General features: G+C 65.8%; 45 protein-coding genes, 1 tRNA gene and 1 pseudogene (2 of these 47 cut by a window edge). 27 read left to right on the top strand and 20 right to left on the bottom strand.

Annotated features, from left to right (window positions below):
- Window positions 1-808, bottom strand: the 5' portion of a protein-coding gene (locus tag E3T43_RS14670) for a carbon-nitrogen hydrolase family protein (RefSeq protein WP_134442665.1). The gene continues 23 nt to the left of window position 1, outside the view; only the first 808 of its 831 coding nucleotides appear in the window; the start codon lies at window positions 806-808; its stop codon lies off the left edge, out of view.
- A 116-nt stretch (window positions 809-924) separates the two neighbouring features.
- Between E3T43_RS14670 and E3T43_RS14665 the strand changes: the two genes are divergently transcribed.
- From E3T43_RS14665 to E3T43_RS14610, 12 genes are all read left to right on the top strand, one after another.
- Entirely contained in the window at window positions 925-2,493 is a 1,569-nt protein-coding gene (locus E3T43_RS14665; protein WP_134442664.1) for a glycosyltransferase family 39 protein, read from the top strand.
- A gap of 4 nt (window positions 2,494-2,497) precedes the next feature.
- Window positions 2,498-3,265 carry a polyprenol monophosphomannose synthase gene (locus tag E3T43_RS14660; RefSeq protein ID WP_134442663.1) on the top strand — a complete coding sequence of 256 codons (768 nt, stop codon included), beginning with the start codon at window positions 2,498-2,500 and terminating at the stop codon, window positions 3,263-3,265.
- A 295-nt stretch (window positions 3,266-3,560) separates the two neighbouring features.
- On the top strand, window positions 3,561-4,220 hold the full coding sequence (locus E3T43_RS14655) for an NUDIX domain-containing protein (protein ID WP_174843060.1): 660 nt from the start codon (window positions 3,561-3,563) through the stop codon (window positions 4,218-4,220).
- Between the two features lie 50 nt (window positions 4,221-4,270).
- The gene (nadA, locus tag E3T43_RS14650; RefSeq protein ID WP_134442662.1) at window positions 4,271-5,614 is read left to right on the top strand and encodes a quinolinate synthase NadA; all 1,344 of its coding nucleotides are present in this window, start codon (window positions 4,271-4,273) and stop codon (window positions 5,612-5,614) included.
- A gap of 1 nt (window position 5,615) precedes the next feature.
- Window positions 5,616-7,286, top strand: a complete 1,671-nt coding sequence (nadB, locus tag E3T43_RS14645; protein ID WP_134472968.1) for an L-aspartate oxidase — start codon at window positions 5,616-5,618, stop codon at window positions 7,284-7,286.
- Window positions 7,280-8,158 (top strand): carboxylating nicotinate-nucleotide diphosphorylase, encoded by an 879-nt coding sequence (gene nadC / locus E3T43_RS14640; RefSeq protein WP_134472967.1) that lies wholly within the window; start codon window positions 7,280-7,282, stop codon window positions 8,156-8,158. The genes nadB and nadC overlap by 7 nt, the downstream gene beginning before the upstream one ends.
- Before the next feature lie 4 nt (window positions 8,159-8,162).
- Window positions 8,163-9,299 carry a cysteine desulfurase family protein gene (locus tag E3T43_RS14635; protein ID WP_134472966.1) on the top strand — a complete coding sequence of 379 codons (1,137 nt, stop codon included), beginning with the start codon at window positions 8,163-8,165 and terminating at the stop codon, window positions 9,297-9,299.
- Window positions 9,300-9,485: 186 nt separating this feature from the next.
- Window positions 9,486-10,499 (top strand): right-handed parallel beta-helix repeat-containing protein, encoded by a 1,014-nt coding sequence (locus tag E3T43_RS14630; protein ID WP_134472965.1) that lies wholly within the window; start codon window positions 9,486-9,488, stop codon window positions 10,497-10,499.
- A gap of 246 nt (window positions 10,500-10,745) precedes the next feature.
- Window positions 10,746-12,026 (top strand): glycosyltransferase, encoded by a 1,281-nt coding sequence (locus E3T43_RS14625; RefSeq protein ID WP_134472964.1) that lies wholly within the window; start codon window positions 10,746-10,748, stop codon window positions 12,024-12,026.
- Window positions 12,026-13,954: a right-handed parallel beta-helix repeat-containing protein gene (locus E3T43_RS14620; protein ID WP_134472963.1), complete on the top strand. Its 1,929-nt coding sequence runs from the start codon at window positions 12,026-12,028 to the stop codon at window positions 13,952-13,954. Before E3T43_RS14625 ends, E3T43_RS14620 begins: the two co-directional genes overlap by 1 nt.
- A gap of 233 nt (window positions 13,955-14,187) precedes the next feature.
- Entirely contained in the window at window positions 14,188-15,051 is an 864-nt protein-coding gene (locus tag E3T43_RS14615; protein ID WP_241979012.1) for a right-handed parallel beta-helix repeat-containing protein, read from the top strand.
- Window positions 15,052-15,121: 70 nt separating this feature from the next.
- Entirely contained in the window at window positions 15,122-15,886 is a 765-nt protein-coding gene (locus E3T43_RS14610) for a GntR family transcriptional regulator (RefSeq protein ID WP_134472961.1), read from the top strand.
- An 83-nt stretch (window positions 15,887-15,969) separates the two neighbouring features.
- Here E3T43_RS14610 and E3T43_RS14605 read toward each other — a convergent pair whose 3' ends face one another.
- From E3T43_RS14605 to E3T43_RS14590, 4 genes are all read right to left on the bottom strand, one after another.
- A complete protein-coding gene (locus E3T43_RS14605) occupies window positions 15,970-16,767 on the bottom strand; it encodes an ATP-binding cassette domain-containing protein (protein ID WP_134442656.1) in 798 nt (265 codons plus the stop codon).
- On the bottom strand, window positions 16,764-17,819 hold the full coding sequence (locus E3T43_RS14600; protein WP_198414374.1) for an ABC transporter permease: 1,056 nt from the start codon (window positions 17,817-17,819) through the stop codon (window positions 16,764-16,766). Before E3T43_RS14600 ends, E3T43_RS14605 begins: the two co-directional genes overlap by 4 nt.
- Complete coding sequence (locus tag E3T43_RS14595; RefSeq protein WP_134472960.1) at window positions 17,816-18,775, bottom strand: sugar ABC transporter substrate-binding protein; 960 nt, start codon at window positions 18,773-18,775, stop codon at window positions 17,816-17,818. The genes E3T43_RS14600 and E3T43_RS14595 overlap by 4 nt, the downstream gene beginning before the upstream one ends.
- A gap of 229 nt (window positions 18,776-19,004) precedes the next feature.
- Window positions 19,005-19,078: transfer RNA gene (locus E3T43_RS14590), tRNA-Met, on the bottom strand.
- A gap of 642 nt (window positions 19,079-19,720) precedes the next feature.
- On the opposite strand from E3T43_RS14590, the gene E3T43_RS14585 reads away from it, so the two are divergent.
- Complete coding sequence (locus E3T43_RS14585) at window positions 19,721-21,367, top strand: HNH endonuclease signature motif containing protein (RefSeq protein ID WP_166791340.1); 1,647 nt, start codon at window positions 19,721-19,723, stop codon at window positions 21,365-21,367.
- Between the two features lie 529 nt (window positions 21,368-21,896).
- On the opposite strand, the gene E3T43_RS14580 is transcribed toward E3T43_RS14585, so the two are convergent.
- Window positions 21,897-24,830: a UPF0182 family protein gene (locus tag E3T43_RS14580; protein WP_174844353.1), complete on the bottom strand. Its 2,934-nt coding sequence runs from the start codon at window positions 24,828-24,830 to the stop codon at window positions 21,897-21,899.
- A 122-nt stretch (window positions 24,831-24,952) separates the two neighbouring features.
- Window positions 24,953-26,053 (bottom strand): PDZ domain-containing protein, encoded by a 1,101-nt coding sequence (locus tag E3T43_RS14575; protein WP_134472958.1) that lies wholly within the window; start codon window positions 26,051-26,053, stop codon window positions 24,953-24,955.
- Between the two features lie 226 nt (window positions 26,054-26,279).
- Here E3T43_RS14575 and E3T43_RS14570 point away from each other — a divergent pair, with 226 nt between their 5' ends.
- A complete protein-coding gene (locus E3T43_RS14570; RefSeq protein WP_134441325.1) occupies window positions 26,280-27,581 on the top strand; it encodes a zinc-dependent metalloprotease in 1,302 nt (433 codons plus the stop codon).
- Between the two features lie 157 nt (window positions 27,582-27,738).
- Complete coding sequence (gene adhP, locus E3T43_RS14565; protein ID WP_134472992.1) at window positions 27,739-28,749, top strand: alcohol dehydrogenase AdhP; 1,011 nt, start codon at window positions 27,739-27,741, stop codon at window positions 28,747-28,749.
- An 853-nt stretch (window positions 28,750-29,602) separates the two neighbouring features.
- On the opposite strand, the gene E3T43_RS14560 is transcribed toward adhP, so the two are convergent.
- On the bottom strand, window positions 29,603-31,318 hold the full coding sequence (locus tag E3T43_RS14560; RefSeq protein ID WP_134472957.1) for an ATP-dependent helicase: 1,716 nt from the start codon (window positions 31,316-31,318) through the stop codon (window positions 29,603-29,605).
- Window positions 31,315-32,394, bottom strand: a complete 1,080-nt coding sequence (nudC, locus tag E3T43_RS14555) for an NAD(+) diphosphatase (protein ID WP_134472956.1) — start codon at window positions 32,392-32,394, stop codon at window positions 31,315-31,317. Before nudC ends, E3T43_RS14560 begins: the two co-directional genes overlap by 4 nt.
- An 83-nt stretch (window positions 32,395-32,477) precedes the next feature.
- Between nudC and E3T43_RS19320 the strand changes: the two genes are divergently transcribed.
- Window positions 32,478-33,632 carry a phosphotransferase gene (locus tag E3T43_RS19320; protein ID WP_134472955.1) on the top strand — a complete coding sequence of 385 codons (1,155 nt, stop codon included), beginning with the start codon at window positions 32,478-32,480 and terminating at the stop codon, window positions 33,630-33,632.
- 50 nt (window positions 33,633-33,682) lie between these two features.
- Here the strand turns inward: E3T43_RS19320 and E3T43_RS14545 are convergent.
- Window positions 33,683-36,820, bottom strand: a pseudogene (locus E3T43_RS14545) (UvrD-helicase domain-containing protein); the annotation flags it as partial.
- A 56-nt stretch (window positions 36,821-36,876) separates the two neighbouring features.
- Window positions 36,877-40,185 (bottom strand): ATP-dependent DNA helicase, encoded by a 3,309-nt coding sequence (locus E3T43_RS14540; RefSeq protein WP_134472953.1) that lies wholly within the window; start codon window positions 40,183-40,185, stop codon window positions 36,877-36,879.
- A gap of 95 nt (window positions 40,186-40,280) precedes the next feature.
- Here E3T43_RS14540 and E3T43_RS14535 point away from each other — a divergent pair, with 95 nt between their 5' ends.
- Window positions 40,281-40,505 carry a DUF3107 domain-containing protein gene (locus tag E3T43_RS14535; RefSeq protein WP_092108379.1) on the top strand — a complete coding sequence of 75 codons (225 nt, stop codon included), beginning with the start codon at window positions 40,281-40,283 and terminating at the stop codon, window positions 40,503-40,505.
- 6 nt (window positions 40,506-40,511) lie between these two features.
- Complete coding sequence (locus E3T43_RS14530; RefSeq protein WP_134441309.1) at window positions 40,512-40,811, top strand: hypothetical protein; 300 nt, start codon at window positions 40,512-40,514, stop codon at window positions 40,809-40,811.
- Between the two features lie 10 nt (window positions 40,812-40,821).
- Here E3T43_RS14530 and E3T43_RS14525 read toward each other — a convergent pair whose 3' ends face one another.
- Window positions 40,822-41,550 (bottom strand): ferritin-like fold-containing protein, encoded by a 729-nt coding sequence (locus E3T43_RS14525; RefSeq protein WP_134472952.1) that lies wholly within the window; start codon window positions 41,548-41,550, stop codon window positions 40,822-40,824.
- A 145-nt stretch (window positions 41,551-41,695) separates the two neighbouring features.
- Here E3T43_RS14525 and E3T43_RS14520 point away from each other — a divergent pair, with 145 nt between their 5' ends.
- Entirely contained in the window at window positions 41,696-43,273 is a 1,578-nt protein-coding gene (locus E3T43_RS14520; RefSeq protein WP_134441307.1) for a DEAD/DEAH box helicase, read from the top strand.
- Window positions 43,274-43,385: 112 nt separating this feature from the next.
- Here the strand turns inward: E3T43_RS14520 and E3T43_RS14515 are convergent, their stop codons facing one another.
- Window positions 43,386-44,255, bottom strand: coding sequence for a PHP domain-containing protein (locus E3T43_RS14515; protein WP_134472951.1), 870 nt, complete (start codon window positions 44,253-44,255; stop codon window positions 43,386-43,388).
- Between the two features lie 88 nt (window positions 44,256-44,343).
- Between E3T43_RS14515 and E3T43_RS14510 the strand changes: the two genes are divergently transcribed.
- Together E3T43_RS14510 and E3T43_RS14505 are read left to right on the top strand one after the other, a co-directional pair.
- On the top strand, window positions 44,344-45,390 hold the full coding sequence (locus tag E3T43_RS14510; RefSeq protein ID WP_134472950.1) for an endonuclease/exonuclease/phosphatase family protein: 1,047 nt from the start codon (window positions 44,344-44,346) through the stop codon (window positions 45,388-45,390).
- A gap of 87 nt (window positions 45,391-45,477) precedes the next feature.
- Window positions 45,478-47,022 carry an aminopeptidase P family protein gene (locus tag E3T43_RS14505; RefSeq protein ID WP_134472949.1) on the top strand — a complete coding sequence of 515 codons (1,545 nt, stop codon included), beginning with the start codon at window positions 45,478-45,480 and terminating at the stop codon, window positions 47,020-47,022.
- A gap of 9 nt (window positions 47,023-47,031) precedes the next feature.
- Here E3T43_RS14505 and E3T43_RS14500 read toward each other — a convergent pair whose 3' ends face one another.
- Window positions 47,032-47,580 carry a general stress protein gene (locus tag E3T43_RS14500; RefSeq protein ID WP_134472948.1) on the bottom strand — a complete coding sequence of 183 codons (549 nt, stop codon included), beginning with the start codon at window positions 47,578-47,580 and terminating at the stop codon, window positions 47,032-47,034.
- Window positions 47,581-47,628: 48 nt separating this feature from the next.
- Window positions 47,629-48,156 carry a hypothetical protein gene (locus E3T43_RS14495; RefSeq protein ID WP_134472947.1) on the bottom strand — a complete coding sequence of 176 codons (528 nt, stop codon included), beginning with the start codon at window positions 48,154-48,156 and terminating at the stop codon, window positions 47,629-47,631.
- Between the two features lie 251 nt (window positions 48,157-48,407).
- Here E3T43_RS14495 and E3T43_RS14490 point away from each other — a divergent pair, with 251 nt between their 5' ends.
- The 3 genes from E3T43_RS14490 to E3T43_RS14480 are packed head-to-tail and all read left to right on the top strand — an operon-like array spanning window position 48,408 to window position 51,470.
- Window positions 48,408-49,739, top strand: a complete 1,332-nt coding sequence (locus E3T43_RS14490; protein ID WP_092450442.1) for a magnesium transporter MgtE N-terminal domain-containing protein — start codon at window positions 48,408-48,410, stop codon at window positions 49,737-49,739.
- A complete protein-coding gene (locus tag E3T43_RS14485; protein WP_092450248.1) occupies window positions 49,726-50,292 on the top strand; it encodes a DUF1003 domain-containing protein in 567 nt (188 codons plus the stop codon). Before E3T43_RS14490 ends, E3T43_RS14485 begins: the two co-directional genes overlap by 14 nt.
- The gene (locus E3T43_RS14480; RefSeq protein WP_134472946.1) at window positions 50,289-51,470 is read left to right on the top strand and encodes an Mrp/NBP35 family ATP-binding protein; all 1,182 of its coding nucleotides are present in this window, start codon (window positions 50,289-50,291) and stop codon (window positions 51,468-51,470) included. The genes E3T43_RS14485 and E3T43_RS14480 overlap by 4 nt, the downstream gene beginning before the upstream one ends.
- A gap of 28 nt (window positions 51,471-51,498) precedes the next feature.
- Here E3T43_RS14480 and ppk2 read toward each other — a convergent pair whose 3' ends face one another.
- On the bottom strand, window positions 51,499-52,320 hold the full coding sequence (gene ppk2, locus E3T43_RS14475; protein ID WP_134472945.1) for a polyphosphate kinase 2: 822 nt from the start codon (window positions 52,318-52,320) through the stop codon (window positions 51,499-51,501).
- A 17-nt stretch (window positions 52,321-52,337) separates the two neighbouring features.
- Window positions 52,338-52,727: a sec-independent translocase gene (locus tag E3T43_RS14470; protein WP_092450254.1), complete on the bottom strand. Its 390-nt coding sequence runs from the start codon at window positions 52,725-52,727 to the stop codon at window positions 52,338-52,340.
- A gap of 86 nt (window positions 52,728-52,813) precedes the next feature.
- On the opposite strand from E3T43_RS14470, the gene E3T43_RS14465 reads away from it, so the two are divergent.
- On the top strand, window positions 52,814-53,446 hold the full coding sequence (locus tag E3T43_RS14465; protein ID WP_092450256.1) for an O-methyltransferase: 633 nt from the start codon (window positions 52,814-52,816) through the stop codon (window positions 53,444-53,446).
- 67 nt (window positions 53,447-53,513) lie between these two features.
- Here the strand turns inward: E3T43_RS14465 and E3T43_RS14460 are convergent, their stop codons facing one another.
- The 3 genes from E3T43_RS14460 to dapE form a co-directional block, all read right to left on the bottom strand.
- Window positions 53,514-53,690, bottom strand: coding sequence for a DUF3117 domain-containing protein (locus tag E3T43_RS14460; RefSeq protein ID WP_092108645.1), 177 nt, complete (start codon window positions 53,688-53,690; stop codon window positions 53,514-53,516).
- An 82-nt stretch (window positions 53,691-53,772) separates the two neighbouring features.
- Window positions 53,773-55,035, bottom strand: coding sequence for a hypothetical protein (locus E3T43_RS14455; protein ID WP_241979011.1), 1,263 nt, complete (start codon window positions 55,033-55,035; stop codon window positions 53,773-53,775).
- 15 nt (window positions 55,036-55,050) lie between these two features.
- Complete coding sequence (dapE, locus tag E3T43_RS14450; protein WP_255454212.1) at window positions 55,051-56,163, bottom strand: succinyl-diaminopimelate desuccinylase; 1,113 nt, start codon at window positions 56,161-56,163, stop codon at window positions 55,051-55,053.
- 17 nt (window positions 56,164-56,180) lie between these two features.
- Between dapE and dapD the strand changes: the two genes are divergently transcribed.
- Together dapD and E3T43_RS14440 are read left to right on the top strand one after the other, a co-directional pair.
- On the top strand, window positions 56,181-57,170 hold the full coding sequence (gene dapD / locus E3T43_RS14445) for a 2,3,4,5-tetrahydropyridine-2,6-dicarboxylate N-succinyltransferase (RefSeq protein ID WP_092450260.1): 990 nt from the start codon (window positions 56,181-56,183) through the stop codon (window positions 57,168-57,170).
- Between the two features lie 67 nt (window positions 57,171-57,237).
- A protein-coding gene (locus tag E3T43_RS14440; protein ID WP_134472944.1) for a penicillin acylase family protein crosses the window boundary here: on the top strand, window positions 57,238-57,671 show its beginning. Its footprint extends 2,236 nt past the window's final position; only the first 434 of its 2,670 coding nucleotides appear in the window; the start codon lies at window positions 57,238-57,240; its stop codon lies beyond the right edge, outside the window.

Genomic DNA, 57,671 nt, shown 5'->3' with positions numbered 1-57,671 from the left:
GGCGCAGCGCCAGGGCCGGGTTGATCGCGCGCACCGTTGCAACGCGGGCCGGTTCCAGAAAGGCGATCGCGACATCCACTGCCTCACCAAGACTCACCAACGCGACGCCCATCGGGTCGATGATCAGGCTCGTACCCACGCCGATCGGCGGCGTGTGATCGGCGGCGGCCACGAACACGGTGTTCTCGAGCGCCCGGGCCGTCAGCAGCGTGCGCCAATGGTGCTCCTTGAGGGGACCGCGCACCCACTCGGCCGGCACCAGCACCAGGGTCGCTCCGGCATCGACGAGGCGACGGGTTACTTCGGGAAAGCGAACGTCGTAACAGGTCTGCAGGCCCACCCGCAGTCCACCGACCTCGAAGATCTCGGGATCGTCGATGTCCCCCGGCAGCACCCAGTCGGATTCGCGATCGCCGAAGGCGTCGTAGAGGTGCAGTTTGCGATAGCTCGCGACGAGGCGTCCGGTCGGATCGACGGCGACGAGGGTGTTCGAAAACCGGGCCGGGTCCTCCGTCGTCTCGAGCATGCCGGCCACAATGTGGATGCCCAGCTCGGCTGCGAGCGCGGCGAGCGCCGTCCCGAACGGGCCATCGAGCGGCTCCGCGGCGGCCACGAAGGCCGGCCCGAGTTTGGGCTCGAAGAAGGCCGAGTACTCCGGGAACACGACCAGGTGGGCACCACGCCGGGCTGCGGTCGTTGCCAGCTGGCGAATCACGGCCCGGTTCTGCGCTTTATCGGTCCCCGGCGCGAACTGGGCGACGGCAACGCCCACCGCGGCTGGCTGGTCTGGCTGCGCTGTTGGGCTCATGGCGAAAGCCTAGCTGGCGGCCGATGCCGACACCGTGGGGCAAAAGGATTGGTCTTTGCAGCAAATTCGGGGCGTTTCGATGGCTACCGTTAACAATTGCTGGGTAGGTTGACCGGGTGACCTCCGCTATCGCGCCTCATCCCCTGGCTTCTCGTGCGCTGGCCCGACCCGATTTCACCCTCCGGTCAACCGGATGGTCAGCCTTTCTCGTGGGTCTCGTCGCCTTCGTCGTGTCGGTCGCCTGGTCCTGGCAGCCGTCGTACTGGGGCGATGAAGCGGCCAGTGTGATGTCCGCCGAGCGCTCACTGCCCTCACTGTTCCTGATGCTCGGCAACATCGATGCGGTGCACGGCGCCTACTACCTGTTTCTGCACGGCTGGATTGACCTGTTCGGCGCCTCCGAGTTCTCCACCCGGCTGCCGAGCGCGATCGCGATCGGCGCTGCCGCCGCCGGCACCGTCGTTCTGGCCGAAAAATTCATCTCCCGCCCGGCCGCGATCGGCGCCGGCCTGATCTTCGCCGTGCTGCCCCGGGTGACCTACATGGGGTCTGAGGCGCGATCGACGGCGATCGCGACGGCGATCGCCGTGTGGCTGACCGTGCTGCTGGTGCTCGCGGTGCGCAGCCGCACCGCGAGTCGCCGACGGCAGATCGCCCTGTGGGGTGGCTACTCCCTGCTGCTCGCATTGGGAATGTACGTGTTCCTTTACCTGGCCCTGCTGCTTCCGGTACATGCCGTGGCGGTCGTGGCGCTGGCCCGCCGGCATCCGCTTCGCCGACCCACTGCCCGACTCTGGTGGAGCCTGGCACTCTGGCTGGGGGCAAGCCTGCTCGGGCTGCTGCTGGCCCTGCCCATTCTGCTCGCGGGCTCAGCCCAGCGGGAGCAGATCGCGTTCATCGGCCGCCGCCCAAGGGTCACCGTCTCGGAAGCCGCGGTCATGCAGTGGTTCGACACCGTTCCGGTCGCGATCATGGCCTGGGCGCTCATTATCGTGGCCGTAATGGCCGTATTTTTTCGGCTCCGCGGCACGCACTATCAGGCTGGTCTGCCCAGCCGCGGTGCGCTGAGCATTTTCCTGGCCTGGATGCTGCTGCCGAGCGGCATCCTCTTGATCGGCAACGAGTTAGTCACCCCCATGTACTCGACGCGCTACCTGTCGATCTGTGCCCCGGCGGTGGCCATCGTGATCGCCGTGGGGGTGGCCGCTCTGGCCAATAATTGGCTGCGCGCCGCAAGCGTTGCCCTGCTCGTGGCCACCATCGTGCCCGTCTACACCGTGCAACGCGGTGAATTCGGCAAGAACGAGGGCAGCGACTGGCGTCAGGTGGCGGCCGTGCTGGCCGCCGAGGCACTGCCCGGCGACGGCGTCGTCTTCGACCAGAGCGTGCGCCCGTCGCGCATTCCGCGGCTGGCCATGCACCTCTACCCCGAGGCGTTCGCCGGCCTGCACGACGTGACATTGACCCGTGCCTACAGCGACACGGCCTGGCTCTGGGACGAAGTAGCCCCGCTGCCCGACGCGCTTCCGGCCGTAGCGAACCTCAACACGGTCTGGCTGCTGCAATACTCGGGGAGTGCGGACTGGCGGCAAGAAACGGATGTCCGCACGCTGCAACTGCAAGGATTCCGCGTCGCCGAGACGACGCTGGTCAACCGCACCATCATTATTGAAATGACGAGGTAAGCCAGTGCCCCTGAACTCCGCAGCCACCACGCTGGTCATCATTCCCACCTACAACGAGGCCGAGAACGTGGCCAGCATTGTTGGACGCGTTCGCTCGAGCGTCCCCGCGGCGCACATTTTGGTCGTCGACGACGCCTCCCCCGACGGCACCGGCAGCCTCGCCGATCAGCTTGCCGTCTCGGATTCGGCCGTACACGTTCTGCATCGCACCGACAAGACCGGCCTCGGCGCCGCCTACCTCGAGGGTTTCGGCTGGGCTCTCAGCCACGGCTATACCCAGCTTGTGCAACTCGACGCCGATGGATCCCACCGGCCGGAGCAACTCGCCAGTCTGCTGACCGCGGCCGAAACGGCCGACGTGGTGCTGGGATCGCGCTGGGTACCGGGTGGGGCCATCGAGAATTGGCCCTGGCATCGACGCGCTCTCTCCCGCGGCGGGTCCTTCTACTCCCGGATACTGCTGCGACTGCCCCAACGCGACGCCACCGGCGGTTATCGGGTGTATTCGGCCCGCGCCCTGTCACGCATGGACCTCTCCAGCGTCGACAGCCTTGGCTACTGCTTTCAGATCGAGATGCTGCTGCACGCCGTGCGCGCCGACCTGCGCGTCGTCGAGGTGCCAATCACCTTTGTCGAGCGGGTGCGCGGGTCGTCGAAGATGAGCCCGCGCATCGCGATCGAGGCGATGGCCCGGGTGACGCTCTGGGGTGTGACAGGCATGGGCATCAGCCGGGCCGGCGCGCGCGCAGCTGCCGCAGCCCGCGGGGCCTGACTCCCAACGAATTTCGTTGCGGACCTCTGTCCGCAACAACAACGGACGACCGCCGTGGATGAGTTGTGCCAGCCGGACAACGACGGGTTTTCGTCACATTCGGGTGTTTGAGTCAGTTTGACTATATGATGGATCCAGCAGTTAGAGTCAATTAGACCTTTACGACTGGATCCCCGTGCTGGAGCATTCCGTACAGACACCCCCGATCGCGCAGCCGAGCCCGCTCGCCGTCGGAGACGCCGGGGCGAGCGCTGCGCGGTCAGGCGCTGCGGGGTCAAGCGCTGCGGGGTCAAGCCTGGCCGTGTCGACCGTGATCTTCGCCCTGCGCCCCGACGACGAGTCCGGGCTCAAGACCCTGTGGCTGCCCCTCGTTCGGCGCACCCGCGACCCCCACCGGGACCTCTGGGCGCTGCCGGGCGGATGGCTGCCGGCCAACGAAGAACTTGCCGCAGCCGCAGCCCGCACCCTGCGCGAGACCACTGAGCTGTCGCCGCGCTACCTCGAGCAGCTGTACACCTTCGGCGATATCGACCGCTCCCCCGGGCTGCGCGTGGTCTCCGTCGTGTACTGGGCGCTGGTGCGCTCGGAGGTCGCGGAACGGGCATCCGTTGGTGAAAACGTGCGCTGGTTTGCGGCCGACCAACTGCCGCCGCTGGCGTTTGACCACAACCGCATCGTGGAATACGCGCTCTGGCGGCTGCGCACCAAGGTCGAATACGCCCGCATCGCGCACGCCTTTCTCGGTGACACGTTCACCCTCGCCCAGTTGCGCGAGGTACACGAGGCCGTGCTGCAGAAAGCACTCGACCCGGCCAATTTTCGGCGATCGATGGAGTCGAGCGGCACCCTGATCAGCACCGATCAGCACGTGGCCGGTGCCCGGCATCGACCGGCGCGGCTCTACCGCTATGACGATCGCGCCAGCGAGCACGACCCGCCGGGGCCGACGCTCTAACCTCCTTCTCACTTCCCATCACTTCCCATCACTTCCCTAGGAGCACGACCATGACTATTCCCTCGGTCGAGACCACCATTCGTCTCATCGGCACCGGCAAAGCCGCCGGCAGCACGTGCAGCCCCGACCTGGCAACAGATCCGTGGGAATTCGACACCCGAGCCCCGGGCTACGGCCCCGGATCGTCGATGGGTGACGTGATTCCGGCCGGCTCTCCCCGTCAGGGCGCACTGCCCGAGCGCTACCGCACTGCCTCGCCGGAGGAACTCAGCGCCCGCATCGTCGAGGCCAAGAACGTGCTCGGCGACTCGGTCGTCATTCTCGGACACTTCTACCAGCGCGATGAGGTGCTGCGGCACGCCGATTTCGTCGGCGACAGCTTTCAGCTCGCCCAGGCCACCCAGAGCCGCCCCGACGCCGCCGCGATCGTGTTCTGTGGCGTGCACTTCATGGCCGAAACCGCCGACCTGCTCTCCGGGCCCGACCAGGCCGTGATTCTGCCGAACCTGGCGGCCGGCTGCTCGATGGCCGACATGGCCGACATCGACTCGGTCACCGAGTGTTGGGAACAGCTCGAAGACCTCTACGGCACCGAAGCGGATGCCTCCGGCCGGGTTCCGGTAATTCCGGTCACCTACATGAATTCCTCCGCCGCACTCAAGGGCTTCTGCGGCGAGCACGGCGGCATCGTCTGCACCTCGTCGAACGCCACGGCCGTGCTGGAGTGGGCCTTCGAACGCGGCCAGCGCGTATTGTTCTTCCCCGACCAGCACCTCGGCCGCAATACCGCCAAGGCGATGGGGGTGCCGCTCGACCAAATGCCGATGTGGAACCCGACCAAGCCGCTCGGCGGCAACACGGCCGAGCAACTCGACACCGCCCGCGTCGTGCTCTGGCACGGTTTCTGCAGCGTGCACCGCCGCTTCACCGTGCCGCAGATCGACGCCGCCCGCGCCGAGCACCCCGGCGTGCAAGTTATCGTGCACCCGGAATGCCCGATGGCAGTCGTCGACGCCGCCGACTCGGCCGGATCCACCGACTTCATCGCCAAGGCCATCGCCGCAGCTCCGGCCGGTACAACCTTCGCCATCGGCACCGAGATCAACCTCGTGAACCGGCTCGCCGCCCAGCACCCCGAGCACAAGATATTCTGCCTCGACCCGGTGATCTGCCCCTGCTCGACCATGTACCGCATCCACGCCGGCTATCTGGCCTGGGTGCTCGAGGCGCTCGTCGGTGGCGGTGAGGCGCCGGGCCAGGTCCTCAACCAGATCACGGTGTCGGCCGATGTCGCCGTACACGCGCGCGTCGCCCTCGAGCGGATGCTGGCGGCCCGACCGCCGGCATCCGTTGCGCCCACTGCTTTGCCGGACTCGCATCTGGTCGGCGCCTGACATGGCCGCGATCCTCGTGATCGGCAGCGGCCTCGGCGGCCTGCTGGCCGCAGTGCGAGCAGCGGATGCCGGCCACCAGGTGGTGCTGGTCACCAAGTCGGTACTGCCCGAGAGCAATACCCGCTATGCCCAGGGCGGAATCGCCGCCGCCCTGTTTCGGGACGACTCGGTGGACGCCCACGTGCTCGACACGCTGCGCGCCGGCGTCGGTCTGTGCGACCCGGCGGCCGTGCGCGTGCTCTGTGAGGAGGGTCCGGCGCGGGTGCGCGACCTGATTCGATTCGGCGTGGACTTCGACCGGGATGAATCCGGCGTGGCCCGCGGCCTCGAAGCCGCCCACTCCCGCTCCCGCGTCGTGCACGCCGGCGGTGACGCCACCGGCGCTGCGGTCGAGGCAGCGCTCGTGGCGACCGTGCAACGCCGCGCCACGATCGAGGTGCGGGAGCACACCATGCTGGTCGACCTGATCGTGGACGATGACCGGGTGACGGGCGCCCGCGTGCTCGGCCCGGACGGCGTGCAGCTTTCGCTGGCCGCTGACGCCGTGATCCTGGCCACCGGCGGCGCCGGCGCGCTGTTCACGCACACCACCAATCCCTCGGTCGCGACCGGGGACGGGGTGGCGGCGGCGTGGCGAGCGGGAGCATCCGTTACCGATCTGGAGTTTTACCAGTTTCACCCGACCGCACTCGCCGTGCCCGGCACACCGCTCGTGTCGGAGGCGGTGCGCGGTGAAGGCGCCGTGCTGCGCGATCAACTCGGCGATCGCTTTATGCTCGCCCAGCACGCCGACGCCGAGCTCGCGCCGCGCGACGTCGTCGCCCGGGCGATCGCCAGCCAGATGGAGCAGCAGGGCGGCACGCCGGTGCTGCTCGACGCCACCGCACTGGGCCGCGAGCTGCTCGAAACCCGGTTTCCCACGATCACAGCGGCCTGCCGGGCTGCCGGTTTGGACTGGGCGGTCGATCCGATTCCGGTGGCCCCGGCCGCGCACTACTGGATGGGCGGCGTGGAAACGGATGCCTGGGGTCGCACCAGCCTGCCCGGCCTCTTCGCCGTCGGCGAGGTCGCCCGCACCGGAGCGCACGGCGCCAACCGGCTCGCCTCCAACTCCCTGCTGGAGGCAGCCGTGTTCGCGGACCGAGCCGTACGCGCGCTCGGCGAGCCCTGGCGGGCGAGCACGACCCTGTCCCCATTCACAGTGCTCTCCCCCAGCTTCGCCAACGCGACCCGCTCTGAACACCTCCCCCACCCGCTGTTCGACCCGGCCAACGCGAGCCAACCTGCGGATAGCTCCCCCTCGCTGGGCGAGCCTGCCGAGACCGCCACGAGAACACCGCCGGCCGGTCTCGGCACGCTGGTCAACCGCCAAACGCTGCAGCAGCTCCTCTGGGACTCTGCCGGAGTACACCGCTCCGGCGTCGGCCTCCGGCACGCCGCTCACAGCCTCACCCAGTGGGTCTCGCCGCCAGCGACCAGCCGCGACGTCACCGCCCTCGAGGACCGCAACCTGCTCGACCTAGCCCGCCTGCTCGTGAGCGCAGCCCTGGCCCGCGAGGAGTCGCGCGGCGCGCACTACCGCTCCGACTTCACCGACACCCGGCCCGAACTCGCCACGTCTTACTCTCAATCCCGCTCACTCATTCCGGCCAAGGAGGCCATCGCATGCTGACCGCACACTCCATCGACATTGTCGTGCAGGCCGCCCTCGACGAGGACGCGCCCTGGGGCGATCTCACTTCGGCCGTGCTCATTCCGGAAGACGCCGTCGCGACCGCCCGGCTCGAGGCGCGCGAACCCGGCGTATTCAGCGGCACCGCCGTCTTCGCGGCGGCCTTTCGACTGACCGACCCGCGCATTGAGGTGCGTCCCTTCGTCCAAGACGGCGATTCGTTCGACACCGGCGCCACGCTGGCCGAGGTGACCGGCCCCGCCCGCGGCATCCTGCAGGCGGAGCGCATCGGGCTGAACTTCGTGCAGCGGATGAGCGGAATCGCCACCCTGACCGCCCGGTACGTCGCCGAGACGGCCGGCACCACGGCCCGCATCGTCGACACCCGCAAGACCACGCCCGGGCTGCGCGCCCTGGAGCGCCAGGCCGTGCGCGATGGCGGCGGTCACAACCACCGGTTCAGCCTCTCCGACACGGTGATGGCCAAGGACAACCACCTCGCCATCCTCGCGGCCGGCCCGCTCGGCCTGACCGAGGCCCTGCTTGAAGTGCGGGCGAAGCTTTCGCACACCACCCACTTCGAGGTGGAGGTCGACCGGCTCGACCAGATCGACGACGTGCTTGCGGCCGGCATCGACACGATCATGCTCGACAATTTCTCTTCGGAGGACCTGCTGAAAGGCGTTCAGCAGATCGCCGGTCGGGCCATCGTCGAAGCCAGCGGCGGAGTCTCGCTCGACACGGTACGTGCCATCGCGGCATCCGGTGTCGACGTCATCTCGGTCGGTGCGCTCACCCACAGCGTGCACTCGCTCGACCTCGGGCTCGACGTGGCCATTCGGGTCAGCGCGCCGGCCGGATTCGCACTCTGACCCCATGATCTACCTGGACAACGCCGCAACGACCCCGGTACGCCGCGAAGTGCTTGAGGCGATGTGGCCGCACCTCACGAGCGGCTTCGGTAACCCGTCGAGTCACCACCAGGTCGGTGAGGCGGCCGCCGCCGCCCTGCGGGAGGCGCGGCGCAGCGTCGCCCGGTCGCTCGCCTGCCGCCCCGGCGAAGTGACCTTCACGAGCGGCGGAACCGAAAGCGACAACCTCGCCGTCAAGGGGATCGCACTCGGCGCCCCGCGCGGCCGCCACGTCGTCACGACTCCGATCGAACACGAGGCCGTGCTCGACTCCTGCGATTACCTGCGCCGGCTGCACGGTTTTGAGATCACCCTGCTGCCAGTGGATGCCGCCGGCCGCGTCGACCCCGCCGACCTGGCCCGCGCGCTCCGCCCCGACACCACCCTGGTCTCGGTGCACTACGCCAACAACGAGGTCGGCACCGTGCAGCCCCTGGCTGAACTGGCCGCTGTCGCGCAGGGTGTGCCCTTTCACTCCGACGCGGTGCAGGCCGGTGGCTGGCTCGACCTCAACGTAAAAGCCCTCGGCGTGGACGCACTGAGCCTCTCCGGCCACAAGCTCGGTGCTCCCCCCGGCATCGGCGCCGTCTTTCTGCGCGGCCGCCTCGTGATCGAGCCGCTGCTGCACGGCGGTGGCCAGGAGCGCGGCAAGCGCAGCGGCACCGAGAACGTCGCCGGTGCGGTGGCCCTCGCCGTGGCGCTGCGCCTGGCCGGCGAGGAACGGGCTCTCACTGCCCAGCGCACCAGCGCCCTCCGCGACGAGTTCATCGGCACGGTGCTGCGCGAGACGCCGTCGGCCCGGCTCACCGGGCACCCGACCGACCGCCTGCCGGGCACCGCATCGTTCGTATTTCCGGGCACCAGCGGCGAGGCGGTGTTGCTCGAGCTCGAAGCGCGCGGCATCGTCTGTTCGAGCGGGTCCGCCTGCGCGGCCGGCAGCAGCGAGCCTTCGCATGTGCTCACTGCCATGGGCCTATCGGCCGACGTGGCGTTGACCGCTGTTCGGTTCACGCTGGGTGCTGGCACGTCGGCGGCGGAGGCGGCCGAGGCGGCGGCATCCGTTCGTGCGGCGGTAGCTGCGGTCGCCAGTCTCGGCACCTGACGCGAACCCTGTGCTCCGGCTGGGATACGTGAGAAAAGCTTGACATTGGTCTGCGCTTCACCGAAGCTGGGGACCACTAGCCAGCACCCCCACAATGGGGAATGACACGATATGCCCGTTCAACTCGGCCCATCATTGTCACCGTGGATAGCTAACTCGGCCACTTCAGCAAGGAGCACCTCCACCGTGTCACGTTCACCCCGTTTTGCCAGCACAGTTACCCCCGATCGCGCTCTGCCCGCACGCACTCTGCCCATACTCGCGTCTGCTGTACTCGTCATATGCGCCGTTGCCACGCCTCTTTCGGCCTCAGCGGCCACGGCCGTCACGGTATCAACCGCGGCCCAGCTCACGTCCGCGCTTGCCAGCGCCACACCCGGTACCGTCATCACACTGGCCGACGGCAAGTACGTCGGTAAGTTTACGGGCGCGCAATCCGGCACAGCTGGTGCACCGATCACCGTGACGGGTTCCCGACGCGCCGTGCTCACCACGGGCTCTGCAACACAATCCGGCTACGCCTTGCACCTGACCGCACCGTACTGGAACCTGTCCGGGTTCAGCGTTACACAGGCAGCCAAGGGAATCGTTTTGGACAATTCCGACTTCAGCGTCATCGACGGTGTGAACGTGGGATCGATCGGCCAGGAAGCCGTGCATGTGCGAACGAGCAGCAGCAATGTCACCATTCGCAACAGCCTCATTCACGACACCGGGCTCAAGACTCCGGCGTACGGGGAAGGCATCTACGTCGGCAGCGCCAAGAGCAATTGGGGCTCCGTCATGGGATCATCAACGACGCCAGACCGCTCGGACAACGTCAACGTTGAGAGAAACACCATTACCAACACCACGGCCGAAGGTATCGACATCAAGGAAGGCACCACGGGCGGTCGCATAATTCAAAACTCCTTCCACCGCGCCGGATGGTCGGGAGAAAACTCTGCCGACTCCTGGGTGGACATCAAGGGCAATGGCTACACCATCTCGGGCAATACAGGAGATTCAACCCTGCTGGATGCTTTTCAGGTTCATTCAGTGCTTACCGGCTGGGGCGGGCAGAATGCATTCAGCTGGAACACCGTAACGGGGGGCGTCCCCGGCTACGAGGTTAACATTGCGTCGAAGACTGCCGGAAACACCGTGAAATGCGATTCTTCGACGGCCACGAAGGGACTCACCAACATCGCTTGCAGCTAGAGCGCTGCTTCCCGTCGGCCGCCCACCAACGCCAACTCCCTCGATCGAGTACAGCGCCCCCCTAGTCTGGGGGTGGCCTCCGGCATTTCACCTCCCCTAGGGTCAAATCAATAGCCGAGAGATCGTCAGGTTATGGCCGCTGTGTGTCGGGTCAACCGCGATCTCGATCTCCGTCGATCGGGCCCCGTCCCGGGACTGTCTTTGGCTTGCTTACCCGGCAATGCTTAGGCAAGGACACCCGTCACCATGCCCCCATCCGCTTTTTTCGCTTCGGAACCCGCACCCCTGCAATATGGTTGGCACGTCGTTACCGACACCCTTGCCAGTCTCGCCCCGTACTTTCCCATCGCCATCGCCGGATCAATCGTCTGGGCTCTCTGGCTCTATCGTGTGGTTTTGTCCCGCCGGGCCCACGCAATCGAGAGTACTTTTCGTACGACGTGCTCTGTCGTCGTGCCGTCGTTCCATGAGGATCCGGAAATTCTCCTGCGTTGTTTGGCGTCCTGGCGCGCGCAAGACCCGACCGAGATCATCATCGTGCTCGATGTCGCCGATATCGAGGCCTACGAGCGCATCGAGGCTTTGGGCGACCCGCTGATTCGACCGATTCTGTTTCACCATGCTGGTAAAAGATCAGCACTCGGTGCCGGCATTCGTTTGGCCGACTCAGAATTGCTCTTTCTAACTGATTCAGACACGTCCTGGACCGATGGTTTTCTGGAGGCCGCTCAGAAACCATTCATCGATCCGCTGGTGGGCGGCGTGAGCACCCAACAGAACGTCTACCAGCGCGAGACCAGTTTGTGGCGCCGGATCGCTGATTGGCTCGTCAATCTGCGCTACTACGACTACGTTCCGGCTATGGGGCGCGCTGGTGCCGTGCCCTGCGTTTCTGGCCGTACCGCGGTCTATCGTCGTGACGCGGTACTGCCCGTGCTCGACAATCTTGAGAATGAATTCTTTCTGGGTCGACGCTGCATCTCGGGAGATGACGGCCGTCTCACGTGGCTGGTTCTGGCATCCGGTTATAAAACCGTGCACCAATCCTCCGCCCGTGCGCTCTCAATGTTCCCGTCCAGCTTTGCTGCGTTCGTCAAGCAACGCGTGCGCTGGAGCCGCAACTCCTACCGCTGCTATCTCACCGCAATTGCGAAGGGGTGGCTCTGGCGCGTTCCCTTCGTCACAAAAATTACGGTGCTGCAGATTCTCCTCACGCCGGTCACGATGGGACTGACCATCGGCTATCTGCTGTTCAGCCGACTGGAATTGAGCACGCTGGGCATCGTGGCCACGGTCGGTTGGCTACTTCTGGGGCGCGGAATCCGCGGTTTCTCACACCTGCGGCGACACCCCGTTGAAATTTTTCTTCTCCCGATCGTAGCTCTGACCGTAATCTTCATCGCGCTCCCCATCAAGGTTTTTGCCTTCGTGACTATGAACAAACAGGGCTGGTTGACGCGCCACGCCGATAGCGTCGGAGGCGACGGGCAAACGGCCCGCACGCTCATCGCGGAACCGGTGCACTAATGCGGTTGCTTCCCGCGGTGCTGGCGATAGCACTCGGGGCCATCGTCGCCCTCCCTGTGTTTCCGGTGCTTCCGGCCGCCGCAGACGACCAGGCAAACGCCACCGCCGCGCCCTATCCAGGCGATCCGACCGCCGAAGCACTGCTCGTTGCCGCCGAGGACCGACGGCTCATTGACGTTCGGGCAGTTAGTAACGCGGCCGAATGGACCGGCGTCAATCAATTCAAGCCGTATCGACTGGCTACCGGCAGTTCATACACACTGGTGTTGACCAGCCGCGAGGCCGACTACTCGTTTGACGATCTCCTCAAACTTTCCCCACGCGGGTTGGTGCGTCAGCCCGACGGTTCCTACCTGCTCTCAGAGAATATCGTCGTCGAGGAGGGCGCAACCCTCAACTTTCACAGCAACGATGGGTTGGCACTGCGTCTGGTCAGCAGCTCTGATCTCTTCGTGTCCATTGTCACAATGGGTGGCTCCCTCACCCTGGGAGGGTCAGCCGAGGAACCGCTGGATGTCTCAAGCTGGGATCCAGACACCGGGACGGTAGACACGGACACGTCGGATGGACGAGCCTACATTCGTGTCATCGGCGGCCATGCAAGCTTTTCGAACACGAATTTTCATCATCTCGGTTTTTGGTCCGGCATGACCGGCGGCGTATCCCTGACCGGAACCGAGCTTCCGGCCACCACGACGGAGAGCAAAGGCGACCTTGCTCTATCGGACGACGGTAACCCGATCGTGTACGGGCAGGAGCTCATTCCGGCTGGACCGGATGAGGCGCAAACGCTGGACCTCGAGCCGGACCTGAGGGGTTACAGCTATGTGTCGGCGTCGATCACGTCGTCTCATTTCGATCACAACGCCTTTGGGCTGTTTGTCACGAGCGCCGAAGGTGTCGATGTTCACGACTCCGAGTTCAGCGACAACATGGTCAATGGGTTGGTGTTTCATCGCCACGTGACAAACAGCCGAGTCTCGAGCTCCGCGTCAACGAACAATGCGCTTGACGGATTTGCTCTCTCCCGAGCGACCACCGGGGTCATCTTTGACGGATTGACGTCATCGGGAAATGGCCGCAATGGCGTCTCCATCGACGGCCGTCCCCTCGCAGAGGGGCCGAACGCCACTGGCAACCCCACTGGCACGTTTGGAAACAACACAATCAATAATTCGATAATTACCGCGAATGGTCGGTATGGCATCGACGTTGTCGGCGGCATTAACATCACTCTTTCTGGCAATACCGTCAAGAACCACACGATGGGCATTGTGATCCGCGGCGGGACAGATAGCGTAATCGTCAAGAATAACCTCGTGGAACGCTCCGACCTCCAGGGAATAGCACTGCGCGATCTGGTGCAAAATGCCACGGTGCAGGGCAATACCGTGGTCGGAGGCGGCATCGGCATCTATCTGCGGGATTCCTCGGGTCTCATCGACCGAAACGTCGTCGAAGAGGTCAACAACCACGCGATCACACTTGTGGGCATCGCGGCACCATCGACGGTGAGCCACAACACCGTATCGGGTACGGGACCGAGCGGCATCGACGTGTCCCGCACCGAGGGGACGATTCGGGCCGAGAACGATCTCGACGGCTGGAGGAGCACGAAACCGCTGGATGTCCTGTTGCGGAGCATTTTTCAGCCGCTCACCGTCATGTGGCTCAGCCTGGGACTTCTGGTGCTCATCACCGCCGGCACCGGAATGCGACGCAAGCGCACGGGAATTGTGCATCCTTATGCCAACCTGGCTCCGATGAGTACCCTAACCTTGGGCGTGGTCGATGCCGCAGACCTGAATCAAGTGCGAACGCCTCCAGCTGCGGTCGCAGACCCGAAGTTCGGCGCACACCGCTCCGAGCAGCCGCCTGAACGCGTTCTACGGGCGTTCGAACCAGACGGAATGGAACTTACTACGTGAAACAGCTGCTCGCCAACCGACCTTGGTTCGCCTTAGGCGCTGCATTTCTGGGAGGCGCACTGGCCGTCGGCTTGGTCTGGGCATCCGTTTCAATAGCCCGGCCTGCCCCTGCAGCCACCGTTGCGGAGCCGACTGCGGGCGCGTCCCCCGTGCCGTCGCCTTCCTCCACGGCCGCGCAACAGGACTCTGTGCGGCCCCAACCAGGGGCAGGTTGTCCGCGCGCGACGATCAACGTGGCATCCGCTGACGAGCTGTCCTCGGCACTCATCGACGCCGCACCCGGGGACGTCATCGGGCTGGCGGACGGAAACTATCAGGGCAACTTCGTCGCGACGACGTCAGGCACCGTCGACGAGCCGATCACTCTGTGCGGCGGAACCGACAGTGTGCTCGACGGCGGCGACCCGATGAACGGCTACGTGATGCATCTCGACGGCGCCCAGTATTGGAATCTGGTGGGGTTTTCTGTCACAAACGGGCAAAAAGGTGTCATGGCTGACGGTACTGTCGGGTCCACCATTCGCGCACTGACCGTCTCTACGATCGGCGACGAAGCCATCCACCTTCGCCGGTTCAGCACCGACAACACCGTCGCCGACAACACCGTTTTCGACACCGGGTTGCGCAAACCGAAGTTCGGCGAGGGTGTCTATATCGGCACAGCCGACAGCAACTGGTGCGATATTAGCGGATGCCAGCCAGACCGGAGCGATCGCAACACGGTGACGGGCAACTCGTTCTCGCAGACGACCTCGGAAGCCGTCGATGTGAAGGAGGGCACGAGCAACGGAATTGTCAGCCACAATACCTTCGACGGGTCGGCGCTGAGCGAGGCCGACTCCTGGGTGGATATCAAGGGAAACGGCTGGGTCATCGACTCGAACACCGGCACGAATTCGCTCCGTGACGGTTTTCAGACCCACGAGATCCTCGACGGGTGGGGCACAGACAATATCTTCCGCAATAACACCGCCGCCGTGAACGGTCCGGGCTTTGGCTATTCGATGACGCCGGAGCTCAGCAACATTGTCGAATGCAATAACACCGCCACCGGCGCCGCGGAGGGCGTCATGAATGTGGCCTGCCGCGCCTCCTGACAACGTCGCTATGACCTGATATTGTCATGACAATCAGCCAAAGCTCTCGGCATGTCAGTGAAGGGGTCACATGAGCGCGAAGGAAGAAAACACCCTCCCCATGGGAATGTTCATGGATCTGGAACGGTCCGGCCCGATTCCGCTGTATTTTCAAGTCTCGCAGCGCATCGAGAAGGCCATTCTCAGCGGCGAACTGCCGGCCGGATCACGCTTGGAGAACGAGGTCGCCCTCGGCCAGCGCCTGGGCCTCAGCCGCCCAACAGTGCGCCGCGCCATCCAAGAAATCGTCGACAAGGGTCTGCTGGTACGCCGACGCGGCATCGGAACCCAGGTCGTGCACGGCCAGGTGACGCGCAAGGTCGAACTGACCAGCCTCTACGACGACCTCACCAACACGCATAAGGTGCCCTCGACGCACCTTCTCGCTCTCGAAACCCGGGTAGCGGATGCGAAAATGGCTGAGCGACTCAGCGTGGCCGAGGGCAGTCCCACCCTGTACATTCGGCGCGTGCGCCTGGCCGATGACGTGCCGGTCGCCGTGATGGAAAACTGGCTCCCCGAGGAATTCATCGGAATCGAACCCAACGATCTCGTCGCGCACGGGCTCTACCAGGTGCTGCGTTCGCGCGGAGTGACGATGCGGGTCGCCCGCCAGCACATCGGAGCACGCAAATCCACCAACGAGGAGTCCGTGCTGCTGGAGATCGAGAAGAATGCGGCGCTACTCACGATGGACCGCACGGCCTTCGACAACTCCGGACGCGCGGTCGAGTTCGGCCAGCACTGCTACCGCCCCGACCTGTACTCCTTCGAAGTGACGCTGGTCGAGAAGTAGCAGTCCTGCCAAAAGCATCAAAAAAGTCTGACCGCCTAACCCCGAAGGGTCAGACGGCCAGACTTTTTTGTAGATCCAGCGGGTTAGGCGCGAGCGAGTTCGTGGGCGAGAGCGTCGAGTTCCGCTCCCCCGGCCATGAGCTTGGTCATCTCTTCGATCGTGATCTCGCTCTTCTTGAAACCGCCGAGGCTGGTTCCACGCTTCAGCAGCAGAAACCGGTCGCCGAGCGGGTAGGCGTGGTGCGGGTTGTGCGTAATGAAGACCACGCCGAGGCCGCGATCGCGGGCCTGAGCGATGTATTTCAGCACGACACCGGCCTGCTTGACTCCCAGAGCAGAGGTCGGCTCGTCGAGGATGACAACCTTCGCGCCGAAATACACGGCTCGGGCGATGGCCACCGACTGGCGTTCACCGCCCGACAGGGTGCCGATCGGCTGGTCGACATCGCGCAGGTCGATGCCCATCTTGGCGAGTTCTTCCTTGGTGATCCGGCGCATCCCCTTGACGTCCAGCTGGCTGAACGGGCCGAACCCGCGCGTCAATTCGGAGCCGAGAAAGAAGTTGCGCCAGACCGGCATCAGCGGAACCACGGCGAGGTCCTGATACACCGTGGCGATACCCAGGTCCAGTGCCTCGCGCGGGCTGCCGAAGGTGCGCTCGACACCGTAGGCGAGAAGCTTGCCGTGGGTGTGCGCGTGCGCCCCGGAGAGAATCTTGATGAAGGTCGACTTGCCGGCACCGTTGTCCCCCAGCACACAGAGGACCTCACCTGCTCCAACCGAGGCCGATACTCCCTGCAGCGCCAGAATCGAACCATACGTCTTGCCGATATCCCGAACCTCAAGAATGGGCGGGGCAGCGGATGTGTCTCCCGGCGTCATGAGCGAACTCCTGCCTGGCGGCGTACATAAAGGTTGACGAGCACGGCCAGCAACAGCATGCCACCGAGGAATGCTTTGAGCCAGTTGTTATCCCACTGGGCGAAGACGATGCCCTGCAGGGTCATGCCGTAGATGAGAGCGCCGAGCGCCGCACCGATGGCCGATCCGTAGCCGCCGGTCAGCAGGCATCCGCCGACCACAGCGCAGATGATGTAGATGAATTCCTGGCCGATTCCGGTCGTGGCCTGCACCGTCGAGACATCGAACAGCTGGAGCATTCCGACGAGCCAGCCCGCACCGGCGGTGGTCATAAACAGGCCCATTTTGACCTTCATGACAGGCACGCCCACCTGGCGTGAGCTTTCGATCTGGCCACCGACCGCGAAGATCCAGTTTCCGGAGCGAGTACGCAGCAGAATCCAGGTGGCGAAAGCGGTTATCGCGATCCACCAGACGATGGAGATCTTCACGTCCATGCCGAACAATGCGAACGAGGAGCCGAAGAACACCTTGACAGCATCGAAGCCGGGCACGTCGCTCATGCCCTGAATAGACACCGTGCCGGTGATGATCTTGGTGACCGCGAGGTTCACTCCCTGCAGAATGAAGAAGGTGGCGAGGGTGACGATGAAGCTCGGCAGCCCGGTCTTCATCACCACGAAGGCGTTCGCCGCGCCGAGGGCCAGGGCCATCGCCAGGGCAATCACGAGGGCGAGCCAGATAGTGACGCCCCACTCGGTTGTGACGATTCCAACGATCAGTCCGGTCGTACCGACCATGGCGCCGGCGGAGAGGTCGAACTCCCCGCCGATCATGAGCAGGGCAACCGCGACGGCCATGATGCCGAACAGCGATGCCGAGTAGAGCCAGGTGGCCACGCCGGCAGGCGTCAGAAACGCCTGCGTCGAGACCGAGAAGAAGATAAAGATGGCGAGGGCGGCCACTGCTGCGCCGACCTCGGGTCGGCGCAGCAGCGTGATGATGAGACCGGCTGGCTTGAGCCTTTCATCGATCATCCGTTCATCAGTCACCGCGGGTGCGGTACGGGTCATCGCGTTCCATTCTTCGCGAACTTCGCGACCTCGGCTGCGTTGTCTTTCGTGACGAAGCCGGGGCCGGAGTAGACCGGCAGACCGCCGCCGACAACATCGCCGTTGCGAGCCTGCAGGGTGAGGAAGGTCACCGGGAGGTAGCCCTGGGAGTAGGGCTGCTGGTCGACGGCGAACAGGATCTTGTCGTCGAGTATCAACTGGGTGACGTCGGAAGACACGTCAAAGGTCGCCAGTTGCGCCGTGCTGGCGGCTTCCTCGATGGCCTGGCTGGCCGCGACGGCGATGCCCGGGTTCAGGGTGAGCACGCCATCGATGGACGAGTCGGCCAGAAGGCTGCTCTTGATGGTGTTCTGAGCGTCCGCGATGTTCGCGACGTCAACCTGAACGTTGGTGACCGTGCCGCCGAGGGTGTCAGCTGCTCCATCGCAGCGTTCTTCCAGCCCGGTGTTGCCGGCCTCGTGAATGACGCAGATGACGTTGCTGACACCAGCTTCGGCGAGCTGCTCGCCCGCGCCCTGGCCGGCGATGAACTCACTCTGACCGATGTGGGTCTGGGCACCGAATTCCTTGGACTGATCAAGGCCGGAGTTGATGGTGATCACCGGGATGCCAGCGGCGACCGCCTTTTCAACCGCATTCCGAACGCCGTCGGGGTTGGCCATCGAGACGATGAGGCCATCCGGATTCGTGGCGATGGCTGCAGCGATCAGCTGGCTCTGCTTCACCGGGTCGCCATCGCCCTGGTACGTGACGGTCACCCCGAGGTCGGTGCCGGCCTGCTCCGCGCCGCTCTTGACGACGTCCCAGAAGGTGTCGCCCGGTGTTCCGTGCGTGACGACGGCGATGACAATCTCCGCGGATGCGGCGGTCGTCGTGTCTGCCGAATTGGCCGTGCATCCTGCCAGCGCCAGGGGAATGACGATGAGCGCGGCGAGCCAGTTTCTGTTCTTCTTCATGTCTGCAACCTTCGTTGCATCAATTGTCGCCTGTCCAGCGTGAAATCGACGTACGCGATCCAAATCGCAGTCACGCGCCCGATTCGCTCCCGACCTTCTCATCTTGTCCAAAAGTGATCTCGCCAAGACCTGGATCGAGCCTGTCGAGACTTCGATTAGCAAAAGTCAGGCGCCCAGCGGACGGAAGGTACAAAAAAGCCCCCGGAACCAAGGGTTCCGGGGGCATCTGTTGCGGGGGCAGGATTTGAACCTACGACCTCTGGGTTATGAGCCCAGCGAGCTACCGAACTGCTCCACCCCGCGCTACAAGTACAAATTTAGCACACCCTGAAAGCTCGGTCGACCACTTGTGGTGATATTTCCAGTTGGGCGCCGAAAATGGGTTCCTCTACTGGCATCAAACACCATCAAGCAGGACAGCCGCAAGTGATCGCCATTCTCCGCACCAACAGGTGTTCAGGTATGGACAGATGCTCTAACCCGGTGTGGTCGGAATCGATTCACGGGAAGATCCGCGGCCTTCCACCTTGCCACTGCACGCCACGGGTCCGCAGCGTTCCCAGTGCACCACTTCCGGGCGTCTCAGCGCTCCCGGCCTCGCCGCATCTCAGAGACGCTCTATTCCAGGCCCAGCGGTGACTGGGTCCACTGTCCGATCCTCGGCCCGGTATCGCGGCTCACCCGAAGTGTGGCGTGGAATGCATTACTCCGCAGTGTTGGCCATATGAACAAACAGTGTAAAAGTTTCACTTATATATTCGATTTACTATCAACTTGACCAACCGCCTCAGATGATGACCGCCAGTGAACTCCCGCTCATTCAAAGGTGAATCACGTAGAACTACGGATCGGACCACTGGAGTTTGAAATTTCTCCGTACAAATAAAAAATGAGTTGCTCTCGCTTTTGTGTTCGATGCGGAGTAGAATCATTGCGAAGGAGGCAATGGCGCCCATGTTCATGGAAAACACCGGTGAGGCCAGTTCGAATGCTGTCATTGTGGCGGTCGGGCAGGCTCGGGAGATTCTCCTGAAAGCGTTGAGTTCGGTGTCGTTCGGGTCGCTGGGTGATGAAGAATCCTTGAGCATATTGCTCGCCCTCGAGAGCGTCGGCCGGGTTGTTGATGGTGCCCGGGTGCTGTCCACGACGGATGTGCTGCGCCGCTCCGAATACCTTGATGCGTCCGTTGCTAAGACTGCTACGGCAAAGACGGCCGATCAGACCGAGATAGAAGCGGCTGGCGCGGTGTCTCTGGCACGTCGGCTCGGCTGCCGAAGCGGCCTCGTGCTGGTGTCCACCCTGGCGCGGTTGTCCCGCAGTGAGGTGCGGCAGCGCGCGTCGCTCGGCAAGAATGCCGGCGAGCGGATGCTGCTCGGCCGGCCCCTCGCACCGACCTACCCCGTGGTGGGTGAGGCGTTGCAGGGCGGGGAGCTCGGAGTGGAGCAAGCCCGCGTCATCGTATCCGTGCTCGACGGCCTGCGTGCCTCGGTGCTGGTGGATGACCTCGACCGCGTCGAGCGCTCCCTGGTAGCGAGCGGGTCCGGCGCCATTACCCCGGAGACCGAGGGGCTGCCCGGTGCCGGTATCGCATTTGCGCCGGAGTTACTCCGGCAGCAGGGCATCGCGTGGCAGGCGCGCCTCGCGCCCGACGGGTGCGCTCCGGGTGAGGCCACGGCGGAACAGCGCAGCTGGTTCGCCTTCGGTGGACTGAATAACGGCGGCTACAGCCTGAACGGCTGGCTGACCACCCTCGACCGCGCCATCATCAGCACCGTCTTCGACGCCTACCTCTCCTCCGCTGCCGTAAACCCCGTTCCCGGCGCGATTCCCCGAGCCACGGTCGCCTTCCACGAGACCGAACCGTGCGAACTATCCGATGCGGACAGCACGCACAACGATGAAACCGACGGCATCACGGACAGCGACGGTAATGACAGCAAAGCAAGCACCAGCACTGATAGCAGCGCCAGTGACGTCCTCACGATTTGCGCCAACGATGACCGTAGCGCGCAGGCCTCGAACGATGTCCCGGTCGAGCACTGCGAAAGCGGCGAGCAGACCGGGGGCCAGCACGGGCAGGCCGACGACGAGAACGGCCCGATCGGCCATGCCCAGGGCTACGACCAGGGCTACGACGAGCGGACCGGAGCAAACGCGGGCCAGGCCCTCAGCCCCTGCCCGCAGGAACCCGCCGATACCCGCTCGATCAGTGAGAAGCAGGCCGGGATCCTCCGCGCGGTGTTCGAAGCGGCCGCCCGGCAGCCGGGCACCCCAACGATGGGCGGCGCGGCACCGACGGTACTCGTGCACATCACTATCAACGACCTCCTCGCCGGCCGCGGCGCCGGCTGGATCGACGGCATCGACGGACCCCTCACCGTGAAACAAGTCGATGAGCTGCTCTGCGCCGGCGGGTATCAGCCCGTGCTGTTCGGCCACCAGGGTCAGGTTTTGCACCTCGGCGACAGCAACCGGTTCTTCACCGCCAGTCAGCGCCGCGCATTAGCCGCCCGCGACGGCGGCTGCGTCATCCCCGGCTGCACCGTGCCACCGCAGCTAACCCAAGCGCACCACGTCGTGCCCTGGCGCTAGGGCGGCCTCACCAACATCGACAACGGCGTACTGATCTGTAACGCCGGGCATGCGAGCATCGAGACCTCCGGCTGGGACATTGACATGAGAGACGGCCGCCCCTGGGTTCGCGGACCCCTCATCTTCGACCCCACTCACACCTGGCGCCCCGCCGGACAAAACCGTGCCGCCACCCCGGCCGAGAAACCACACTGGGAAAAGTAGGCCCGCGCGGTCGCGTGCGCGGCCAACGGGATGGCTGGGCTGAGCAGACAGCCAGCGCAGGGCTATGGCGGCCTCGACCCGGTTGTCGAGCTTGTCGAGAGACGACCGACGGAATGGTGGCGTTGTCGAGATTGGTAAGTTTCGTGACTGTGGCGGTTTCGGCAGCCTCGGAGAGTGGAAGGGCGCCGTTGTCGAGACCGGCCGAATCTTCGGCTTCTCACATCGCTCGCTCACGTCTGGCGGGCGCACTCTGCCCTCCAATACCACAGGCCGCAAGCCCCCACCCGAGAGAGTGAAGGCTTGCGGCCTGTGTGGTGCGGTCTGGCTACTCGCCGAGCAGGGCCAGCATGCTCGCGATCGTGTCTTCGAGCTTCGCGTCGGCGGTGCCATAGTCGGCGAAGTTACCGTCGGCGAGTGCGGCCGCCTTTTCTGCCAGCGCCGTCTTGGCGACGGCGAGCAGCGACTTGAGCTCGGCATTCGTTGTGGCATCGCCGGTCGACCCGGTCGGTACGTCGGTGCTGCCGCCGGTCGAACCGTCGGTGCTCGGGTCGGTGGAGCCACCGTTGTTCGTGGTGGCATCTTCGGGCACGTCGGTATCACCAGCGGTGGCACCAGAGTCACCGCCGAACAGCACATCGAGGGCGCCGTCGAGGGTGTCCTCGAACGCGATCTGGTCACCGAAAGCCACAAGCACCTTCTGCAGCAGCGGATAGCTGGTCTCGCCCGTGGACTGCACGTAAACCGGCTGCACGTAGAGCAGTCCGCCACCAACTGGAAGGGTCAGCAGGTTACCGTTCAGCACGGTCGACGAGCCCTGACGCAGCAGGTTGAGCTCGGTCGACACTGTCGGGTCGGCGTTGAACACGTTCTGCACCTGACCGGGGCCAGGTACCGTACCGTCCTTGGGCAGGTTGAGCAGCCTCAGCTGGCCATAGCCATCCGCTCTGACGCCGTCTACCGATCCAGCGTCTGCGTCTACAGCGAGGTAACCGTAGAGTACGTTACGGCTGGATTCACCCGTCGCTTCCGGCTGGAAAGTGGAGTACAGCGAGAACGACGGCTGGTCCGAGCCGGGTACCTGCATGGTGAGGTAGTACGGCGGCTGCAGCGTCGGGTTGGTCGCCGGCGAGTCAGGGTCGTTGGGCGAGATCCAGGCGTCGTCCTTCGAGTAGAACGAACCGGGGTCGGTCACGTGGTACTGACCAAGAATGGAACGCTGCACCTTGAACAGATCGGCCGGGTAGCGCACGTGGCTCATCAGGTCGCCACTCATCTCGCTCATCGGCTTGAGCGACGACGGGAAGATCTTCTGCCAGGTCTGCAGCAGCGGCTCTTCGTCGTCCCAGGCGTAGAGGGTGACCTCGCCGCTGTAGGCGTCGACGGTGGCCTTGACCGAGTTGCGCATGTAGTTGATGCTGTCCAGCGCATACGGCTGGGCCGGTGTCTGCGTGTCGGCGATGGCCTCACTGAGGCTCACCGGGGTGGAATAGGGGTAATCCGCCGAGGTGGTGTAGCCGTCAACGATCCACATAACCCGACCGTCAACGACCGAGGGGTAGGCGTCGGAGTCGAGCGTCAGGTACGGCGCGACCTTCTGCACGCGGGTGACCGGGTCACGGTCGTAGAGAATCTCCGACTTGTCGTTGACCGAGGCGGCGAGGAAGATCTGCTCCGACTGGAATTTCAGCGCGTAGATCAGCTTTTTGAACGCATTGTCCAGTGTCGGTCCACCGTCTCCGGAGAACGTCGTGTAGGTCTGGCCAGCGCCCTCTTCACCCGACGGATAGTCGAGCTCGATCGGGTTGGCGCCCTCTTCGTCACCGACGATGGAGTATTCGGGCGAGGTCTCACCAAAGTAGATGCGCGGTTCGAACTCGCCGAGCGCACCGCTGGTGGGAATGCCGGATTCCAGGAACACCGGCTGGCCGTCGACCGAGCGCTGGTTGCCGTATGCGGCGACCATGCCATAGCCGTGGGTATAAACGGTCTTGGAGTTGACCCAGGTGTTACCGGTGTTCAAGCCGTCGATATTCAGGTCACGCACGGCGACGACGGTGTCCTGCGAAGTACCGTCGATCACGTAGCGGTCAACGTCGAGGTTGTCCGGGAACTGGTAGTACTGGCGGAACTGCTCGAGCTGGCCGAAGGAGTCACTCACCAGGGCCGGGTCAAGAATACGAATGTTGGCAGTGGTCGCGGCGTCGGCGCGCAGCGCTCCCGGCTCGGCGGTGGTCTTCGCGTCGTACGCAATTTCCTCGATGTCCGCGACGCCGTAGGCATCCCGGGTGAGGTCGATATTGCGTTCGATATATTCGGCCTCGAGTGCCTTCGCGCTCGGCTCCACCTGGAAGCGCTCCACGACCCACGGGTACAGCGAACCGATGAGCAGGCTCGACACGATGAGCAGCGCGGTGCCGATGACCGGCAGACGCCAGCGGCCGATGATGGCCGTCAGGATGAAGAGCAGGGCGACGACGGCGGCAATGCCGGCAAGGATCGCGCGGCCAGGGATGGTCGCGTTGACGTCGGTGTAGCCGGCACCGGTGATCAGGGCGTTGTTGTTGGTCAGGGTGGAGTACTGGTCGAACCAGATACTCACGGCCTGCAGCAGCAGATAGAGGGCTGCGGTGATGGCGATCTGCACGCGCGCGGCCTTGGAGATGAGCACTTCACGCCCGGACACCCGAATGGATCCGTACAGGTAGCTGGTCGCGACCGAGACGAGCGCCGAAATCAGCACAACAGCGGATGCGAAGGCGAGCACGGCCTGATAGAACGGCAGGTCCATCAGATAGAAGGAGATGTCGAAGTTGAACTGCGGGTCAACCCGCCCGGTTTCGGTGCGGTTGAGCCACATGAGCACGGTCTGCCAGCGGGTGGCAGCGGCCACACCGGCAAACAGCCCGAGGAGGGCCGGGATGCCATACATCGCGAGGCGACGCAGCGGCTCGATGACCTGCTGGTAGCGATCAAGCTGCGAGTTGAGCTTCGCGTAGACCGGGCGCAGACGGTAGGCCAGCTGAATACTCACCCCGACCGGAACGGCCATCGTGACGAAGCCGATCAAAAACAGCACGGTGCCGGCGATCCATTGGGTGGTCAGAACGTTGACGAACCCCAGCTGGTCGAACCACAGCACATCGGTATACAGTCCGGCGAAGATAAAGAACAGGATCACCAACCCTGCGATAATGGCTGCGGTAATTGCTAGCGGGGCTCGGCTGCGCCGTGGGACGTTGTCGGCTGATGATGAAGTCACGAATTGGCCTCTTGCGCTCAGTTATTAGATACAGGGTGATCATTTGCTACAGGATCAGGGTCTGTCACCATCATACTTTGGCGGCCCTGAGAGAGTCATCACTACTGCTCGTTCGCCACGGGTCAACTGGCCGGGCAGCTCGGCAGGTCGCTCGTGTCGGCACCGGTCTTGATCGCGTCGAGCGCGTCGAGCGCTTCGTCGAGGGTGGCGACTGAGAACACGGTCAGGCCGTCGGGGATATTTCCGGTTACCTCGCCGCAATTCTCGGCGGGGGCGAGAAACCAGGTCGCGCCGCTCTCGAGCGCGCCATAGAGCTTCTGCTGGATGCCGCCGATCGGGCCGATCGCGCCGGATTGGTCGATGGTTCCGGTGCCGGCCACGTTCTCGCCGCCCTGCAGCTCGCCGGGAGTGAGCTTGTCGATGATTCCGAGGGCAAACATCATGCCGGCGCTCGGGCCGCCGACCTTGTCGAGCTGGATCTGCACCTCGAACGGAAATTCGTAGGCGACCGACACGTTGACACCGGCCACGATCGTGCCGTTGTTGTCGATCGGGGTGACCTCGACGGTCCGGGCAAGGCCGCCCCGCACGATGTCAACGCTCGCCGCGGTCTCGGCACCGTTGTCCTGCAAAGCCGCGCGCAGTTCGGCGACATTGGCCACCGCGGTACCGTTCACGGCGGTCACTTCATCGTCGGGTTCGATCACGCCCGCGGCCGGAGAACCGTCGGGCAGGCTCACCACCGACACCATCGTGGGGTAGTCGTAGCCGAGGTGGGTGAGGGCGGCGGCGATGGCATCCTGTTGGGAATTAATCATGTCGGCGCTGCTGCGAGCGTCGCGCTGCTCGGTGCTGACATTGTCGGGAAAAACCTGGTCAATGGGGAGGACGGCCTCGCTCGGGTCGAGCCAGGCACCGGCCACGGCGAGCCAGCTCGGTCGGTCTTCCCGGTTACCGAAGAGCGACACGGTGAGCAGATCGAGGGTGCCGCCGGTCGGGTAGACGGTCTCGTCGGGGATGGTGATGAGAGCGGTTTCGACGTCGTCGTAGGTGGCGGTGCCGAGGGTGTTGAACACCGGACCCGGCTTCTCGATGACGTAGGGCGCCGGCATAATGCCGAGAATCACTCCGGCGACGAGGGCGATCAGCAGTGCCGTCCAACCGAGGGACGGGCCAGAGCGTCCGGCACGTCGAGGTGCCGGTGCATTGGTGAAGAGCGCCATCGTGGTCCTTTGAGTGTTGATTCGTGCCAGGTTGCGGGTCGTGTTCGCGACGGGCGCACAGCAAGCCGTTCAGCCTAGGATATTTCCCAGCCCCGAGCGGGCTACTCGCACTAGCGTAGAAGTATGCGACTGAGAGGGGCCTGAAGTGGCCGACGACTCCCTACCCCCGAACGATCAGAACCCGAACAATCAGAATCCCGGCGAACCCAGCGACGAGTTTCGTGACATGCTGCGCGACATTCTGAGCGGCAAGAGCGGCATCGACCCGAGCCAGCTCGCCGGCGCTGCCGGTCTGCCCAACGACCCGGCCAGCGTCGCCGCGCTCATGCAGCAGCTGCAGGGCGCCATGAACTCCCAAGGCACCGGCGTCGACTGGAAGATCGCCCTCACCCAGGGTGAACAGCGAGCAGCCACCGGTCAGCTCAGCGCGACCGATGAACAGCAGACCCAGCTGCGCCAGGCCTTTCACATTGCGGCCCTCTGGCTCGATGACGTCATTACCGTGGCCGAACTCACCGTCGAACCGCGCCTGATGACCCGCCGCGAATGGGTCACCGTGACCATGCCGCTCTGGACCCAGCTCGCCGAACCCGTCGCCACGAGCATCTCCGACTCCCTCACCCGGGTCTTCGCCGAACAGGTTCCCGAAGAGATGCAGGGCATGGTCGCCAACGCGAGCCAGCTCGTGCGCAGCATCGGCGGCACCCTGTTCGCCATGCAACTCGGCCAGGTCGTCGGCCAGCTGGCGAGCGAGGTCGTCAGCGGCGGCGATGTCGGCATTCCGCTGCTCGGTGAGCAGCAGGCCGCCCTGCTCCCCCAGAACGTTGCCGACTTCGGAGCCGGCATCGACGTTCCGGCCGACCAGGTGCAGATCTACCTCGCCGTGCGCGAGATCGCCCACGCGCGACTGTTCCGCCACGCCCGCTGGCTGCGCCTGCACCTGACCAGCGCGGTCACCGCCTATGCACGCGGCATCAGCATCGACTCCAGCCGTCTCGAAGACCTGGCCGGAAGTTTCGACCCGTCCAACCCCGAAGACCTGCGCCAGGCGATGGTCGACGGTTCCCTCATTCAGCAGAAGTCCGAGTCGCAGCTTGCTGCTCTGTCCCGCCTAGAAACGATGCTCGCCCTGGTCGAGGGCTGGGTCGACGTCGTCACCGCTCGTGCCACGATTCGACTTCCCAAAGCGGATGCCATCGCCGAGACGGTCAAACGCCGCCGGGCCTCAGGCGGTCCGGCGGAGTCCGCTTTCGCGACCCTGGTCGGTCTCGAACTGCGTCCGCGCCGGCTGCGGGAGGCCGCAGCGATGTGGCAGGCCGTGACGGATGCCGTTGGCAATGAGGCGCGCGACGCGCTCTGGTCGCACCCCGACCTGTTGCCCACTTCGGAAGACATCGACGATCCCCAGCCGCTGATCATTCGGCTGACCAGCGCAGCCCGAGGGGGGCCCGAGGTGCTCGACGACGTCGACCAGGCTCTCGAAGACCTGCTGCGGGACGACGGAGCCGAGCGCCCGCACGAGGAGTAGCGGCGCGCAACGTTGCCGCAACCTGTGCCGATCTACCGTCGTTCAACGGACGAAATGTCCCAAACGAAGGAGTTTGGCAATGACGATAACCGAGACCACCACCGGCGCGACGGACGAGTTCAAGGCGCGCTACGAATCCACCCGGCTGCCAACGACCATGCACGCGGCCGTCGTGCACGAGTTCGGCCAGGGCCTCACCATTGACGAAGTGCCCGTTCCGACCCCCGGCCCCGGCCAGGCCCTGGTCAAACTGATCAGCAGCGGAGTTTGCCACACCGATCTGCACGCTGTGGAAGGCGACTGGCCGGTTAAGCCGAGCCCACCGTTCATTCCGGGCCATGAAGGGGTCGGCGAAGTCGTCGCCCTCGGTGACGGCGTCAAGGACCTCGACATCGGCGACCTGGTCGGTAACGCCTGGCTCTGGAGCGCCTGCGGCAGTTGCCAGTATTGCCGCACCGGCTGGGAAACCCTGTGCGAAGCGCAGCAGAACGGCGGCTACAGCGTGGACGGTTCGTTCGGGCAGTACATGCTCGTCGACGCCCGCTTCGCCGTGCGCATTCCCCACGGCGCCGACCCGATCGAGATCGCCCCGGTGCTGTGCGCTGGCGTCACCGTCTACAAGGGCCTCAAGATGACCGAGGCCCGCCCGGGCCAGTGGGTCGTCATCTCCGGCATCGGCGGCCTCGGCCACATCGCCGTGCAGTATGCCAAGGCGATGGGGCTGCGCGTCGCGGCCGTTGATATCGCCGACGACAAGCTCGCCCTGGCCCGCAAGCATGGCGCCGAGCTCGTAATCAATGCGCTGGACGAAGACCCGGTCGCCGCCATTCAAAAAGCCACCGGTGGTGTGCACGGCGTGCTCGTGACCGCTGTGCATCCGGCCGCATTCGGCCAGGCCATCGGCATGACCCGCCGTGGCGGCACCATCGTCTTCAACGGTCTGCCGCCGGGAGACTTCCCCGCCCCGATCTTCGACATCGTGCTCAAGGGCCTCACCATTCGCGGCTCCATCGTGGGCACCCGCCAGGACATGGAGGAAGCCCTGCAGTTCTACGCGCGCGGCCAGATCCACCCCACGGTCTCTGAGCGCCGCATCGACGAGGTCAACGAGGTGCTCGACGAGATGAAGCACGGCAAGATCGACGGTCGCGTCGTCATCCGCTACTGAAGACACCTGACGGTGCGGGCCGCGTGACCACCGAATCCCAATATTCGGTGGAAGCGGGCCCGCACCCGTCTGTGGATAACTTTTACGCGCGACCGCCAGACGCGTCATCATGTCGGCATGGCCCTCAGACTGAATCCGCGGTATCCGCTGGTGTGGCGCACACCGAATTGCGTGCAGCTCGGCATCGACCAAGCCATTGTCACGATCGGCGGGTTGACGCCCGCTCATGAGGCTGTGCTGTCCGCGCTTTCTGCGGGGGTGCATCGATCGGGCGCGATGCTGCTCGGAACGGCCGCCGGGGCATCCGCTGTCGAAGTGACGCACCTGCTCGACCTGCTCGAACCGGCACTGTTGTACGTGCCAGACGATGCGCCGGCACCGGTAACCCCGCTGCCCCGCACCGTGCTGGTTGACGGCCACGGACCGACCGCGACCCGGCTGCGCGCGCTGCTGGCCAACCTCGGAATCGAGGAGCCGGCTCCGGGAGACGACCCCGAGCTGGCCGTGTTGATCGGCCAGTACGTCTTCGCGCCTGAACGGCACGGGCATTGGCTGCGCCGCGACATTCCGCACCTGCCGGTGGTCTTCAGCGACAGCGCCGCGCGGGTGGGTCCGCTCGTCGAACCTGGCCGCGGACCCTGCCTGACCTGTCTGGAGCTCGCCCACGTCGACACGGATCCGTCCTGGCCCGCCATGGCCTGTCAGCTCGTGCTGCGCGAGGCCCCAAGCGAAACTCCACGGCTGAGCTTCGAGCTCGCCGCCCGGGTGGCCGGACTCGTTCAGGATCGCCTGGAACTAGGCCGATCCGTGTTGTTCACCCGGTCACTGCGCCTGGACGCGCGGGGCGGTGCGGTCACGGGCTCCGTACACCGGCTGCACGAGCGGTGCGGCTGCCAAGCTCTTCCAGAAAACGCGAGCGTTCGCGAGCTGCCCGCGCCTGTGCCCCAGAGGATGACCAGCTCAGCGCGAGTCGCTTCCGGGCGCGGGTGATGCCGACGTAGAGCAGCCGGCGTTCCTCGTCGATCTGCTCGAACGTGCTCGCATAGCTGATCGGAACCAGGCCCTCGCTCAGGCCGACCACGTACACCGCGTCCCACTCAAGGCCCTTGGCGGAGTGCATCGTGGCGAGCGTCACGGCCGACACCGTCGGTTCGTGCTGGCCGGCCTGACGTTCCATCAGCTCGTCGGTGAACTGTCGGAACGTGGTTCCGGCAGCGGCCTGGTCGACCAGGCCCATCAGTGCGTTGAGCGATTCCCACCGCGCCTGCACGGCGCCGCGGGTCTCCGGGGCGGTCTGGCTCCAGCCCAGCGACCGCAGCACGTCACTGACCGATTTGAACAGTGGTTCCCCAATGATTGAAACGGATGCCGCCCGCAGGCTCATCACCGCCTGCTTCACCTCTGGGAGGTCGAAGAACCGTTTGGCACCGCGAATCTGGTAGCTCACCCCCACCTCGGTCAGAGCCGTTTCGAGCAGCGCGGCCTGCACGTTGACTCGGAACAAGATGGCCACGTCTTCGGGTTTGGTACCAGCCGAGATGAGCTGCAGAATCTGCTCGGCCACGCCGCGGGCCTCGGCCATGTCCGAGGCGTAGCCGCGCACCGTTGGGTCGGGGCCGCTATCGGTCTGGGCAGCCTGCAGGGTCAGGGCGCCGGACCGGCCACGCATCAGCTGGTTCGCGGTGGCGACGATCGGCGCGGTCGAGCGATAGTTCTGTTCGAGCCGCACCACGGTGGCGTCTTCGTAGTGCTTCGGAAAGTCCAGCAGGTAGTCGCTGCGAGCACCGGCGAAGGAGTAAATGGTCTGGCTCGCGTCGCCGACGACGCAGAGATCGCGGCGGTCGCCAAGCCAGAGGGCGAGCAGGTCGTGTTGCAGCGGCGAAACGTCCTGGTATTCGTCGACGACGAAGAACCGGTACTGCTCGCGCACCTGCAGGGCCACGGAGGGTTCGGCCTCGATCATGCCGGCCATGGCGAGCAGGACGTCTTCGAAGTCGATCTGCTTGCGATCGTCTTTGAGCTTCTCGTAAGTCTGCTGCAGGGCGACGACCTGGTCGACGTCGAGTCGGCCCGGCAGGCTGCGGCGGGCTATGCCGGCCGCGTACTGCTCGATGCTCAGGCCGCTGGTTTTGCGCCATTCCACCTCGGCGGCGAGGTCGCGCAGCGTGGCGGTGTCGAGTTTGAGGTGCAGAGCCTCGGCGGCGTGCCCGAGAATGCGGCCCTTGCCGTCGAGGATGCGCGGCGCCTGCCCGCCGACGACGTGCGGCCAGAAGTAGTTCAGCTGGGACAGCGCTGCGGCGTGAAAGGTGCGCGCAGCCACTCCCCCGGCGCCGAGCTGACGCAGGCGCCCGCGCAGTTCGGCGGCCGAACGGCTCGTGAAGGTGAGCGCCATGACCCGGTTGGGGGCGTAGGCGCCGGTCAGCACGCCGAGCGCGATGCGGTGGGTAATGGCGCGCGTCTTGCCGGTTCCGGCGCCGGCGAGCATGCAGACCGGGCCGATCAGCGCTTCGGCGGCAATGCGCTGCTGTTCATCGAGGCCTTGGAGCAGCGAGTCGGCGGTGGCCGTCACGGACGAATCAATTCCGTCGCGGCGGGCAACGGCGCGCCGAGCCAACGCTCGATCATGGCGTGCGCGATGGAGGACGGGCCGGGCAGCAGCATCCACTCACCGGCATCGAGCAGGTCTTTTCGGCTGAACCAGCGCAGCGCGAGAATCTCGGCGCCGTCGGGCAGCAGCTCATGGGCCGCCTGGTCGTGGGCGAGGCGCGCGGTGAAGCCACACATGACCGAGGCCGGGAAGGGCCACGGCTGGGAGCCGACGTAGACCGGATCGGTCACGCGCAGACCGGATTCTTCGAACATTTCGCGGATCACGGCCGTTTCGAGGGCCTCGCCGGGCTCGACGAATCCGGCCAGGAGCGAGTACCGGTTGTTCTCCCACATGGCATTGGAGCCGAGCAGAATGCGGTCGTCGGCGTCGGTGATGAGCACGATGACGGCCGGGTCGGTGCGCGGAAAGACCTGGCTGTTGTCGACCGGGCAGCGGCGTACCCAGCCACCTTCCTCGACCAGGGTGGCGGCGCCGCAACGCGGGCAGTGGCCGTGCGAAGCGTGCCAGTTGAGCACGCCGAGGGCCTCGGTGAACAGGCCGGCGTCACGGTCATCGAGCACGGTCGCAACGGTGCGCAGGCCCACCCAGCGACTCTCGTCGGGCTCCAGCCGGACTGCAGCGTCATCATCGAGCTGCACGGCAACGATGCGGGTACCGGCAGTCTCGGGCAGGTCGGCGGGCAGGGACCGGCCGAGGTAGACCCGCAGGCCGGCATTGTGCAGACTCGTGGGCGGCAGCAGGGCGAGGTGCACACCGATGCTGGCCGGGTCGATGCTGGCCGGTTCGGTGCTGGCCGGGTCGATGCTGGCCGGGTCGATGCTGGCCGGGTCGATGCTGGCCGGGTCGATGCTGGCCGGGTCGGTGCTGGCAGCATCGTGCGGCGCGAGCAGAATTTTGCCGTGCCAGACGGGCAGAACGCGGGTGGCGGCATCCGCCCAGAGCTGGTCGAACAGGTCCGGCAGGCCGCGGGTGAGGTGGTCACGGTCGACCGCCTGGCGAGACAGCGGCAACCGCGTCGTGAAAGTGAACGACATGGTATATCTCCGAGCTCTGCAAGAACGTGGGTGGAGGCGTGGCGAATAACCGCCAGACCGCAAGTCGATCTAACCTAGTAGGCATGGCCAGAACTCAACTCACTCTAGCCGCGTTAGCCACCTCCGCTGTTCCGGGGCTCGACGTGGCCTACGCCCGCAAGCACAGTGCCGGCGCGCACGGACTCTTCGACTCGGCGCTCGTCATCGACAAGGCCGGTCGGGCGCTCATTATTCGCGTTCCCACCAGCCAGTCGGCCGAAACCGAGCAGTCCGCGGACCTCGTGGCGCTGCGCGCGCTCACCACTGGCAATCGCAGCCGGCTGCCGTTCGACGTGCCCGAGTATGTCGGCCAGACGCCGATTCAGGGCACCCGTGCTGTGGTCTATGAGCTGCTGGCTGGTGACAGTTTTGATGCGGATGCCCTCACCGGGCATGAGGGCGTCGCCGGGTCGATCGGCCGCGCGATCGCCGCCATCCACTCGTTGCCGAGCGCCTTCATCGGCACCGCCGGGCTGCCGCAGCAGAGCGCCGAACAGTGCCGCAAGGACGCCATCGACCTGATCGATCGAGCGGCGGGCACCGGCTACCTGCCCGCCGCGTTGCTGCGCCGCTGGGAGCAGGCCACCGACGACGAGGCCCTGTGGCAGTTCGCGCCGGCCGTGGTGCACGGGTCGATGTCAGCCGATTCCATTCTGATCACCGACGACGCCGTGTCGGGGATTCTCGGCTGGTCCGGGCTGGCCGTCGGCGACCCGGCGCGCGACCTGCACTGGCTGCTCGCCGCGCGCGGTGACGCCGCCGAACTGGCCATCGACGCCTATTCCAGCGCCCGCCAGGGCAGCGACACGCACATCACCCAGCGCGCCATGCTCTATGCCGAGCTGGAACTGGCCCGCTGGCTGCTGCACGGCTCCAGCAGCCACGACCAGTCCATCGTCGATGACGCCGTCGCCATGCTCGACGGCCTGGTCGACACGGTGCACAGCCACACCCAGCAGCCGCTCTCCCCCGAAACCGGCCCGATCATGAGCGTCGGCGACGTGGAGAATATGCTCGACCACATGCCGCGCGCCGCCCGCGATTACGACCAGCACGCGGCGATGCACACCGACAGCTACAACTTTTCGGGACTAACCGTCGATTCTGATTCTGATTCTGATTCTGATTCTGATTCTGACGATTCCAGCACCGGGGCCATCGCCCCGGACCAGGCCGCCAAAAGGTCAGCCTCCGAGTAGAGCCGCTCGGGGGCGACGACGGTGTCGTCGGCGACGAAGTAGAAGACGGCGTCGACGATGCTCGGATCGATCCCCTTCCAGCGGGCGTAGGCGAGCCGGTACAGCGCAAGCTGAGTCTGCTTGAGTTCCAGGTCTGCAGCGCTCTTGGGTGCCCGCCCGGTTTTCCAGTCGACGACCTGGTAGCCGGTTTCGGTGCGGTAGACGGCGTCGAGCTTGCAGACGAAAACCTGCCCGGCGAGCACATGGTGAATTTCAATCTCCACGTCGACGGGTTTGCGCTCGGCCCATTCGGAGCGTTCGAAGGTGGCCTGGAGAACCGCGAACTGCTCTTGCTCCGGCACGTCAAGCTGCTCGAGTGTGCCGGTGCCCTGGTCTTCGTCTGCCAGATCGAGGTCAAACAGGCTGGCATCGACGCGGTCGGTGCCGGTGGCTCCTCCCGCCCGACGCTCGACCCAGGAATGGAACAGCGTGCCGAGCCGAGTGGCCCGGTACGGACGCTGCGGCATCGGGCGGCGCAGCTCCGCCGCGACACCGGCTGGATCGTCGACGTAGTCCTTGAACCGGGAGGCCGGGATGCGGGTGGGCACCGGGGCACCCTCGCCGCCGGTAAGGCGCAGGGCTCGCTCCGTAAGCAGCAGGGTGACGGCGTGCGACCAGCGAGTGGGGACATCCGCTTCGCTCGCGCTCACCCTCGCTGCGGCAGCCTCGACCAGCGCCCGTCTGCCGCCGAGCGGGTCGAACGGCCACAGTTCGGTGCCGCTGGACGCCGAGGCGGGTTTCTCAGACTCGGCGGGCGCGTCGGGGATCTTCGCGATCAGCCCGGCCAGGGCGAGTTCCGTGAGGTAACGGCTGGGTTTGCGAGCGGTGACTCCGGGGCCCCAGAATGAGCCGGTCAGCAGCAGCTCGCGCTTGGCGCGGGTGGTCGCGACGTAGATGAGGCGGCGCTCCTCGTCGTCGTGCCGGTCGGCCAGCTCGGCCTTGTAGGCCTGAAACGCCAGGTCGAAGTCGAACTGGGTGTCGTGGCCGACGATGTCGAGATCGGGCAGCTCGGACCGGTCGCCGCGGAACACATAGGGCAGTTCGCCGAACCGCAGCCATCCGCTCGTATCGCGAGAGGCGGCGGGCAGGCTCTTCTCGGTCAGGTTGGGAATGGCGACGAAATCCCATTCGAGGCCCTTGGCACCGTGAACGGTCAGCAGCTGCACGGTGCCCTGCTCCGACAGTTCAGCGCGCGGGCCGAGATCGTCCTGCAGTTCGGCCCGTTTGAGCCAGCGCAGAAAGCTCGCCAGTGTGCCCTGCTCGTCGCTGTCGAGAAAGGCCGAGACAGTGTCGTGGAAGGAATACAGGTTGGCCAGGCCGAGGTCGTTGGCCTCGTTCGCGATCAGCTCGACGTCGAGCCGAAATTCCTGCTCAATCAGGCGTACAAAGTCGAGCAGAGGCAGGCCTGCTCGGGAGCGCAGCCAGGCCAGCTGACGGCCGGCCGACTGCACCCGGGCCCGGCCGAGGTCGCTGAACCCGGCGAGCTGGCCGTGCGAGTCGGGCGCTGACCCGAGAAAGTCGAGAGCATCCACGAGTGAGCTGCCCTCATCGCCGGCGACGGATGCCCGCAGCTTGCCGCGCAGATCGGCCGAGATCGCTTTCTGGGCCCAGTCATGCCCGGCCAGCCAGCGCGCCACGTCGGCGAGCGCCTGCAGGTCGCGCGCACCAACCCGGTAGCGGGCACCGCTGAGCAGACGCACGAGTTCGCTGCCGGCGGCGGGATCGTGCACCACGCGCAGCACGCTCACAACGTCGGCGACCTCGGGGGTGGAGAGCAACCCACCGAGTCCGAGCACGTGGGCACGCACGCCGTGCGCCCGTAGTACCTCGGCGAAGTATTCCATCTCGCGGCGGGCCCGAAACAGCATCGCGCCGCTGTGTTCGCCGACCAGACGGGTGGCGAACCAGTCGGCGATGGCTCCGGCCTCCTCAGCGATGGTTTCAGCCATGAGCGCGTCGACCGCGCCGGGCCGGGTGCCGGCGGGAACCTTGAGCGTTTCGACCTGGATTCCGCCCGGTTTTGCGCGAAGCGCGGCGCTCAGCGGGGCGACGAGGGCGTTGGCAGCGTCGAGGACGAGCGCCGGATTGCGCCAGGTGAAGGACAACGACATAGTCGGGGCTGCTGCTGCTGGGCTGAAGTCTCCGGTGTTGAAGTCTCGGCCGAAGCCGAGCAGGTTTGCACTGCTGGCGCCGCGCCATCCGTAGATGGATTGGTGGGGATCACCAACCGCCATCACCGGATGGTTGCGAAACAGGGTGTGCAGCAGCTCGGTTTGCAGGACCGACGTGTCCTGGTATTCGTCGAGGAGGACCACGCGGTACTGGTCCCGATAGCGGTCGACGACGGCGTCGACTTTTTGGCAGACCTGCAGTGCCAGGGCTACTTGATCGGAGAACTCGATGAGTCCTAGGCGACGCTTCTCGCTGCTGTAGCGAGCGGCCAGCTCGGCCAGCACTGGAAGCGGGGCGACCGCGGCCAGGGAGTCAGTGACCGACCCGTACGGGGTCTTCTTGCGCGGATTACCGTAGGGCAAATCGGGCAGGTAGCCGAAACTGTCGACCAGTGCCCTGAGGTCGTGGGGAGCTCCGGGCTGACCAAGGTGAACGGCCGGCGGATTCTCGGCCAGGGCACGGCTGAGCTGCAGCACGGCATCGGTGACGAGGTCGAGGCTTTTGCCGAAGGGCACGAGCCGCCCGTCGCCGAAGTCGATGACGACGCGACGGGCCAGGAGCCAGGCGCTGGTTTCGCTCAGCAGCACCGACTCGGGTTCGCGGCCGAGCAACAGGGCGTTGTCGGTGAACAGGCGGCTGGCGAAGGAGTTGTAGGTGGACACGCTCGGGGTGTTGAATAAGTCGGACGACTCGGCGGCCGTGCCATGGGCGGAGTCGGGGTCGGCGGCGAGCGGCATGAGGCCGGCCGTTTCGAGATCGCTGATGCGTTTGTTGATGCGCTCGCTGAGCTCGCCGGCGGCTTTGCGGGTGAAGGTGAGTCCGAGAATCTGGTCGGGACGGGCGTGGCCGTTGGCGAGCAGCCAGAGTACCCGGTTGGCCATGGTCTCGGTCTTGCCGCTGCCGGCTCCGGCGACGACGAGGGTCGGCGTGAGCGGCGCTTCGATGACCGCCTGCTGCTCGATAGTCGGCGCAAACATGTTGAGCGCCGCCGCGATATCGAGGGCGGAGACCGTGGTGGCGGTGCTGAGACGACTCATGAGCTGACCTGCTTGATGACGTGGATGCGGCAGGACCCGTGGGATCTGGGGTCGAGACAGTGCGAGGTGATTTCGGCGATGAAGGTGGCGCCGCCCATGCCAGCAGCGTCGTCACCGACGCGGGTGCGAAAGGCCTCGAGCTGCTCCGGAGTGAAAGCGGGCTGGGTGGGATTGCGATAGTTCTGCTTGACGGTGCCCGAGGAGACGATGACCAATCGTGCACCGGCCAGGGCCATGTCCGAGGACACACCGTCGATGGCGCCTTCTTGAAAGGCCAGCTGGTAGGCGCCGAGCTGCGGATGCTCCGCGACTCCGGTATCGCTCGTCGCATCGCCCTTGCCCGTTTTGAGGTCGACGATCACGGCCCGGCCGTCGGCCTGGCGTTCGACCCGGTCGATGGTGCCCGACAGCACGGCACCGCTCACTTCGAGCTGAAAGGTGCCCTCGGCGCTCAACAGCTCTCCGCCGCCGTTCTCGAAATCCAGCAGGTAGGAGGCGAGCCGATCGGTGAGCTCCCTGGCTGCAACTTTCTGCACCCGGGACTGCCAGTCGGCGTCGAAGTCGAGCTCGTTCCAGCGGGCCTCCACCCCCTGCCACAGGGCTTCTGGGCGCCGATCGGTGGCGTCTTCCATGACCTTGTGGATGATCGTGCCGAGGTTGGCCGCGGTGTTGGAATCGCCGCCACCGACCTGACCGATCAGCCAGTGCAGCGGGCAGGTTTCAAAGGCTGCCATGCGCGACGGCGATACCCGCACCGGTTGGTCGCCGGCCTCCGGGTCGTTGAGTGGGCGCACGGTGCTCGGGTCGGCCAGGCCGTACCATTCGTCGGGCGAGGCACCTGGCACGTTTTCGTCGGCGAGCCGGGCGAGCGTGGCTGCGGCATCCGCTGCCCGGGTGGCGGAGTCGACCCGACCCGGCGAGTGGATGGCGCGGGTCAGGTCGCGCCTCAGCCTTCCGGTCAGACCGCGAAGCGACACGGGGTAGTGGGCGGGGTCGTCGGCGCCCAGAGCGGGAGCAGGCTGCGGCAACAGGCGAAAGAACACCGATGGTTCGTTCTCTTCGTTATTGACGGCGGTGACGAGTAGTTCGGTCGTGGCCCGGCTGGCCGCCTGAGCGAACATGCGCAGTTCGTCGTGCAGCACCGCGGTGCGGGCGTCAGTACCGGATGCGTCTTGCCCGGAGGCGATGAGGGCGAGGTCGCCGGCGCCGAGCAGGGAGCCGCGAATGCGCAGGTCGGGCCAGACGTTGGCCTGCACACCGGCCAGCACGACAATGTCGAAGTCGCGCCCGATGGTGCCGCTCGGCGTGGACACGGTGACGGCCGCGCCGACGGCGCGCGGCGCCAGGGTGTCTTCGGGCACGTCGGTGTCGACGAGGTGTTCGAGGAACAAAACCGGCGGGGCCGACGGGGTTCGTTCGACGTAACGCTGGGCCGCGGAGAACAGAGCGACGACAGCATCGAGGTTGTGGTTGGCCTCGTCGGCGACGATTCCGGTGCCGGTGGATTGCTCCTTCCAATCACGGTCGAGACCGCTGCGCTGCCAGAGGCCCCAGAGCAGCTCTTCGATGGTCGCGCCGGCCGCGTACTCGATGGCGGCCTGGCGCAGGCTCGCTCCGCAACCGGCCGCACGGCGGGCGGTGCGGTTGTCGATGGTGGCGAGCAGCTCAGGGTCGTGCAGGGCGGCGACAAGGAGTTCATCGGCGCTGCGCGGGGTGGGGGTGTCGGTGGCCAGCTCCTGTTGACGCAACGCGGCGCGCAGCCGACGCAGGGTAATCGGGTCGAGGCCGCCGAGCGGACCGCGCAGCAACTCGATTGCGGCCTCGGGGTCGAGCGGTTTGCGGCCGAGGGTGACCTCGAGGGCGAGAATGAAGGCTTTCACCGCGTACTCGTCGCGGAGGGCCGTGCTCGCCGTGGACACCTGGGTCGGCACTTCGAGCGCGGCGAGCCCCTTGGAGATCGAGGGAACGAGTGAACCGGTGCGCACGATCACGGCCATGCGCGACCACGGAGTTTCGTCGATCACGTGGCGTTCGCGCAGCAGCCGGGCGATCACCGCGAGCTGGTCGGCCGGGCTGGTCGCGATGACGGTGTGCACGGACGGTTCGGGGACGGCGTCCGGCGTGGTCAGCGTCTCGGGCGCAGTCACGGCACTCGGAGCCGAGAGCGCAGGATCATCGGAGCCGTCGACAGCAATCTCGCTCACCGCGTCGGGTTCGGCCTGCACGCTGCCCGCCGCACGCTGGGTGCCGGCCGCAGCCGCGCCGATGCGACTCGTGATCTGCTGAATCACCTGACGGATGCCCGCGCCGTGTCGGTAGACGGTGCCGAGTACGATCGGCGGTGCGATCCCGCCGGACGGCGAAGCCGCCGCGGGTCCGACCGATGACCCCACCGGCGCCCCGACCGGGCCCAGGCCGAGGTACTGACCGAGGCGACCGAGGGCATCCGGATGCGCACCGTGGAATGATCCGGTGCTGATATCCGGGTCGCCGACGGCGATGATCGCGACCCCGCGCGCCTGAAACTGGGCCAGCAGGGTGAGCGTGGCCTGGGTGACTTCCTGGGCATCGTCGAGCACGATCAGGCGCAGTCCGGCCAGGGTACCGAGCGTCGCCGCCCCGGCCGGGCCCACCTCGGCTCCGGCCACGATCGCCGCGGCATAGCGGGCCAGCTCGGTGGAGTCATACTGCCCGGGGCGGGCCTGGTCCTTGGCCTCTTCGTAACCGCGAATGAACTCGGCAGCGGCCACCCACTCCGGCCGCCCGAGGCCGAAACGCTCCAGCTGGTCCGGAGTGACGCCATATTCCACGGCGCGCATCATCAGATCGCGCAGTTCGGTACGAAATCCCCGCAACTGGCGTACGTCAGCGCCCAAGGTGTCTGGCCAGACCGGGCCGCTCGGCGCTCCGGCCGTCTCGTCGTCCAGGTGGCCCTGCAGCAGTTCGGCGATAATCTGGTCCTGCTCGCCGCCGGTGAGCAGGGTTGGAGTGGGCCCACCGGCCTGGGCGACCGCGGAGCGCACGATCTGAAAGGCCACGGAGTTGGCGCTGCGAGCGAGTGGCCCGTTGGTCGGCACGGCCAGGCGCAGCGCGATCCGGTCGCGCAGCGCGGTGGCACCGGCGCGCGTCGGCACCAACACCAGCACCGCGCTCGGCGAATACCCCCGGTTCAACACCCGGTCGGCGACGAGTTCAACGAGCGTGCTGGTCTTGCCGGAGCCGGGCGCGCCGATAACGGCGGCGCTCACCGCGTCGGGGAGATCGAGAACAGCCTGTTGGTCGGCGTCGAGGTCGTGGTTGGTCACATTTCAACGGTAACGGGTTGCGCCGACAGTGAAATCGGTCAGGGCGAGGGCGCGTTCTGTCGTAATCTGGGCGCAAGGCTACGAAAGGCAGTTCGGTGGATATTCGCATTGGTATTTTCAACTCTCCCCGTGAGATCGGTTTTGAGACTTCGCAGCCAGCGACCGAGATTGAGGAGACCGTTGCGGCGGCCCTCTCCGGTCAGACCGGCTATCTGAAGCTCAGCGACAGCAAGGGTCGCGTCTACATCGTTCCGACCGTGGGGCTCGCCTACGTCGAACTCGGCAGCGAAGAATCGCGCCGCGTCGGCTTCGTCGCCTAAAACGCCATGGAGCTGTTGTTCGTCGCGCTGTTCGGCACGCTCATCGGCCTCGGCGCACGGTACTTCCTGCCCGGACGCTCAACCCAGGGCTCGGTGCTGGTCCCCGCGATCGGAACGGCCGCGGCATCCTTGGTCTGGGTCGGGCTGACCTGGCTCGGCTGGAATTGGGCCGGGGGGTGGATCTGGTGGGTGTCTCTCGGTGCCGCCGTCGCTGCATCCGTTGTGCTGAATCTTATGATCAGCCGGCAACGCATTCATGCCGATCAGCGAATGCTGCAGGCCCTGGCCAAAACCGGCACGGCCTAATCTCACATTCTTAAGCCGTGAGGCCGAGGCCGTCCATGCGGCGGGTGTGCGCCGCGATGAGTTCGGTGAAGACCGGTTCGATGCGTGACTCATTGCTGCCCGCGCGATCGTTAGTGGGATCCGTGGCCGGCATGGCCGACCGGGCCACGAGCAGGGTGTCACCGACGAGCCGACGGCCCCACATCGCCAGCTGTGAGCCGAGCGCCTGATCGTTTTCGATCGCGGTCTGGAGCTCGTGAACGAGCACGTCGGTACCGGAATCCTCGCCGAGCAATTGCGCGACGCGAGGCCCGATATCCCGCGGCAGGCCGTCGGACAGCCGAATGAAGAAGTCATCGAGCAAGCCACCGACGAGGTAGCAGCTCAGCAGTAATTCGTGCCAGTTGACACCGGCGGTCTTCGCGCGGAACGCATCGAGGCTCACGACGAACGGGGCCATCTCAACGGCCGGCTCGTGGCCGCGGCGACGAATCTCGGTGATCAGTCCGTGGTGCTTGCTAAGCGCCCGACCGGCAGCGGCGCTGAGGCCTTCTTTAACGGCGAGGTTCGGTGCGGTCGCCACCGCACGGGCCAGGCTTTCGAATTCGCCGAGCTCGCTGTACGCGGCCTGACCAAGAAAATGCTGCACGCCCGGCGCGAGCGAACTGATGTCCACTTTTTCGGTTGGCTGGGGTGCCCCGCGGGCCGAAAGCCTCGGAGCTTCATTGCGCTGCGGGCGCCGACCGAACCACGTGACCACGGGCTTAGCTTAGAACAGCGTGCCTGTGGCCGCTGTCCAGACGGGGCAGTAAGGTGGAATTACGTCGCCGACAAGGATCGGCGGCCGCTGCCCGAGACGCAAAAACGGGCGCACTTCGCTTCCAGTTAATGACAGGCATACATTCGTGACTTTCTCCGAACTTAATATTGACCAGGACATGGTCGACTCCCTTGCTGCCAAGGGCATCCTCGAACCGTTCCCCATTCAAACCCAGACCATCCCGCTCGCTCTCGCCGGCCAGGACATCATCGGCCAGGCCAAGACCGGCACCGGAAAGACCTTCGGCTTCGGGCTTCCGGTGATTCAGCGCCTCGGACTCGACCCGGAGCCCGGTGTGCAGGCGCTCATCGTCGTTCCGACGCGCGAACTGTGCGTGCAGGTCTCCGAAGACCTCGAACTCGCCGCGGCAAACCGTAATACCAAGATCGTCTCCATCTACGGCGGCAAGGCCTATGAGGGTCAGATCGAACAGCTCAAGGCTGGCGCTCAGATCGTCGTCGGCACCCCCGGCCGTCTGCTCGACCTCGCTGGCCAGCGTTTGCTCACCCTCGCCAACGTGCGCGAGATGGTGCTCGATGAGGCCGACAAGATGCTCGACCTCGGCTTCCTCTCCGACATTGAGAAGCTGTTCGCGCAGACCCCGGCGACCCGCCACACAATGCTGTTCTCGGCGACGATGCCCGGACCGATCGTTGCCCTGGCCCGCCGCTTCATGAACCGCCCGATTCATATTCGCGCGACCGACCCCGACGAAGGCCTCATGCAGGCCAACATCGAACACCTGGTCTACCGCGCGCACAACATGGACAAGGATGAGGTCATCGGCCGCATCCTCATGGCTGAGGGCCGTGGCAAGACCATCATCTTCACCCGCACCAAGCGTGCCGCCGCGAAGCTCGTCGAAGAACTCGGCGACCGTGGCTTCAACGCCACCGCCGTGCACGGCGACCTGAACCAGGAACAGCGCGAACGCGCCATGGCGAGCTTCAAGAGCGGCAAGAAAGAGATTCTGATTGCAACGGATGTCGCCGCTCGCGGCATCGACGTGGAAGACGTCACCCACGTGATCAACCACACCATTCCCGAAGACGAGAAGGCGTACCTGCACCGCGTCGGCCGCACGGGTCGCGCCGGCAAGACCGGAATCGCCGTCACCTTCGTCGACTGGGACGACCTGCACAAGTGGTCGCTCATCAACAAGGCCCTGGACTTCGGCCAGCCGGAACCGATGGAGACGTACTCCTCGTCACCGCACCTCTACACCGACCTGAACATTCCAGCCGGCTCCAAGGGCCGCCTGCGCGCCACCCCGGTGAAGGAGGTCACCGCGGGTGACGCTCGCACCGGCGGGGCCGGACGTACCGGCGGGTCGCGTTCCGCCGGAGCGGGCAGCCGATCCGGCGCGGCGCGCTCTGGGCGCTCGGAGAGCGGGCGCTCCGAGGGCGGTCGTGGCTCCGGCCGTGGCGACTCTGCGCGCACCGGTTCTGACCGGCCAGCGACGAGCCCGGTTGCCGACGACGCCAGTCGCCCCGCCCGGTCACGCACCCGCGTCGGCTCCAGCACGAACCCGGACGCCCCGGCGGCAACTCCGGCCGCCGGCACGCACGATGGCGGCGGAGCCGAGCACCACGACGGCAACAACGCCCCGCTGCGTCGCAGCCGCACCCGTCGTCGCTCACCGCAGACCGGCAGCGCGATCTAATAGCTGCTCAGCACCGCTCGCGCCCGGCACCCGGGCTGCCCTCGCTTCGACTTCGGCAGCCTCGGGGGTCGGGCGCGTTTGCGTTCAATGCTGCGGCATCCGCTTCAGGGGATCAACCGTAAACCGGAGCCGCGCCGCGGCCCTCGGCGATGATGCGGTCGAGAACGTCGGGGGCTGTGGTGTTCTCGCCGAGCAGGTTGGGCTTGCCGGTGCCGTGATAGTCGCTCGAACCGGTGACGGACAGCCCGAATTTGGCGGCGAGCTCGTACAGCCGTTTGGTGGGTTCCGGATTATTCTCGCGATGCTCCAGTTCGAGCCCGAACAGTCCGGCCTCAACCATCGTCTTCAAGCTGGATTCAGCGACGACGTCGCCGATTCCACGGGTGGCGGGGTGGGCGATGACCGGCACTCCCCCGGCGGCACGCACGAGCTCGATCGCTCGCACCGGATCGGGAGCGTAGTGCGGCTGAAAGTAGCCGGCCTTCCAGTGCAGAATGTCGGCGAAGGCCGCGCTGCGATTGAGGGCGTGCCCGCGGGCCACGAGGGCATCGGCGATATGTGGCCGGCCGACCGTGGCCTCAGGGGTGGTCTGGGCGAGCACATCGTCCCAGCTCAGGTCGTAGTCCGCGCCGATGCGGGCGACCATCTGCTCGGCCCGGCTGAGCCGGGCTGCGCGCACGCGGGTCATCTCCGCCAGCAGCGCCGAATCGTCAGGGTCAAAAAGATATGCCAAAAGGTGCACACTGGCGTACCGCACGCGGGTGCTGAATTCCATTCCCGGAATAAGTGTCAGGTGCTCGGTGCGTGCGGCCGCGGAAGCCTCGGCCCAGCCGACCGTCGAATCGTGGTCGGTGAGGGCGATCGTGCCGAGCCCCGCCACGGCTGCGGCGTGCACGAGCTCCGCCGGAGTCTCGGTGCCGTCCGACACGCTCGAGTGTGCGTGAAGGTCGATCGGACCCCGAAATTGCCGCGCGACTGCCATGCTCCCATGCTAGTTGGACACCTGCGCCCGTTCATTGCTGACCACGGCACTGGGGATTCCCCAGAATACTGATCTAGGGTTCAGAACAATGTTCTCCAGACTCCTTCGGGCACTGATTCTGATCGGTGCCGCCGTCATCCTGCTGGTGGTGACCTGGCCGCAGGCGTTCGACCTGCACAACAGCTGGGTCGTCGCCCATCTGGTGTCCTTTCGCGCCGTGGCCGTCATCGGCGCGGTCGTCGGGCTCGTCCTGCTCGGGGTACTACGGTTTATTCGCCCGCTGCGTCGCACATTGGGAATGGCCATGGTGCTGCTCGCCCTGTTCGGTATCGCCAACGTCGGCATTCTGGCCTCCCGCGGTTTCACGACCACGGTTTCGCCCACCCAGGGTCAGCTCAGCGCCGAAGCGGATGCCGACTCCGTCACCGTACTCAGTTGGAACACGCTCGGAGACGCTCCCGGCGCCGCGGTCATCGCCGCGCAAGCGCTGGCCCAAAACGCCGACGTCGTGACCCTGCCCGAAACGACGGAAGAGACCGGCATTCTGATCGCCGAAGCGATGCGCGACGCCGGCCGCCCAATGTGGGTGCACACCCTGGCCTTCGATCTGGTCTCCAAGGCCCGCTCCACCACCGTGCTGATCAGCCCCGACCTGGGGGACTACACGGTCACCAACGCGGCCGGGTCCGGGCCGCCCGGCAACACCAACGTGCTGCCGACCGTGGTGGCCGAACCGGTCGACGGGACCGGCCCGACCATTGTGGCGGTGCATGCCGTTGCGCCGATTCAGTATGAGATGTCGAACTGGCGCAGCGATCTCGACTGGCTCGCCACCCAGTGCCTGGGCGACGACGTGATCATGGCGGGCGACTTCAATTCCACGCTCGACCATATGGCGGGGCGCGCGAGCGTCGGCGGCTCGGTTCTCGGCAACTGCTCGGATGCTGCCCTGTCAATCGGTGCGGCATCCGTCGGCACGTGGCCGACCGCGATGCCCGCGCTGCTCGGCAGCCCGATCGATCACGTGATGGCGACCCCGAACTGGCGGGTCTTGGAACTGCAGGTGATCGAGTCACTGGACGAGGCCGGAAGCGATCACCGACCGATCGTGGCGACGCTGACGCCGGCCAGTTAGTTTCGGACAGCCGCGCAGCATCCGCTCGTCGCAGCATCTGCAGCACCCGATCGGGTGCTGCCCAGAGTGCGGTGTGAGAATGGGGGAATGGCTGATACTACTGCTCCCGCACTTATTCCTGCCGCGCGTTCGAACGAGAACCGTTCGACCACTCCCGGGTCTACCGGTTTCAAAGCTTTCATCGCGAGCGGATGGGCCGAACGCACCGACGTTCTGCCGCCAGCTCGCGAGCAGGCACCGTTCGCCGCCGCACGTCGCGCCCGGCTATCCGCGCAGTACCCGGGACAGCGACTGATCATTCCGGCCGGCCGCCTCAAGCAGCGCTCCAACGACACTGACTACGCCTTCCGCGCCCACTCGGCCTTCGCCCACCTCACCGGCTGGGGCAGCGACAGCGAACCCGGTGCCGTGCTCGTGCTGGAACCAGCGGCCGCTGTCGGCCACGACGCGACCCTGTACTTTCGCGAGCGGGCCGGCCGCGACTCCGACGAGTTCTACGCCAACCCCGACATCGGCGAATTCTGGATCGGACCGCGTCCATCCGTCGCCCAGGTCGCCAGCGACCTCGCCGTTACGGTGCGCGGCATCGCCGACCTCGCCGCAGTGCTGAAGGCGGTCGACAGCGAAACCCTCGTGTTGCGTGAAGCCGACCCGACCTTCACCGAGCAGGTCGACGAGGCCCGTCTGCGTTTCGCCGCCGAGCGGGTGCTCAGCAGCAACGCCACCGACTCTCCGTTCAGCATCGAGATCAATGCCGAGCATGAGCCCGACGCCGGCCTGGCCCGGGATCTGTCCGAACTGCGCCTCGTCAAGGACGCCTGGGAGATCGCGCAAATGCGCCTCGCTGTCGCCGCCACCGCCCGCGGATTCGACGACGTCATCGCCGACCTCCCCCGTTCCAGCCAGCACGCCCGCGGCGAACGCCTCGTCGAAGGTGTGTTCAACACCCGCGCCCGCAGCGACGGCAACACGGTCGGCTACGACACCATCGCCGCTTCGGGCCCGCACGCCTGCATTCTGCACTGGACCCGCAATGACGGCGTTGTCGCCGCCGGTGACCTGATTCTCATCGACGCCGGCGTCGAACTCGACAGCTACTACACCGCCGACATTACCCGCACCCTCCCGGTGAATGGCGTCTACAGCGACGTCCAGCGCCAGGTCTACGAAACCGTGCGCGAGGCAGCGGATGCCGCCCTCGCCGTCGTTCGCCCCGGTGCCATCTTTCGCGACGTGCACGCCGCCGCGATGCAGGTCATCGCGAGGCGCACCGCGGAGTGGGGAATGCTCCCGGTCACCGCGGAGGAGGCTCTTCTTCCGGACAACGGCCAACACCGCCGTTACATGGTGCACGGCACCAGCCACCACCTCGGCATCGACGTGCACGACTGCGCGCAGGCACGCCGCGACATGTATATGGACGGCGTGCTCGAACCGGGCATGGTCTTCACGATCGAACCCGGCCTGTACTTTCAGCCCGACGACCTCACGGTGCCGGCCGAATTCCGCGGCATCGGCGTGCGCATCGAAGACGACATCCTGGTGACCGCCACCGGAGCCGAAAACCTCTCCGCAGCTATTCCCCGCACCGCGAATGAAGTTGAAGCCTGGATCGCCGCGAAGCAAAGCTAAACAGGTTGACTATTCGGAGGGGACCGGAGGATCTACCGGGGGCGCAGCAGGCGCTGTCGGCTCGGCCTCGCGGAATCCCGAGAGCAGGTTGCGGGCCCGGTTGACCAGTTCGACGTCGACGATGATCTGGTAGCTGGTCGCGATGACCTGCATGGTCGAGGTGAAGTCGCGGCGGCGGCGGTTGATCGCGTAGCTCGCAATGCCGAGCAGCATGCCGAATCCGGCACCCATGATCAGGGCGGCGAAGACGAACGGTAGGCTCGATCCGGTCGGCGAGAACAAAAAGAACAGAATCCCGAAGAAAATTCCCAACCAGGCACCGGATGCCGCGCCAGCGAGCGCGACCCGGCCGTAGGTGAGTTTGCCGGTCACTCGCTCGACACTCTTGAGGTCGTTGCCGACAATCGCCAGCTGCTTCACCGGAAAGTCCGCCTTGGCGAGCGTGTCGACCGCGCTCTGCGCATCGGCGTAGGTGCTGTACGTCGCGAGCACCTCTCCGCGCGGCAACACGGGAGGCAAAACTGGGCGACGCCGGGGAAACAGACTCTGGTTGCTCATTTCGGTATTCTTTCACGCAGACCTGTTGACATGCCCGATCGTGCAACCTCAGGTAATCCATTCAATGGACTCGGCGAACGTCTCCTCACCGTCGTCGTCGTCAAAGACATTGGCCACCATGTGGGTGACGAAGAGCGCAAAGCCCAGAGCAATGTCCTTGAAGAGCTCGCGGTCGAACGGGCCGTACCACGAGACACCGCCCGGGCTTTCGGGGTCCAGGTCGAGCCGGTTGATGGCGAAGTCGCCCTCCAAAGAGAGGATGACGATTCGGAGCGAGCGAAACGGCGGGTTCCCGCCGATCAGGTCGCCGAGACCCCGTGCCTCCTCAGCGTTGACCGCCAGGAGGTGGGACAGCGAGACGGCATTGTCTGCGGTGCGATCGGTTGCTACCGCAAATTTCAGGTAGCTCATCCGGTCGCCGGAGACCAGGTGGATTGATTCGGCCTTGACCGATAATTGCCGATAGGCGAGAATGTCGTGCGCTGCGTTCAGGAGACCGGTGAGAGCCCGGCGGGCAGCGGCGCTGTCTTTGACTTTGCCGTAGTCGGGTGCCACTCCGCTCCAGATCAATTGCACGGCTCGCCTCGCCGGCGGAATGCCGTCCTTCGCCGGAAAGCTCAACGTTCGCCCTGCGCCCGGAAAGCGGGCCCGGCCGAGCACCGCGCAGTGAACTTTTGTCGGGAATCATGGGCAAGTTCGCAAACGGTCATGAGCGCAACCCTATTCCGTGCCGGCAATTCGTGCCTGGTCACCATCGTCGGGCTGGTGGCCGACACGGGAAGTCGTGCCGGGCCACCAATGTCGGGCCAGTGGCCTACATTTATATTGTGAGTGCCACCAGAGTTTTTGTCGCCCGACTGGCCGGGTGCACCGTTTTCGACCCCGCGGGCGACCGCGTGGGCAAGGTGCGCGATGTTCTCGTGGTGTATCGAAAAAACGACCCGCCCAGCGTCGTCGGCCTGATCGTGGAGATCCCCGGTAAACGCCGCGTCTTCGTGTCGATCAACCGGGTCACCAGCATCGGCAGCGGCCAGATCATCACGACCGGCCTCATCAATGTTCGCCGCTATGAGCAGCGCGGCGGCGAGGTGCGCGTCATCGCTGAACTCCTCGGCCGCAAGGTGCTCTTCACCGACGGCTCGGGCGACGCCACCATTGAAGACGTCGCGATCAAGGAGGGCACGGAGGCCGACTGGGCGATCAGCCAGCTGTTCGTGCGTCGCCCCAAGACCAGCGCCTCCCCCTTCGTCAAGGGCGTCACGACCTTTGCAACCTGGGCAGAGGTGCGCGAGAAAGCGACCGAAGGCCAGGCGCAGTCTGCCGAACACCTCATCGCGACCTATTCCGATTTGAAACCGGCCGACCTCGCCAATACCCTGCTCGACCTGCCGCGTGAGCGCATGTTCGAGGTGGCCGGCGAGCTGCCCGACGATCGCCTCGCCGACGTGCTCGAGGAGATGCCAGAGACCGATCAGGTCGGTATTCTGACCAGCCTCGGCGATGCCCGCGCCGCCGATGTGCTCGATCAGATGCAGCCCGACGATGCGGCCGACCTCATCGCCCAGCTGCCCGAGGAGCGCGGCGAGCAGCTGCTCGACCTGATGGAGCCCGAAGAAGCCGAAGACGTGCGGTTTCTGCTCTCCTACGCTCCCGACACGGCCGGCGGCCTCATGACGACCGAGCCGATCATCGTCTCGGCCGATGCCACCGTCGCCGAGGGGCTCGCGCGCATCCGTCGTCATGATCTTGCCCCGGCACTCGGTGCGGCGATCTGCGTGACCCTGCCCCCCTACGAAGCTCCCACCGGTCGTTTTCTGGGCATGGTGCATTTTCAGCGGATGCTGCGCTACCCGCCCCACGAGCGACTCGGCACGCTGCTCGACGCGGGTCTGGATCCGGTGACCGCCGACACGTCGGCCGCCGAAGTCAGCCGTATTTTGGCAAGCTACGACCTTGTGTCGGTGCCCGTGGTCGATGAGAATTACCGACTGGTCGGGGTGGTGACGATTGATGACGTGCTCGACTACCTGCTGCCCGACGACTGGCGCAGCCACGACGGCAATGATGATGTGCGTCGCCGCGCCGCCGCCCGCAGCGAGCTGAGAACCGGCAGTATCCCGCTCCCCGGAGCGCAAAGGACGACTCGTGGCCCGCAATAATCGCGCCGACCTGCGCCTCGATGCGCCCAAGGGGCTGCGAACCGGCAACCTCGTGGGTCTCGGGCGCAACGGCGGCCACAGCCGGGACCGGTTCGGCCGCTTCACCGAGGCCATCGCCCGCGGCATGGGAACCCCCTGGTTTTTGCTCGGACTCACCCTGTTCGCCGTCGCCTGGATCTCCTGGAACACGCTCGCCCCGGTTGCCTGGCGATTCGACTCCGTCGCGCTCGGCTTCATCGCCCTGACCCTCGTGCTCTCGATGCAGGCCTCGTATGCCGCGCCGATGATTCTGCTCGCGCAGAACCGTCAGGACGACCGTGACCGGGTGCAGTTCGAGCAGGACCGCCAGCGGTCAGAACGCACCCTCGCTGACACCGAATATCTCGCCCGTGAGGTCGTAGCGCTGCGCATTGCGATCAAGGACATGGCCTCGAAAGACTTCATCCGCGCGGAACTGCGCGCGTTGCTTGAGCATCTGGATGAGCGCAGTGATGAGCGCAGCGACGAACGAGCAGCCCCAGACAGCACCGACGAAAGCCGCCCCACCGCATGACTTCTGCACCTTTTCCTCCGGCCCCTCTGACTCCAGAGCCCGACAGCATCCGCTCCCGCGTCTTCACCGCCCTAGCCCGGGTGACCGACCCCGAGATTCGCAAGCCCATCACCGACCTCGACATGGTGTCCGGGGTGAGCGTGAGCGATGACGGTCAGGTGAGCGTCGGCATCCGCTTGACCATTGCCGGTTGTCCGGCCGCCCAGCGCATCGAGAGCGACGTTCTCGCCGCCGCCGAGTCGGTGTCCGGGCCGGGGCGCGCGAGCGTCGAGGTGGCGATCATGACCCGCGAGCAACGCACCGCGCTGACTGAGAAGCTGCGCGGCGGCCAGGTGGCACGCAGTGTGCAGTTCGGCCCGGAGTCGCTCACCCGCGTTTACGCGATCACGAGCGGCAAGGGCGGCGTCGGCAAGTCCACCGTCACCGCGAACCTGGCCGTGGCGCTGGCCGGCGAAGGCCTGCGAGTGGGAATCGTCGACGCCGACGTGCACGGCTTCAGCATTCCCGGCCTGCTCGGCCTGGTGCACGACGGCCTCGCGCTCAAACCAACCCAGGTCGGCGACATGATTTTGCCGCCGATCGCGCACGACGTCAAGGTCATCTCGATCGGCATGTTCATCGACGACGCGTCGGCCGCGGTCGCCTGGCGCGGACCGATGCTGCACCGCACGATCAAGCAGTTTCTCACCGATGTGTACTTCGGCGACCTCGACGTGCTGCTGCTCGACCTGCCACCGGGCACCGGCGACGTCGCCATCACGGTCGGCCAGCTGCTCCCCCACGCCGAGGTCATCGTCGTGACCACGCCTCAGTCCGCAGCGGCCGATGTGGCCGAACGCAGCGGCGTCGTGGCCCGCCAGACCGGGCAGAGCGTCTACGGCGTGATCGAGAACATGTCGGCGATGGTGCAGCCCGACGGCAGCTTGCTCGAGCTGTTCGGTTCGGGCGGTGGCGACGAGGTCGCCAGGCGCCTCTCCGTCGGGCAGCCCGCGCCGGTGCCGGTGCTAGCGCAGGTTCCGCTGAGCCTGGCCCTGCGCAGCGGCGGTGATGCCGGGCTCCCGGTCGTGCTCGGCGCGCCCGACGACCCGGCCGCTCGCGCCATTCTGGAGCTCGCGCACCGCATGAAGACGCGGGCCCGCGGACTGGCCGGCCTCAGCCTGGGCCTCACACCGCGCTAGCCGGCCCGGTGAAACCGCCCGGGAATCCTTATTCCTTCGGCTTCACCAGCGTCGCGGCATGGTCGGGAACCTGGTGATTCTCCTCCCGCGGCGGCCGTTCATAGTCCGAAGCCGGCGGCCTGGGCGGAATGTGCACCTTCGGCGGGTCCGTTTTCTCGTACGGCACGAGCGAGAGCAGATGGCTGATCACGTTCAACCGGCTGGCCCGCTTGTCCTCGCTCTCGACCACCCACCAGGGCGCTTCGGCGATGTCGGTGTGCACGAACATCTCATCCTTCGCCTTGGAATACTCGACCCACTGGGTGATCGACAGCACATCCGTTTCGGAGAGCTTCCAACGCCGCATCGGGTCCTTCAGCCGGGAGCGAAACCGTCGTTCCTGCTCCAGGTCAGACACCGAGAACCAGTACTTGACCAGCAGAATTCCGTCTTCGACCAGCATCCGTTCGAACAGGGGTGCCTGGTGTAGAAACCGACGGTATTCATCGGAAGTGCAGTAGCCCATCACCCGCTCGACGCCAGCCCGGTTGTACCAGGAGCGGTCCATCAGCACGATCTCGCCGATCGAGGGCAGGTGCTCGATGTAGCGCTGAAAATACCACTGGCCGCGCTGGCGCTCGGTCGGCATCGGCAGCGCGACGATGCGCGCCACCCGGGGGTTGAGATATTCGGTGATGCGCTTGATCGCCGAACCCTTTCCGGCAGCATCGCGGCCCTCGAAGATCACCACGACGCGGGCACCGGATGCCTTCACCCACTGCTGCATCGTGACCAGTTCGGCCTGCAGCCGGGCGAGTTCGGTCTCGTAGATGGACTTTTTTACTCGCTTGGGCTGCTTCAACTCGCTCATCCGTTCTCCTTGGAGCGTTACGTCGCCTCAGAGTCGAACGGGGCCGGCTCGAGCGCGGCCAGGGCGGCTTCCCTGGCACGTTTGCGTTTCAAATAGGCGCCGTCGGGGTTCGGCTCGGCCCGGGAAATTGACGCGGATTGCTCCTTGACCGGGTCTTCATCGGCGAGGGCTTCTCGAATGATGCGGCGGGGATCGTACTGGCGTGGGTCGAGTTTTTTCCAGTCCAGATCGTCGAACTCCGGACCCATCTCGTCGCGCATGCGATCTTTGGCACCATTGGCCATGTCGCGCAGCTGGCGTACCAGGCGAGCAAGCTGGGCGGCGTAGTGCGGCAACTTGTCTGGGCCAAGCAAGAAGACAGCGATGATCCCGATCAGCAGAATCTTTTCGAACGTCAGCCCAAACATGTCCCTAGAATATCTGCCCGGCGGGGCATCCATGGACCAGTCCACCTCGGCCCTAGTCTTGAGCTAATCATCTACTGGAGTTATTTGTGTCTGACATTGAATTGAACTGGAAGTTCTCCGACGACTGTGTCGTCGAATCCGAAGCCATCGCGCGCGCGCGTCAACAATCCCTCGAACTCGGGATCGACGCGATTGCCCCCTCGGTGGGCGCACAGTCCGCCGTGATCGCCGCCGCCACCGGGGCCCGCAGTATCCTCGAGGTCGGTACCGGGGCCGGAGTGTCGGGGATCTGGCTGCTCACCGGCGCGCCCGGCGCTACCCTGACCTCGATCGATACCGAGGTCGATCATCTACAGCACGCCAAAGCCAATTTCGCCGAGGCGAAGATTCCGGCCAACCGGGTACGCCTGATCACAGGCAAGGCCGGCGAGGTGCTGCCCCGCATGAACGAGAATTCTTACGACATTGTGTTCGTTGACGCCGACCCGCAGTCGGTCATCGAATACGTTGAACACGGCCTGCGCCTGGCCCGCCCGGGCGGAACCGTACTCGTGGCGCACGCCCTGTGGCGCGGCCGCGTCGCCGACCCGGCGCAGCGCGACGACGTGGCCACCGGTTTTCGCACGCTGCTGACCGAGATCGCCGGGTCGAGTGCCGTGATCAGCGCGCTCTCCCCCGTCGGCGATGGGCTGCTGCAGATCACCAAGCTGAGCGCTTAACCGACCGCACATAGAAAAGAACGGCTGCGCGAGCAGCCGTTCTTTTCTATTTCGAACTAGAGGAACGCTACTTCGCCGCAGCGACAACCCCTGCGAGTGCATCGTGAAGTTCCTTGGCCTCGGCGTCGTTGACTGATACAACGAGCCGACCCCCACCTTCGAGCGGTACACGCACGATGATCAGGCGCCCCTCTTTTACCGCCTCCATTGGACCGTCTCCGGTTCGTGGCTTCATGGCCGCCATGAACTCCCCTTCCATTCGTCTTTGTATATCCATTATCGACTATCTCGGCCCGAGACGTAAATTAGGGCCTGATCGCGGTCGTTTAAGGCGGTGTCCAGTCGTAGCCGTCGACGCCCCAGCAGATCAGCAGCCAGCCCCACTGCCCGGCCACGCAGACCAGAACGATCGCCACGCGATAGGCCCGGTTACGCGGCATCGCGGCCGCGCCGAGCAGCGGAAACATCGGCATGAGCAGCCGAAACGTGCTGGACTGCGGAAAAAACACCGCAAGCAGGTACAGGGCGTAACTCGCCAGCCACAGCCGCAGGTCAACGCCGAGGCGTCGCACGGCGGGGGTGAACAGCAGTAGCGCGAAGGCCAGAATCAGGGCGGTCACCACGACGATACCCAACGGGCTGCCGAGCCACCAGACGCCGCTCTGGAACCAGGCTGTGAACGGCACGAGCTCCTGATAGCCGATGTACGGTGCTCGCCAGGCCAGTTCCGTGTCGGTATAGGCCATCAGGTCGCCGGTCGCCGCCCACGCAGCGAGCGGCCAGGCCAGTCCCATCAGAGCGCTGAACAGGGTAACGGATGCCGCCAGCATCCGCTCTCGAGGCGCAAAAGGATCACGCGCGCGCGTGACGAACCGATAGATCACGTGCAGCCCGAGCGCGAGCGCGAAGGCCAGCCCGCTCGGCCGGGTCAGGGCCATCACCGCGATCACCGGAAACAGCAGCCAGTAGCGGCGTTCGAGCAGCAGGTAGAGCGCGAGGGTCAGAAAGAAGAGGTACATCGACTCGGCGTAGGCGAACTGCAGCATGGGCGACAGCGGGGCGGCACAGAACAGAACGACCGCGAACAGGGCCGTGGCCGGCGACTGAACCCGGGCCATCAGCCGGTAGAACAGCAGCGCGGTGCCGAGGCTGAAGGCGACCGAGACGAACACCGCCACCGGCGCCCAGGATAACCCGGTCAGTTCCATAAGCAGGCGCGCCAGTACCGGGTACCCCGGCATGAACGCCCAGGCGTTCTCGCCGATCTGGCCGGTCGAGGTTTCCGGCAGCACACTCGGGTAGCCGACAACGGCGACGATGTTGTACCAGTTGCCGTCCCACATATTGGCGAAGTCGGTGTATTTCGGGCTCGCGCCGGTCCAGGCGTTGGGGCCCTGCACGCTCGCCAGAATGAGGACCAGGCTCGTCGTGACCACGCGCGACAGCGCCCAGACCACGATCACCTTGCCCCACCACGGCGTCAGCCGATAGCGGGCCTGCCACGCAGCGGGCAGCCGGCGGGCGGGCGGGCGGCGGAGGTCTGGGCGGCGGGTGGCTTGGTTGCGGGAGCGCAGCGTCCGCTCAGTCATCGTTCTGTCGCTGCGTTAGCGAACGGATGCGCTCAGCCAGGCGCGCAATCCGATCTCGCAGGCCGTGATCTCTTCTACGGCCACGCGCTCGTCGTCGGCGTGCGCCTTCAGCGGGTCGCCGGGGCCGTAGTTGACGGCCGGAACGCCGAGGGCGGAGAAGCGCGCGACGTCGGTCCAGCCGTATTTGGGCGTGGCCACGCCGCCGACGGCAGCGAGGAACTCGCGGGCGAGCGGGGCGTCGAGGCCGGGGCGCGCGCCCTCGGCCCGGTCCACGACCGTCAGATCGTAGCCGGCGAACAGCTCGCGCAGGTGGGCGACGGCCTCATCGCCGCTGCGGCTCGGCGCGAAACGGTAGTTGACGTGCACCATGCACTCGTCCGGGATGATATTGCCGGCGACACCGCCGGTGATGCCGACCGCGTTGAGTCCTTCGCGGTAGACCAGGCCCTCAACCTCAACCTCGCGGGCCTGATACCCGGCTAAAATGTTCAGGATGGGTGCGGCCTTGTGGATGGCGTTCTCGCCGACCCAGCTGCGGGCGGAGTGCGAGCGCAGTCCGAACGTGCGGATCTCGACCCGCAGGTTACCGTTGCAACCGCCCTCGACCTGGCTCTTGGTCGGTTCGCCGAGAATAGCGAAGTCGCCCTGGAACAGGTCGGGACGATTGCGGGCGAGACGGCCGAGGCCGTTGAGCTCGTCGGAGACCTCTTCGTGGTCGTACCACATCCAGGTCACGTCGACTCCGGGGTCGCTCAGTTCGGCGGCGAGCTTGAGCTGCACGGCCACCCCCGCCTTCATGTCGACGGTGCCGCGACCCCACAGGTAGTCGACGCCGTCGATCGTCTCGTAGCGGGTCGGCAGGTTGTCGTTGAGCGGCACAGTGTCGATGTGGCCGGCGATAACGACCCGCTGGGCACGATTCAGGTTGGTGCGAGCGACGACGGTGTCGCCGTCGCGAATGATTTCGAGGTGGTCGAAACCCTGCAGCGCGGCGACAATCGCATCGGCCAGGGCGGTCTCATTGCCGGAGACCGACTCCATGTCGCAAATTTGTCTGGTCAGTTCGATCGACGTTGCCGTCAGGTCAAGCACGGTGAATTTTGCTGGGGCCGGAAGTCTAGAAGTCACCCTACTAATCTAGAGGTATGCCCTCCGTTCTGACCAAAAACGCCCCTTCTGACGCCACTCCGACCCAGGCGTGGGGGTATGGTCTCGCTTCTGTCGCCACCGACGGCACCGTGCTCGACACCTGGTTTCCGACCCCGGCCCTCGGCGCCCTGCCGACCGGCCGCGATCGCTGGATTATTCCGGCCGAACTCAGCGAGGCAGCCGGTGACGACGTGCGTCGCGCGGTGCGCCTCGAAGCCGTCACCGTGGAGATCACCCTTGACGCGGCCCCAGCCAGCACCTCGGATGCCTACCTGCGGCTGCACCTGCTCTCCCACCTGCTCGTTCTGCCGAACAGCATTAACCTCGACGGTATCTTCGCGCACCTGCCCACCGTGGTCTGGACCAACGCCGGCCCCATGCTGCCGGTCGACTTCGCCCGGCTTCGCCCGGCCCTGCAGCGCGCCGGCATCCAAGCCAGCGGCGTCGACAAGTTTCCGCCGCTGCTCGACTACGTCGTACCGGCCGGCGTGAGAATAGCGGATGCCTCCCGCGTGCGGCTCGGCGCGCACCTCGCGCCCGGCACCACCGTGATGCACGAGGGCTTCGTCAACTTCAACGCCGGAACCCTCGGCTCCTCGATGGTCGAGGGCCGTATTTCGCAGGGTGTCGTGGTCGGTGACGGCGCCGATATCGGTGGCGGGGCATCCATTATGGGCACGCTCTCTGGCGGCGGTACCCAGCGCATTTCGATCGGTGCCCGCGCCCTGCTCGGCGCCAACTCCGGGGTCGGCATCGCCATCGGCGACGACAGCGTCGTCGAGGCCGGGCTCTACGTCACGGCCGGCACCAAGGTGATTCTGATCGGCGAGCCGGTCGGCGACGACGGCGCGCGGCCGACGGTGAAGGCCGTGGAGCTTTCCGGCGTGCCGAACCTGCTCTTTCGCCGCAATTCCATCTCCGGCGCCGTCGAGGTCCTCGCCCGCAGCGGCAGCGGCATCACGCTGAACGCCGCGCTGCACGCGTAGCAGCTGCAGAGCGGATGTCGGCGGGTTCCGCTAGCATCCGGGTAGAGGCAACACGCGAGGGAGTGATGTGGGCACCGACGCACCGCGCAGCAAGGGCCATCGCCGCATTCGGCGGTTGCTGATCGCGCTCGGTGTGGTGCTCAGCCTCGTCCTGGTCACGGCCGGGCTCGGGGTGTGGACGGTGACACGGTCGTTTCCGACGCTGTCGGGCACCGTCGACATTGAGGGATTGTCGAACCCGGTGACCGTGACTCGTGACGAAGCCGGGATACCTCAAATCACGGCGAAGACCGCGGCCGACCTGTTTCTGGCCGAGGGCTACGTGCACGCCCAAGACCGCTTCTGGGAGATGGATTTTCGCCGGCACGTGACCAGCGGCCGATTGTCGGAGCTGTTCGGCGAGAGCCAGGTGGGCACCGACACGTTTGTGCGGACGCTCGGCTGGCGAGCCGTCGCCGAACAGGAGGTAGCACTGCTCGACCCGGTCGCGCTCGGCTATTA

The organism is Cryobacterium sp. Hh7 (assembly GCF_004403155.1).
Classification (GTDB): domain Bacteria; phylum Actinomycetota; class Actinomycetes; order Actinomycetales; family Microbacteriaceae; genus Cryobacterium; species Cryobacterium levicorallinum.
Note: the sequence above shows the minus strand (reverse complement) of the source record. Positions and strands in the feature narration are given on the sequence as shown.

What these genes read in the sequence shown, in the direction of transcription:
- E3T43_RS14460 (WP_092108645.1), bottom strand. Translation starts at nt 53,690, where the DNA reads ATGGCGGCCATGAAGCCACGAACCGGAGACGGTCCAATGGAGGCGGTA.
- ppk2 (WP_134472945.1), bottom strand. Translation starts at nt 52,320, where the DNA reads ATGAGCGAGTTGAAGCAGCCCAAGCGAGTAAAAAAGTCCATCTACGAG.
- E3T43_RS14610 (WP_134472961.1), top strand. Translation starts at nt 15,122, where the DNA reads ATGAGCGCGAAGGAAGAAAACACCCTCCCCATGGGAATGTTCATGGAT.
- E3T43_RS14605 (WP_134442656.1), bottom strand. Translation starts at nt 16,767, where the DNA reads ATGACGCCGGGAGACACATCCGCTGCCCCGCCCATTCTTGAGGTTCGG.
- E3T43_RS14480 (WP_134472946.1), top strand. Translation starts at nt 50,289, where the DNA reads ATGACTTCTGCACCTTTTCCTCCGGCCCCTCTGACTCCAGAGCCCGAC.
- E3T43_RS14585 (WP_166791340.1), top strand. Translation starts at nt 19,721, where the DNA reads ATGGCGCCCATGTTCATGGAAAACACCGGTGAGGCCAGTTCGAATGCT.
- nadA (WP_134442662.1), top strand. Translation starts at nt 4,271, where the DNA reads ATGACTATTCCCTCGGTCGAGACCACCATTCGTCTCATCGGCACCGGC.
- E3T43_RS14635 (WP_134472966.1), top strand. Translation starts at nt 8,163, where the DNA reads ATGATCTACCTGGACAACGCCGCAACGACCCCGGTACGCCGCGAAGTG.
- nadB (WP_134472968.1), top strand. Translation starts at nt 5,616, where the DNA reads ATGGCCGCGATCCTCGTGATCGGCAGCGGCCTCGGCGGCCTGCTGGCC.
- E3T43_RS14500 (WP_134472948.1), bottom strand. Translation starts at nt 47,580, where the DNA reads ATGAGCAACCAGAGTCTGTTTCCCCGGCGTCGCCCAGTTTTGCCTCCC.
- E3T43_RS14505 (WP_134472949.1), top strand. Translation starts at nt 45,478, where the DNA reads ATGGCTGATACTACTGCTCCCGCACTTATTCCTGCCGCGCGTTCGAAC.
- dapD (WP_092450260.1), top strand. Translation starts at nt 56,181, where the DNA reads ATGCCCTCCGTTCTGACCAAAAACGCCCCTTCTGACGCCACTCCGACC.
- E3T43_RS19320 (WP_134472955.1), top strand. Translation starts at nt 32,478, where the DNA reads ATGGCCAGAACTCAACTCACTCTAGCCGCGTTAGCCACCTCCGCTGTT.
- E3T43_RS14600 (WP_198414374.1), bottom strand. Translation starts at nt 17,819, where the DNA reads ATGACCCGTACCGCACCCGCGGTGACTGATGAACGGATGATCGATGAA.
- E3T43_RS14470 (WP_092450254.1), bottom strand. Translation starts at nt 52,727, where the DNA reads ATGTTTGGGCTGACGTTCGAAAAGATTCTGCTGATCGGGATCATCGCT.
- E3T43_RS14620 (WP_134472963.1), top strand. Translation starts at nt 12,026, where the DNA reads ATGCGGTTGCTTCCCGCGGTGCTGGCGATAGCACTCGGGGCCATCGTC.
- nadC (WP_134472967.1), top strand. Translation starts at nt 7,280, where the DNA reads ATGCTGACCGCACACTCCATCGACATTGTCGTGCAGGCCGCCCTCGAC.
- E3T43_RS14575 (WP_134472958.1), bottom strand. Translation starts at nt 26,053, where the DNA reads ATGGCGCTCTTCACCAATGCACCGGCACCTCGACGTGCCGGACGCTCT.
- E3T43_RS14455 (WP_241979011.1), bottom strand. Translation starts at nt 55,035, where the DNA reads ATGACTGAGCGGACGCTGCGCTCCCGCAACCAAGCCACCCGCCGCCCA.
- adhP (WP_134472992.1), top strand. Translation starts at nt 27,739, where the DNA reads ATGCACGCGGCCGTCGTGCACGAGTTCGGCCAGGGCCTCACCATTGAC.
- E3T43_RS14510 (WP_134472950.1), top strand. Translation starts at nt 44,344, where the DNA reads ATGTTCTCCAGACTCCTTCGGGCACTGATTCTGATCGGTGCCGCCGTC.
- nudC (WP_134472956.1), bottom strand. Translation starts at nt 32,394, where the DNA reads ATGTCGTTCACTTTCACGACGCGGTTGCCGCTGTCTCGCCAGGCGGTC.
- E3T43_RS14595 (WP_134472960.1), bottom strand. Translation starts at nt 18,775, where the DNA reads ATGAAGAAGAACAGAAACTGGCTCGCCGCGCTCATCGTCATTCCCCTG.
- E3T43_RS14625 (WP_134472964.1), top strand. Translation starts at nt 10,746, where the DNA reads ATGCCCCCATCCGCTTTTTTCGCTTCGGAACCCGCACCCCTGCAATAT.
- E3T43_RS14530 (WP_134441309.1), top strand. Translation starts at nt 40,512, where the DNA reads ATGGAGCTGTTGTTCGTCGCGCTGTTCGGCACGCTCATCGGCCTCGGC.
- E3T43_RS14515 (WP_134472951.1), bottom strand. Translation starts at nt 44,255, where the DNA reads ATGGCAGTCGCGCGGCAATTTCGGGGTCCGATCGACCTTCACGCACAC.
- E3T43_RS14570 (WP_134441325.1), top strand. Translation starts at nt 26,280, where the DNA reads ATGCTGCGCGACATTCTGAGCGGCAAGAGCGGCATCGACCCGAGCCAG.